General features: G+C 40.6%; 42 protein-coding genes (2 of these 42 cut by a window edge). 19 read left to right on the top strand and 23 right to left on the bottom strand.

Annotated features, from left to right (window positions below):
- From OWEHO_RS09065 to OWEHO_RS09045, 5 genes are all read right to left on the bottom strand, one after another.
- Positions 1-54 carry the beginning of an ABC transporter ATP-binding protein gene (locus OWEHO_RS09065; protein ID WP_014202175.1) on the bottom strand. It extends 573 nt beyond the left edge of the window, so 54 of the gene's 627 nt are visible here — the first part of the coding sequence; its start codon is at positions 52-54; its stop codon lies off the left edge, out of view.
- Positions 55-63: 9 nt separating this feature from the next.
- Complete coding sequence (gene lpxA, locus OWEHO_RS09060) at positions 64-846, bottom strand: acyl-ACP--UDP-N-acetylglucosamine O-acyltransferase (RefSeq protein WP_014202174.1); 783 nt, start codon at positions 844-846, stop codon at positions 64-66.
- 66 nt (positions 847-912) lie between these two features.
- Positions 913-2310 carry a bifunctional UDP-3-O-[3-hydroxymyristoyl] N-acetylglucosamine deacetylase/3-hydroxyacyl-ACP dehydratase gene (locus OWEHO_RS09055; protein WP_014202173.1) on the bottom strand — a complete coding sequence of 466 codons (1398 nt, stop codon included), beginning with the start codon at positions 2308-2310 and terminating at the stop codon, positions 913-915.
- 2 nt (positions 2311-2312) lie between these two features.
- Positions 2313-3338: a UDP-3-O-(3-hydroxymyristoyl)glucosamine N-acyltransferase gene (gene lpxD / locus OWEHO_RS09050; RefSeq protein ID WP_014202172.1), complete on the bottom strand. Its 1026-nt coding sequence runs from the start codon at positions 3336-3338 to the stop codon at positions 2313-2315.
- 44 nt (positions 3339-3382) lie between these two features.
- Positions 3383-4594 (bottom strand): HD domain-containing protein, encoded by a 1212-nt coding sequence (locus tag OWEHO_RS09045; protein WP_014202171.1) that lies wholly within the window; start codon positions 4592-4594, stop codon positions 3383-3385.
- 56 nt (positions 4595-4650) lie between these two features.
- On the opposite strand from OWEHO_RS09045, the gene porX reads away from it, so the two are divergent.
- The 4 genes from porX to OWEHO_RS09025 all read left to right on the top strand — a co-directional run bounded on the left by porX (position 4651) and on the right by OWEHO_RS09025 (position 8296).
- A complete protein-coding gene (gene porX, locus OWEHO_RS09040; RefSeq protein ID WP_014202170.1) occupies positions 4651-6204 on the top strand; it encodes a T9SS response regulator signal transducer PorX in 1554 nt (517 codons plus the stop codon).
- Between the two features lie 17 nt (positions 6205-6221).
- Complete coding sequence (gene tsaE / locus OWEHO_RS09035) at positions 6222-6650, top strand: tRNA (adenosine(37)-N6)-threonylcarbamoyltransferase complex ATPase subunit type 1 TsaE (RefSeq protein ID WP_014202169.1); 429 nt, start codon at positions 6222-6224, stop codon at positions 6648-6650.
- Positions 6643-7851 (top strand): alanine dehydrogenase, encoded by a 1209-nt coding sequence (locus OWEHO_RS09030; protein WP_014202168.1) that lies wholly within the window; start codon positions 6643-6645, stop codon positions 7849-7851. The genes tsaE and OWEHO_RS09030 overlap by 8 nt, the downstream gene beginning before the upstream one ends.
- 67 nt (positions 7852-7918) lie before the next feature.
- Positions 7919-8296: a hypothetical protein gene (locus tag OWEHO_RS09025; protein ID WP_014202167.1), complete on the top strand. Its 378-nt coding sequence runs from the start codon at positions 7919-7921 to the stop codon at positions 8294-8296.
- Positions 8297-8298: 2 nt separating this feature from the next.
- On the opposite strand, the gene OWEHO_RS09020 is transcribed toward OWEHO_RS09025, so the two are convergent.
- Genes OWEHO_RS09020 through OWEHO_RS09010 form a run of 3 tightly spaced genes read right to left on the bottom strand, consistent with a single transcriptional unit; the run spans position 8299 to position 10794 of the window.
- Complete coding sequence (locus tag OWEHO_RS09020; protein ID WP_014202166.1) at positions 8299-9624, bottom strand: hypothetical protein; 1326 nt, start codon at positions 9622-9624, stop codon at positions 8299-8301.
- A complete protein-coding gene (locus OWEHO_RS09015) occupies positions 9621-10211 on the bottom strand; it encodes a hypothetical protein (RefSeq protein ID WP_014202165.1) in 591 nt (196 codons plus the stop codon). Before OWEHO_RS09015 ends, OWEHO_RS09020 begins: the two co-directional genes overlap by 4 nt.
- The gene (locus tag OWEHO_RS09010) at positions 10201-10794 is read right to left on the bottom strand and encodes an RNA polymerase sigma factor (protein WP_014202164.1); all 594 of its coding nucleotides are present in this window, start codon (positions 10792-10794) and stop codon (positions 10201-10203) included. The genes OWEHO_RS09015 and OWEHO_RS09010 overlap by 11 nt, the downstream gene beginning before the upstream one ends.
- Positions 10795-10986: 192 nt before the next feature.
- Here OWEHO_RS09010 and OWEHO_RS09005 point away from each other — a divergent pair, with 192 nt between their 5' ends.
- Positions 10987-12723, top strand: a complete 1737-nt coding sequence (locus tag OWEHO_RS09005; protein WP_169312775.1) for a gliding motility-associated C-terminal domain-containing protein — start codon at positions 10987-10989, stop codon at positions 12721-12723.
- 204 nt (positions 12724-12927) lie between these two features.
- Here OWEHO_RS09005 and OWEHO_RS09000 read toward each other — a convergent pair whose 3' ends face one another.
- Positions 12928-14094, bottom strand: a complete 1167-nt coding sequence (locus OWEHO_RS09000) for a proline dehydrogenase family protein (protein ID WP_014202162.1) — start codon at positions 14092-14094, stop codon at positions 12928-12930.
- A 70-nt stretch (positions 14095-14164) separates the two neighbouring features.
- On the opposite strand from OWEHO_RS09000, the gene aroB reads away from it, so the two are divergent.
- Genes aroB through OWEHO_RS08985 form a run of 3 tightly spaced genes read left to right on the top strand, consistent with a single transcriptional unit; the run spans position 14165 to position 17231 of the window.
- Positions 14165-15241 carry a 3-dehydroquinate synthase gene (gene aroB / locus OWEHO_RS08995; protein WP_014202161.1) on the top strand — a complete coding sequence of 359 codons (1077 nt, stop codon included), beginning with the start codon at positions 14165-14167 and terminating at the stop codon, positions 15239-15241.
- Entirely contained in the window at positions 15242-16474 is a 1233-nt protein-coding gene (locus OWEHO_RS08990; protein WP_014202160.1) for a 3-phosphoshikimate 1-carboxyvinyltransferase, read from the top strand.
- Between the two features lies 1 nt (position 16475).
- On the top strand, positions 16476-17231 hold the full coding sequence (locus OWEHO_RS08985) for a tetratricopeptide repeat protein (protein ID WP_014202159.1): 756 nt from the start codon (positions 16476-16478) through the stop codon (positions 17229-17231).
- 57 nt (positions 17232-17288) lie between these two features.
- Here OWEHO_RS08985 and OWEHO_RS08980 read toward each other — a convergent pair whose 3' ends face one another.
- From OWEHO_RS08980 to OWEHO_RS08970, 3 genes are all read right to left on the bottom strand, one after another.
- The gene (locus tag OWEHO_RS08980; RefSeq protein WP_014202158.1) at positions 17289-17843 is read right to left on the bottom strand and encodes a DUF2911 domain-containing protein; all 555 of its coding nucleotides are present in this window, start codon (positions 17841-17843) and stop codon (positions 17289-17291) included.
- 95 nt (positions 17844-17938) lie between these two features.
- Positions 17939-19972 carry a ComEA family DNA-binding protein gene (locus tag OWEHO_RS08975; RefSeq protein WP_014202157.1) on the bottom strand — a complete coding sequence of 678 codons (2034 nt, stop codon included), beginning with the start codon at positions 19970-19972 and terminating at the stop codon, positions 17939-17941.
- The gene (locus OWEHO_RS08970; protein ID WP_014202156.1) at positions 19972-20778 is read right to left on the bottom strand and encodes a PorV/PorQ family protein; all 807 of its coding nucleotides are present in this window, start codon (positions 20776-20778) and stop codon (positions 19972-19974) included. The genes OWEHO_RS08975 and OWEHO_RS08970 overlap by 1 nt, the downstream gene beginning before the upstream one ends.
- Positions 20779-20852: 74 nt before the next feature.
- Between OWEHO_RS08970 and OWEHO_RS08965 the strand changes: the two genes are divergently transcribed.
- Positions 20853-23687, top strand: coding sequence for a sensor histidine kinase (locus OWEHO_RS08965; RefSeq protein WP_041627524.1), 2835 nt, complete (start codon positions 20853-20855; stop codon positions 23685-23687).
- A gap of 31 nt (positions 23688-23718) precedes the next feature.
- Positions 23719-24477: a LytR/AlgR family response regulator transcription factor gene (locus OWEHO_RS08960; protein WP_014202154.1), complete on the top strand. Its 759-nt coding sequence runs from the start codon at positions 23719-23721 to the stop codon at positions 24475-24477.
- Here the strand turns inward: OWEHO_RS08960 and purE are convergent.
- The 3 genes from purE to OWEHO_RS08945 are packed head-to-tail and all read right to left on the bottom strand — an operon-like array spanning position 24472 to position 26747.
- Positions 24472-24954 (bottom strand): 5-(carboxyamino)imidazole ribonucleotide mutase, encoded by a 483-nt coding sequence (purE, locus tag OWEHO_RS08955; RefSeq protein WP_014202153.1) that lies wholly within the window; start codon positions 24952-24954, stop codon positions 24472-24474. The two genes, OWEHO_RS08960 and purE, sit on opposite strands and share 6 nt — an antisense overlap.
- A 1-nt stretch (position 24955) precedes the next feature.
- Positions 24956-26119, bottom strand: a complete 1164-nt coding sequence (locus OWEHO_RS08950; protein ID WP_014202152.1) for a 5-(carboxyamino)imidazole ribonucleotide synthase — start codon at positions 26117-26119, stop codon at positions 24956-24958.
- Positions 26112-26747: a SprT-like domain-containing protein gene (locus OWEHO_RS08945; protein WP_014202151.1), complete on the bottom strand. Its 636-nt coding sequence runs from the start codon at positions 26745-26747 to the stop codon at positions 26112-26114. Before OWEHO_RS08945 ends, OWEHO_RS08950 begins: the two co-directional genes overlap by 8 nt.
- Before the next feature lie 174 nt (positions 26748-26921).
- Here OWEHO_RS08945 and OWEHO_RS08940 point away from each other — a divergent pair, with 174 nt between their 5' ends.
- Both OWEHO_RS08940 and OWEHO_RS08935 read left to right on the top strand, forming a co-directional pair.
- A complete protein-coding gene (locus OWEHO_RS08940; RefSeq protein WP_014202150.1) occupies positions 26922-27671 on the top strand; it encodes an MlaE family ABC transporter permease in 750 nt (249 codons plus the stop codon).
- A complete protein-coding gene (locus tag OWEHO_RS08935; RefSeq protein WP_014202149.1) occupies positions 27671-28423 on the top strand; it encodes an ABC transporter ATP-binding protein in 753 nt (250 codons plus the stop codon). The genes OWEHO_RS08940 and OWEHO_RS08935 overlap by 1 nt, the downstream gene beginning before the upstream one ends.
- Positions 28424-28532: 109 nt before the next feature.
- Here OWEHO_RS08935 and OWEHO_RS08930 read toward each other — a convergent pair whose 3' ends face one another.
- Both OWEHO_RS08930 and gcvP read right to left on the bottom strand, forming a co-directional pair.
- Complete coding sequence (locus tag OWEHO_RS08930; RefSeq protein WP_014202148.1) at positions 28533-29828, bottom strand: T9SS type A sorting domain-containing protein; 1296 nt, start codon at positions 29826-29828, stop codon at positions 28533-28535.
- 96 nt (positions 29829-29924) lie between these two features.
- Positions 29925-32798, bottom strand: coding sequence for an aminomethyl-transferring glycine dehydrogenase (gcvP, locus tag OWEHO_RS08925; protein WP_014202147.1), 2874 nt, complete (start codon positions 32796-32798; stop codon positions 29925-29927).
- Positions 32799-32917: 119 nt separating this feature from the next.
- Here gcvP and OWEHO_RS08920 point away from each other — a divergent pair, with 119 nt between their 5' ends.
- From OWEHO_RS08920 to OWEHO_RS08905, 4 genes are all read left to right on the top strand, one after another.
- On the top strand, positions 32918-33760 hold the full coding sequence (locus tag OWEHO_RS08920) for a UbiA prenyltransferase family protein (RefSeq protein ID WP_014202146.1): 843 nt from the start codon (positions 32918-32920) through the stop codon (positions 33758-33760).
- A gap of 251 nt (positions 33761-34011) precedes the next feature.
- Positions 34012-35292, top strand: coding sequence for a kynureninase (gene kynU / locus OWEHO_RS08915; RefSeq protein WP_014202145.1), 1281 nt, complete (start codon positions 34012-34014; stop codon positions 35290-35292).
- 1 nt (position 35293) lies between these two features.
- Positions 35294-36643, top strand: a complete 1350-nt coding sequence (locus tag OWEHO_RS08910) for an FAD-dependent oxidoreductase (protein WP_014202144.1) — start codon at positions 35294-35296, stop codon at positions 36641-36643.
- A 190-nt stretch (positions 36644-36833) separates the two neighbouring features.
- Positions 36834-40163, top strand: coding sequence for a hypothetical protein (locus OWEHO_RS08905; RefSeq protein ID WP_014202143.1), 3330 nt, complete (start codon positions 36834-36836; stop codon positions 40161-40163).
- A gap of 246 nt (positions 40164-40409) precedes the next feature.
- Here OWEHO_RS08905 and OWEHO_RS08900 read toward each other — a convergent pair whose 3' ends face one another.
- Positions 40410-41045: an endonuclease III domain-containing protein gene (locus OWEHO_RS08900; RefSeq protein WP_014202142.1), complete on the bottom strand. Its 636-nt coding sequence runs from the start codon at positions 41043-41045 to the stop codon at positions 40410-40412.
- 123 nt (positions 41046-41168) lie between these two features.
- Here OWEHO_RS08900 and bcp point away from each other — a divergent pair, with 123 nt between their 5' ends.
- Positions 41169-41630, top strand: a complete 462-nt coding sequence (gene bcp, locus OWEHO_RS08895; RefSeq protein ID WP_014202141.1) for a thioredoxin-dependent thiol peroxidase — start codon at positions 41169-41171, stop codon at positions 41628-41630.
- Positions 41631-41688: 58 nt separating this feature from the next.
- Here bcp and OWEHO_RS08890 read toward each other — a convergent pair whose 3' ends face one another.
- Complete coding sequence (locus OWEHO_RS08890) at positions 41689-42048, bottom strand: hypothetical protein (protein WP_169312774.1); 360 nt, start codon at positions 42046-42048, stop codon at positions 41689-41691.
- Positions 42049-42446: 398 nt separating this feature from the next.
- On the opposite strand from OWEHO_RS08890, the gene OWEHO_RS08885 reads away from it, so the two are divergent.
- Together OWEHO_RS08885 and OWEHO_RS08880 are read left to right on the top strand one after the other, a co-directional pair.
- Positions 42447-48128: a T9SS-dependent choice-of-anchor J family protein gene (locus OWEHO_RS08885; RefSeq protein ID WP_014202139.1), complete on the top strand. Its 5682-nt coding sequence runs from the start codon at positions 42447-42449 to the stop codon at positions 48126-48128.
- An 82-nt stretch (positions 48129-48210) separates the two neighbouring features.
- Positions 48211-48714, top strand: coding sequence for a hypothetical protein (locus OWEHO_RS08880; protein ID WP_014202138.1), 504 nt, complete (start codon positions 48211-48213; stop codon positions 48712-48714).
- A gap of 87 nt (positions 48715-48801) precedes the next feature.
- Here the strand turns inward: OWEHO_RS08880 and OWEHO_RS08875 are convergent, their stop codons facing one another.
- The 4 genes in view from OWEHO_RS08875 to OWEHO_RS17885 are tightly spaced (at most 18 nt apart) and all read right to left on the bottom strand, a layout consistent with a single transcriptional unit that may run on beyond the window.
- Positions 48802-50931 carry a protein-disulfide reductase DsbD family protein gene (locus OWEHO_RS08875; RefSeq protein ID WP_041628123.1) on the bottom strand — a complete coding sequence of 710 codons (2130 nt, stop codon included), beginning with the start codon at positions 50929-50931 and terminating at the stop codon, positions 48802-48804.
- A gap of 10 nt (positions 50932-50941) precedes the next feature.
- The gene (tilS, locus tag OWEHO_RS08870) at positions 50942-52303 is read right to left on the bottom strand and encodes a tRNA lysidine(34) synthetase TilS (RefSeq protein ID WP_014202136.1); all 1362 of its coding nucleotides are present in this window, start codon (positions 52301-52303) and stop codon (positions 50942-50944) included.
- A gap of 18 nt (positions 52304-52321) precedes the next feature.
- The gene (locus OWEHO_RS08865; RefSeq protein WP_014202135.1) at positions 52322-53593 is read right to left on the bottom strand and encodes an anthranilate synthase component I family protein; all 1272 of its coding nucleotides are present in this window, start codon (positions 53591-53593) and stop codon (positions 52322-52324) included.
- 3 nt (positions 53594-53596) lie between these two features.
- Positions 53597-57671, bottom strand: the 3' portion of a protein-coding gene (locus tag OWEHO_RS17885) for a PAS domain-containing hybrid sensor histidine kinase/response regulator (RefSeq protein WP_014202134.1). 8 nt of this gene lie beyond the right edge of the window; 4075 of the gene's 4083 nt are visible here — the last part of the coding sequence; its start codon lies beyond the right edge, outside the window; the stop codon is at positions 53597-53599.

Here is a 57671-nt window from a genome sequence, read left to right as displayed (position 1 = left end):
AATTACATTTTGCTTACCAAAAGACTTGCTTAAATTTTCTAGGATTACCTCCATTGTAGGTTTCTAGTCTAGTCGGAAACCCTTCATGATACCACTTTGAGAATTACGAATAAAGGTGATAATCTCATCTCTATCTGCAGTAGCTTCAAAGTCAGTTTCGATAATGTCTACAGCCTGTGTGGTGTTGTAATTTTTTTGGAAAAGGATACGATAGATATTTTGAATCTCGTTGATCTGATCGTTGTCATAACCTCTTCTACGTAAGCCAATAGAATTAATTCCGGCATACGAAATAGGCTCTTTGGCAGCTTTTACAAATGGAGGAACATCTTTTCTTACCAAAGAACCACCACCTACAAAAGCATGGGTCCCTATTTTTGCAAACTGCTGAATGGCCGATAAACCACCAACAATAGCCCAGTCACCCATCTCTACATGGCCAGCCATAAGCACGCCATTTACAATAACGCAATTGTCGCCAATCACGCAGTCATGCGCAATGTGTGCACAAGCCATGATTAGGCAGTTTTTTCCAACAACCGTTTTTCCTAAAGCTTTGGTACCTCGGTTTATAGTAACACACTCACGGATGGTTGTGTTGTCACCAATCACCACTAGGCTATCTTCACCTTCAAACTTCAAATCTTGCGGAATGGCAGAAATCACTGCTCCTGGAAAAATGCGACAATTTTTTCCAATTCGGGCACCTTCCATTATGGTAACATTAGAACCAATCCAGGTTCCTTCGCCAATTTCTACATTCTTGTGAATAGTAGTAAACGGCTCAATTACCACAGTATTGGCAATTTTGGCTGATGGGTGAACGTATGCTAGCGGCTGATTCATTTATCGTAATTTACGTTTAGGCAAAATATTTTTTCAAGAAAAGCTAAAAGCTTTAATCTTGCCGAATTAGTTGTTTTTTTCTTTTACAATCTGGGCCATCATGTCGGCCTCGCTTACCAATTTGTTCCCTACAAATGTTTCTCCATGCATTTGCACAATCCCTCTACGGATAGGCTGTGACAATGTAAGTCTAAATACCAAAGTGTCTCCAGGTACCACTTTACTCTTAAATCTTACGTTATCAATTTTCATAAAATAAGTAAGGTAATTTTCGGGATCTGACACAGCACTTAGTGCTAATATCCCGCCTACCTGAGCCATGGCTTCAACTTGCAGTACACCTGGCATTACTGGTGCCCCAGGAAAGTGACCTACAAAATAGTTTTCGTTCATGGTCACACTTTTCACTCCCACTACCATTGTTTCGGTTTGCTCAATAATTTTATCAACCAATAAAAATGGCGGGCGGTGGGGAAGTAATCCCATTACTCCGTTTACGTCAAGAACTGGTTCGCGGTTGGGATCATATTCAGGAACATTTGGCTTTTTAGCCTCTTCTTTAATTTTTGCTTCAAGCAATTTGGCAAATTCAGTGTTGCCTTTATGTCCTGGCTTTGTAGCTATAATTCTACCTTTTATAGGCTTTCCGGCCAAAGCTAAATCACCCACTACATCAAGTAGCTTGTGACGAGCCGCTTCATTTGGATAATGAAGATCTAGGTTATCCAATATGCCGTTTGCCTTAATAGCTACATTGTCTTTTTTGAACGCTTTTTTAAGCTTTTCCATTGCTTCTGTAGAAAGCTCCTTATCTACATACACAATGGCATTGTTAAGGTCTCCACCCTTTATAAGGCCGTGCTCAAGCAAAAACTCTAATTCATGCAAAAAGCTAAAAGTACGAGCGTTTGCAATGTCGTTTTTAAAAGAAGTGATGCTGTCAATGCTAGCATTTTGACTTCCAAGTACACGAGTCTCATAATCTACCATTACGGTAAGGCCATACTCATCTGCAGGGAGGGCCATTATCTCAATGCCTTCATCTTTTAACTCAAAATAAATTGGCTCTTTTACTTCAAAGTAATCCCGTTCAGCCTTCTGAACCTCTAGGCCAACTTTTTCAATGGCCTCAACAAAAAACTTGGAGCTACCATCCATGATAGGAGTTTCCAATCCGTCAATTTCAATAAGGCAGTTGTCTACTCCAAGTCCTACTAAAGCAGCTAAAACATGCTCTACGGTATTTACCACGGCATCTCCTTGGCCAATTGTAGTTCCTCTATCGGTGCTAATCACATTTCTTGCGAAAGCAGGAATAGTGGGCCCATCAGGAAGGTCTGTACGCTTAAATACGAAGCCATGATTTTCTGGAGCGGGGTTGAAAGTAAGTGTGACATTTGCTCCTGTGTGTAATCCCACACCTTGCACGCTTATAGAATTCTTTAGGGTCTGTTGATTCATCATCATCACTTGTTAGCAATAAGTTTTTTCAGTTCATCTATTTCGTCAGCCATCTTTGAGAGCTTTCTGAAATACACGTATGATTTTTTGTATTCTCTTAGGTTGAAGGCGGGTGAGCCCTGAACGATTTCATCATCTTTAATGTTACTGCCAATACCACTCTGTGCTGCAATCTTTACATTGTCACCAATAGTCAGGTGGCCAATGATTCCCACTTGTCCACCAATCATGCAGTTTTTGCCAATTTTGGTAGAGCCAGCAACTCCGGTTTGAGCAGCAATTACAGTGTTTTCACCAATCTCCACGTTGTGAGCAATCTGTATAAGGTTGTCAATTTTTGCTCCTTTGCGGATAATGGTACTTCCTAAGGTAGCACGGTCTATTGTGGTGTTGGCACCCACTTCCACATGATCTTCAATGATTACGTTTCCAATTTGGGCAACTTTGTCATAGGAGTTTTCGCTATTTGGCGCAAAGCCAAAACCATCACCTCCTACTATTACACCACTGTGCAATGTTACACTATTCCCGATTTGGCAATCAGCATATATTTTCACTCCGCTATTAATAATGCAATTTTCGCCAATTATAGCATTGTCGCCTATGTAGGAGCCTGGATATATCTTAGTGTTTTTACCGATAGTCACATTGTCTCCAATGTAGCTGGTTCCTGCTATGTACACGTCTTCACCTATGGTAGCTGACTCACTTACTATGGCTTGCTTCTCAATGCCAGTTTTGTTGTGGCGCATCTGGTTATAAAGATCCAAGAGCTTGGCAAAGCAAGCGTAAGCATCTTCTACACGAAGTAACGTTGTCTTAACAGGTTTCTCAGCTTCAAAGGTTTTATTTACAATTACAATTGAAGCTTCGGTTTCATATATATAGGGGGCATATTGAGGGTTGGCCAAAAAACTAAGACTCCCCGGTTCACCTTCCTCGATTTTTGCCAGGCGATTTACTACTGCATTCGCATCGCCTTCTATCTCGCCATCAAGGAGTTCGGCTATTTGTTGTGCTGAAAATTCCATTCGGCCAAAAGTATTAAATTTTTGGTGCCGCCTTACCTTTGTGTTTAAGGCTTTGGGTAAAATAAAAAGTGCTTCACTACGGGCTTGCTTAATGCGGTGATATTTAATTGGTCAGAGGCTTGAGCGATATCTATCAAATCACCATTTTTATACAGCAAATTGATGCCGTCATGATTAGAATTGTAAGCATTATTTGACATGGGTTCGGTAAACACAAAGTATTTTACCTCTTCTTCTGTAAAACCAAATCTATCTTGAATCTCTTTTCTTTTCAGAGATAAAGCCTTTTCAGAAATAATTTCCTCGCTCACCTTTACGCCAAGGAGCTTTCGGTTGATTAGCATTTCAGAAAGGCTTCTTAAAACTCTATCAGAACTAAAGGTCCATTCCTTGATGGCTGCCATCACATCATAGTCATCGAGCAGGGCATACTGGGGAATAAGATCTTTATATTCCTTATTAAAAGTTCCAGCTACAAATGGTTTCAAAACAGCTGGTAGCGCAAGATCACTGGAGTAAATGTCTTTGGCTCTTTTCAAAATTTGGATGAGCAGAAACTCTGCGCTAAGCACGGTTTTGTGCAGATACACTTGCCAGTACATGAGTCTTCTGGACACCAGAAATTTTTCTACACTATAAATTCCTTTGCTGTCTACCACAATGTGATCATCGGCTACATTGAGCATGCTGATCAATCGTTCGGTGTTTACCTGTCCTTCGGTTACACCGGTGTAAAAACTGTCTCTGCGTAAATAATCCAGGCGATCCATATCCAGCTGGCTGCTGATAAGCTGATGCAAAAATTGCTTATGATACTTATTGGTAAATATCTCAATAGCAAGGCTTAGCTTTCCGTCAAACTGCTCATTTAGAATTTTCATGAATTCAAGCGAAAGCTTTTCGTGTACCACTCCTGGAACTATGCTATATTCGAGGGCGTGAGAAAATGGCCCGTGGCCTATATCGTGAAGCAGGATAGCGATTTGTACCGCTTCTTCCTCTTCTCGGGTAATCTCATGACCTTTGGACTTTAAAATGTTTACCGCTCGCCCCATCAAAAACATTGCGCCAAGCGCATGATGAAAGCGAGTATGGTAAGCACCAGGGTACACCAAGTAGGTAAGTCCGAGCTGAGAAATTCTGCGAAGACGCTGAAAATAAGGGTGCTCTATAAGGTCGAAAATTAATTCGCTTGGAATTGTAATGAACCCGTAAATGGGGTCGTTTAGTATCTTGAGCTTATTGGTTTGCTTCAAACCTTTTGTGGCATAATTGTTAATGATAACAGGCGTACAAATACGACATCAAAAATATGGACAATATTCAAATACTTTGGGTAGATGATGAAATAGATCTACTAAAACCTCACATTATGTTTTTGGAGGACAAAGGATACAGTGTAGACAAAATAAATAATGGTGCCGAGGCGCTGGAAATGGTAGACGAAAAGCGCTATGATTTAATTTTTCTGGATGAAAATATGCCGGGTATGGATGGGCTGGAAACCTTGAAAAGGCTTAAGTCTAAAAACAATTCCATACCAGTGATAATGATTACCAAAAGTGAGGAAGAGGCGATAATGGAGGATGCTATTGGTTCTCAGATTTCAGATTACCTAATTAAGCCTGTAAATCCAAAACAGATTTTACTTTCTATAAAAAAGAACCTGGACACCCGTAGATTGGTGAGTGAAAAAACTACCAGTAACTACCAGCAGGAGTTTCGCCAAATAGCCATGGATATGAGCATGGTGAACGACTTTGAAGGGTGGGAAGATTTATATAAGAGACTTATTTTTTGGGAGCTCGAGCTGGATCAACTTGAAGATGAGGGTTTGAATGAAATCTTACTGACGCAGAAAAAGGAAGCTAATTCGCAATTCTTCAAGTTTATTTCTAAAAACTATGAAGATTGGTTACATAATGGTGAAGATGCTCCTGTGATGTCGCATACCTTATTTAAAAAATGGGTGAATCCAAGCATTAAAGCAAACGATAAAACTTGCCTCATAGTAATTGATAACCTGCGCTATGATCAGTGGAAAGTGATAAAGCCTATCATTGAGCAGTATTATGTTACAGACGAAGAAAAGAGCTTTTACAGCATTTTACCAACGGCTACCCAATATGCCAGAAATGCCATTTTTAGCGGATTGATGCCTTTGGAAATAAAGAAGCGATTTGGTGACAAGTGGGTAGATGATAATGATGAGGAGGGAAAAAACAACTATGAAGAAGATTTTTTACTCGACCAAATGAAGCGTCTTGGGCATGGTGACATGAAAGTGGGGTATAAGAAAATTACAAATCACAATGCAGGGAAGAAGCTGGTGGATAATATTTCCAACATGCTTGTAAACCCTTTTAATGTGGTGGTATACAATTTTGTAGACATGCTTTCTCACGCTAAAACCGATATGAAAGTGATAAAAGAACTTGCCGATAATGACAAGGCTTATCGCTCATTGACTAAAAGTTGGTTCCAAAACTCGCCCCTGTTGGACATGATAAAAATACTGGCTGACAAAAAAGTGAAACTTATTATCACAACAGATCACGGTACTATTAATGTAGATGATCCGACTAAATTGGTGGGCGATAAAAGCGTAAACACAAACCTTAGATATAAGGTTGGTCGCGGCATGAGTTACCAGTTTAAAGATGTGTATGAGGTGAAAAATCCTGAAGATATTTATCTGCCAAAGCCAAATATCAATTCCACATTTGTGTTTGCTAAGGAGTCATTGTTTTTCGCGTATCCGAATAATTTTAATCACTACGTAAAGTATTATTCCAATACCTATCAGCATGGAGGTTTATCGCTTGAGGAAATGATAGTTCCTTTTGTGACGCTCACCCCACGTTAGCGAATTATATTTGCAACATGATGTTGAGTAAAATCAGCCATTCTATTGATGATTTACAAGAAGTGGCTCGCTGGATATTGGATACCATTGACGAAGATGTAATTCTGCTTAAAGGGCAAATGGGGGCTGGTAAAACCACGCTGATCAAGGCTATTTGCAAAGAACTTGAAATAGAAGATGAGGTTAGCAGTCCTACTTATTCTTTGGTGAATGAGTATCAATCGGCAAGCGGTGAAATCGTTTATCATTTTGACTTGTATCGGATAGATGATGAAAGTGAGGCCTTGGATATGGGTATTGATGAATACCTTTACAGCGGAAGCAAGTGCCTTATAGAATGGCCTGAAAAAATTAGTAACTTACTGCCTCAAGATTGCGCTACGGTTGAGATTTCTGTTGATGGAAATGACCGACATTTTGTGATTAAAACAGCCACCAATGAGTAAACCCGGGTTTTTATCTTTTTCATCATCTGAGCTGATGCCTCAGGAGGAAGTGCTCGAAGTGAAAACAGCGAAGTCAGACCTTAAAATTGGTATCCCCAAGGAAACTTCTTTTCAGGAAAAGCGAGTGCCGTTGACACCTGATGGTGTGTTGCTCATTTGTGACAATGGCCATGATGTAATCATTGAATCCGGAGCTGGAGAAGGAGCTAATTATACAGATGCTGACTTTTCAGAAGCTGGCGCTCAAATTGTGTATTCACCCGAAGAGGTTTACGAAAGTGATATTATTCTAAAAGTTGAGCCACCATCTTTGAAGGAACTGGATATGATGAAGCATCGCCAGACTTTGATTTCTGCGCTTCAGCTAAAAGCTCAAAAGAAAAGCTACTTCCAAAAATTGATGGAGAAAAAGGTGACCGCCATTTCTTTTGAAAATATGGAAGATGAGGATGGGATTATTCCTGTAGTTCGTAGTATGAGCGAAATTGCGGGGAATACATCAGTTCTTGTTGCCGCTGAGTATTTGAGTAATGCCAACAACGGAAAGGGTTTTATGCTGGGTGGAGTTTCGGGTGTTCCACCTACTGAAATTGTTATTATTGGTGCGGGAACCGTTGGGACTTATGCAGCACGCACAGCCCTGGGACTTGGTGCCAATGTGAAAGTTTTTGACCGTTCACTTTCCAGACTTCGTAGGTTGCAAAATACACTCAGTAATATGCCAATTTACACATGTGTGATTCAGCCGAAAATTCTTGAAAAAGCTTTAATGCGTTGCGATGTAGCCATTGGAGCCATTCGTTCAGAGTCTGGAAGGACGCCTTGTGTAGTTACTGAGGATATGGTGAGCAAGATGAAAGCCGGAAGTGTAATTGTGGATGTGAGCATTGACCAAGGTGGTTGTTTTGAAACTTCCGAGTTGATGAGTCACACTAATCCTGTTTTTAATAAATATGATGTGGTACATTATTGTGTGCCTAATATTCCTTCGCGTGTAAGTCGTACAGCTTCATTTAGCCTGAGTAATATTCTTGGCCCAGTCTTACTTTCTATTGGTGAATATGGTGGTGTGGATGAGATTTTACATAGAAATTCTGGGGTACGCAAAGGCTTGTATGTGTGCAATGGTACGCTTGTAAATAAGCCAATAGGCGAGTGGTTTGATTTGCCTTACACCGATGCGCATTTGTTGTTTGATTAATATCATTTAATCTTTTCACTGGGTCATTAAGACCAAACGGTTACCTATTTTTGCCAAAATTTTTTTCATGAAGTTTTTAAAGAAAGCGCTGTTCTACCTTTTGGGAGTAGGCCTTGGTACGATGGTTGTTGTTTTCATGTTTGGAGACAGAGACGATATTCAATGTACATACTTCCCGAATGATAGAGTGTTGTATGACATTCGCGGAAAGCAAATGGTAATACCAGCCGATATTCAGCGCCAGCTTGATGAATCAAGCCTTGACTCTGCAGATATTCAGGATATGATGCGTGGGGGAAAGGTAGATTTCGAAAAAACCGATAGAGGCATGGATTCTTGCAAAACCTACTGGATAGATCTTAAACGAGAGGATAGACTTTCTTTTGCCATGGAGTGGCAGAATTGTGATAGTGTTGCCACTGCCCTGGAGTTCAAAAAGCTTTAAGGCTAGTTACTAGTTAAGTTTACACTCGTTTCATATCCTTTAAGGCTGATAGAGGTATTTCCATTGTATGCGCGTGTTTTACCTGATACGGATACCTTATTTCCTTCTTTATTTACCTTGAGATTCTCCATGTTTTCTTTTGGAAATTGAAGAGATCCAAAGCTGAGGTCTGCATTTAAGTTGTAGCCTGCGCCTTTGCTTAGGTTTATATTGGCGCTACAAAATTTTCCATCCACACTTAGTTTTGTAAAGTTTTTTGAAACGCTACCAATATTTAGGCTCGACTCATATCCTGTGAGCACTACCGAGGTTTCCAGCTGACCAATGTTGAGGGTAGAAAATTTAGCATCTATGGTCATAGATTGCAATTGACCAATCGTCATGGTGCATTCATAGGCAGAAGTTACGGTAACCTTTCCGGCTTGGCCAAAAGTGAATTTTGAGAATTTACAATCCGAAAAATTGAGGGTTTCCACTTGACCCGCCTCCAACTTCAGTTCATAACTTTTTAGGTTCAAAATCTTTGCTTCAGCAATTTTTAGCTTTCCAAAGTTTTGCTTGGCAGAAACAATATTGGTGACCCCTAAATCTACATTAGATTCATAAGCGGAAAGGTTTGCATCCTGAACACGGGTGATGTTGAAATTAGAGAACTTACAGTCCAAAGTCATTGCTGTGGCCTCTTGTAGAATTACATCGCCCTCATATATTTTTAAATCTAAAGCTTTTGTTGAGCCCAGACTTCCATCCGTAAAACGAAGGTTGGCAACGGTGGATAAAGAGTTGATTCCTGAGCCTTTCAGTTCGCACTCATAAAGTTCTAAATCTACCATGGCGGTGTGTCTGTCCATGTTTACATTTCCAAAGCGATTTTTGAGATTTACATGATTGGTAGCGGGCATTTTAATGTCATACTTAAATCGGTAGCTTTTTATTTTATACACCTCATTGTTCATCTTTATTCTCCTACGGTTTCCAATCACGGTTTCCTGTTGCCCACAGGGAGGTCCTTCCACTGTTACATTTGTTCGGCTACCTGTAATGTTTGGAACCAAAGCGTCCAGCATTTTGTCAAGCTCTTCTTGTTCAAAAGCTTCTACGATAATTGTAACAGTTACTTCCACTTTGTTTTGATTCCAGGTGGTGATGTTGATATCCGCCTCCCTTCCGGTGAGGTTAAATTGCGCATCAGCGTTCACATCAAAGCTTTTCTTTATCACCTTGGTGTCTGTAATTGTGCTGCGTAGTCCTTTGGCAGAAAGAGGCAGAGCAAAGACTATTACCGCTACTGCCAAAACGAATTTTGTATAAGAAATCAAGGTTTTCATAGCGATAGTGATTTGTTGGAGTTGTTAAGCGGAATCCAGTTCTTTTCCAGTTTCTCCTTTTGTTTTTCGTTGCGGTCTATTTGTTGAAGAAGCCTTTCTAGAAGCATGATTTTCTTCTCATACGTGTCTACCAAAATGGCGGCTATTCGCTCCTTGTCATTTGCCAATGGAATGTCAGTTTTAAAATCTGTTTCCATTTCTTCAATATAATCCAGCTCTTCCAAAAGCAAGGCGTATTCTGAGCGGTCTATTTCTTTTGAATTTACTTTTTCTTCAAGTGTTTTTACCTCTGTTTGGTAGCTGGCCTCAAGTGTTTCAAACGCACCAGAAGATTTGCTTTCAGCAGCCAATTGAGTTTCGTTCCTCATCTTTTGATTTTCACCTTGGCTCACCAAAATATAAGCGAGTTGACCCACAGCTACAAAGGCTAAAATCACGGCAGCAATTCGCCATAGCTGTAGTTTTTGGCTGTATTTGTTTTGTGCCAAAGCTGCATCGATGCCCTTCCAAAGCAAGGCTCGGTTCGGTTCCTCTGTGTCCATTTCTTTGCGGTGGACGTCAAAATATTCATCGAATTTATCTTTCATCTTTCAGTGCCATTAATCGTTCTTTCAATAGTAATCGGGCTCTTCGATACTGTGTTTTTACAGTGCTTAGCGAAACATCCAGCATTTCGGCCACTTGCTTTTGCTCATACCCCTCTATTTGATAAAGGGTGAAAATCATTCTGCAGCCCTTGGGTAATTTTAGTATTTGCGCATTTACCACTGCCGGACTAGGCATTAAGTCGTTGCTCTCTTCAGGTGAATGATCATCTTCAAAAGCGGCCTCATTTACTGGAAAGGGAACTATTTCGAGGCTCTTCTTTTTTAAGCTATCCAAAGCTTGGTTTACCATAATCCGTTTTAGCCAAGCTCCAAAAGTTGAATTCCCTTTAAACTGGTCTAGCTTACCAAATGCTTTCACAAAGCCTTCCTGCACAATGTCTTCGGCTTCCATTTTATTTTCAACCAAGCGTAGCACAGTGTTGTACATCGCTTTTACATACAAATCAAAAAGTCTGTATTGCGCCAGCGAATCGCCCTTAAGGCATTTGTTAATCAGGTCTTGTTGCAGGTTTTCTTCCAACGGTTGCTTGGTTCTGTATGGTAAAGACTGGCAAAATTCCAAGAGGTTGGAATTTGGTGGAAGAAATTAGGAAAAGATTTTGGAGTAGATAGATTTAGCAAACTTTTCCAAAGCCTTAGAATACGGTCTTAAAATTTAGGATTTGCTTTAAGAATATAATGTCAAATTTCAGGCAACTAATTGTTTTTTGTGGTTCTAAAATATATGGAATACTTTGGTAGCTTAAACATTATTTTGAAATATCTACAAGGCATATATAAATTTATTTCAGAGAAGTACCTTATATATGGTATTTCATTAATGCTGCTAGCTAAGGTTGGGGTAGCCCAAAATCTTATCAAGAACCCCTCCTTCGAAGATTTCAATAATTACCATATTGGGACGGACACTTCAATGGTGAATTTTCCTGGGGTACTAGATTGGTGGAGTCCAACTCTTAGGAATTCGCGAGGTGTTAACTCCGATTCTTTAGAAAATATGCAGGGTTATTTGAATTTGTTGAAACCGAGAACAGGACAGGCTTTTGGAATAGTTAGTGCTGGGGGAAATAGCGAGGCACTATCATCTGGCAAGACATTTTTGGAGAGCCAATTGCACGACTCTTTGGTAGCTAGTTGTTATTATCATTTTGAAGTGTATTTATTGCCGTTGTTCTACAGAAAAACTGATACATTTTATACCAAGTACTTATGTACCGTAAATCGGTTTGGTGCACATTTTTCAAAGGTACCTATAAGGGACACCACTAAAGCATTTATCTTTAACGCATATAAAAGAAGAATTTTTAGTTTAAATCATTTTACTAATCAAGGGATTGTTCCTCAGGTGGAGTGGCCAAGTACTCAATTTATTTTAGACACGGTTGAATATAATATGCTTGAGGGTACATTTAGAGCTAATGGTGGTGAGCAATATATTACCATTGGTAATTTTTATGATATGGCGAATACCTCGTTTAAAAACCTGAGATCAGGTACTATAATTAGTACCACGGCTTTGGATTCATCACAAAGAATAGGTTCATCATTATTTGTTGATGACTTATCTCTTATTAAAGTTCCCCCGCCTGATAGCCTTTTGACTAGTAGTAATGACACTGTAATTTGTAGGGGAGATACAGTTTGGCTTAAAGCGTTTTCAACGGATGGTGCAAATAGCGTAAAATGGGACAACGGAAGTACGGATAGCTTAAGACCTATTACCGCACCAGGCACTTATTGGGTAGAGTTAGACTGTGGTTGTGACCTTACCTTGGTAGATACCATAGTAGTTGAAGACTTTGCAAGTCTTCCAAATCTCACATTGTCAGATTCTACAGTTTGTCCTGGAGAGCCGGTAAGTTATTCTTTACCTACAGATTTGGATTATATATTAGATGGTATGGTAAGTCCGCCTAATTTCACAGTATCCGATACCGGAGTTCATACCTTGGAGGTGAGCAATGGATGTTTTGACACTGCTTATTCTTTTACTATTTCTAATGTAAACGCTAAACCTCTACCTAATTTAGTAATCAATGATACTACCTTATGCGAAGGTGATCGAGCAGAATACGCCTTCCCCAATGATTTTAATTATCACCTAAATGGTGAATTTGTAAGTAGCCCATTTACAATATCGGAGCTTGGTAATTATCTGCTGGAAGTAGATAATACATGCGATTTTGAAGATTACTCTTTTGAAGTAAATGATGAAGGTTGTGAAATGTTACTTTTTGTACCTAATGCTTTTACACCCGATGGTGACGGAATTAATGATTGTTTTAAGGTTTCAGTAATTCAGTATGTCAGCTATACTATTTCTATATTCAATAGATGGGGGCAAATGATATATCAAAATAATAACCCCGAAGAATGCTGGGATGGTAGTTATGATGGAGTTACTGTGCCGGGAGTTTACACCTATAAAATATCGGTGGGAGTAGGAGGCGGAGTGAAAGATGAGCGTGGTTTTGTTACCGTGGTGAAATAAAATATAATATCTCACTCATTCCAAGCAAAGCAGGGCGAAGATTCCCGCATTGACGGGACAGGCTGGAATTCGTTTATAGAGTAGATTTAAGGGTGGATTCCGGCTCCTTGCCCGGAATGAAAGCATGAGAAGAAAATAGGCATAAAGTAAAAAGCCACCGCTATTAAACGATGGCTTTCAATTTCATCTAGATATCCTTAGGGACTAATCGATCCCTCTTCGCTTCATTTCTTTTTCAATAAGATTGAGCTCGCGAGTAGTTTGTCCAGATGCTGAAGTATTTTCTTCAGCACGTCTTATTAAATAAGGAAGCGTTTTTTCAATTGGGCCAAATGGCAAGTATTTTACCACATTGTATCCCTCTTTGGCTAGCACAAAAGAAAGGTTGTCGCTCATTCCGTAAAGCTGGCTAAACCATACTTGCTTGCTTCCTTTCTCAAGCCCATGGGCAAACATTAAATTGGTAAGCATTCTTGTACTTTCTTCATTGTGACTACCAGCTACCAGATATAGGTATTTATGGTTTTCCAAAATGTAATTGATGGCCAAGTCATAATCCCTGTCGGTAGATTCTTTGTCCGGCTGAATAGGAGATTTGTAGCCCATCTCGTAAGCACGCTCGCGCTCTTTTTCCATATAGGCACCGCGTACAAGTTTTAAACCGCAATAAAAGTTTTCCTTTTCGGCAATTTCATGCAAATGCTTGATGTACTCCAATCTATCCCAGCGATACATCTGAGCCGTGTTGTACACAATACATTCTTCCTTGTTGAGCTTGCGCATCATTTCCAAAGCTATATCGTCAATCGCCTGCTGAATCCAGCTTTCTTCGGCATCAATGAGTATGGAAATATGTTGCTCTCCTGCTTCTTTACAAATAGTTTCTATGCGGTCTTTGGCTCTGGCAAATTCTTTCTTTTCTGCTTCTGTCAACTCTTTTCCTTCGCTTACTTTTTGCAAAAGACCAAATCGTGCTACACCTGTCATTTTAAAAACAGCAAATGGAACACCCGCTCTCGCACCGCCATATTTTATGGTTTGCAAAGTTTTTTCCATGGTATCGTCAAAAGCATCTTCTGTTTTTGCTCCTTCTACAGAATAATCGAGAATAGAATACACCTGATATTTGTGCAATTCCTCAATGGTATCGCGACAATCTTTGATGGTTTCACCTCCTACAAACTGGTCGTATACCGTAGCTTTCACCATTCCTTTTATAGGAAGTCCAATTTTCATGGCTAAGGCCGAAGACCATTTTCCAAACGAAACCAGCTTTTGGTTTGCTACCAATTTAAATAGCCAGTAGGCCTTTTTTAATTGGCTATCTGTTTTGGTGGCAAAAGCCGTTTTGGTGTCGTCAAAGTTTACCATTCACGCAAAAATTTATTGGGTTACAAAAAGCTAGGTTGGCTCACGGTTTTATTACTTTGCCAAAGATATTTTGAAAAAAGCAATCCGTTATCTAGTGAACGATAAAAACCTGATTTGGTTTGGTGAAAATGCATTTTCCCATCTCAAAACCTTTATTGCCAAAGGCGATTACTCCAGTATTTTTTTTGTGGTAGATGAAAATACCCACGATTTGTGCCTTCCTTATTTATTACAATCATTAGGCGATTTACCACGCTGTGAAGTGCTGGAAGTAGAAGCTGGTGAAGATACTAAGTCGCCCGAAGTGCTTGTGCAGCTTTGGATGGTGATGTCTGAGTTGCAGGCTGACCGCCATTCTTTAGTAATAAATCTTGGAGGAGGTGTAATTACGGACCTTGGTGGCTTCCTTGCAGGGACCTACATGCGAGGCCTTCCATTTGTGAATATTCCCACTTCACTTTTGGCAATGGTGGATGCCTCCAATGGCGGTAAAAATGGTATCAATTTGGCTCATTATAAAAATCGAATTGGTTTGTTTCAAAATCCTGAAGCGGTATGTGTAATCCCTGATTTTTTGGAAACATTACCTGAGGAGGAAGTGAGAAGCGGTTTTGCAGAGATGCTGAAACACGGACTTATTGCCGATGCTGAATATTGGAAAGAGCTTATTGAGTTTGACATTGCCGAGGAAGTACCCACTGAGGAGATGATTCGCAAATCCATTGCTATAAAGCAGGAGGTGATTGATAAAGATTTTAGGGAAGCTGGACCGCGCAAAGTGCTCAACTTTGGACATACCATTGGCCATGCTATCGAAAGCCTAAGTTTAGAAACGGATAGTCCTCTTCTACATGGAGAAGCTATTGCTTTGGGGATGATTACTGAAACCCATCTTTCTCAAAAATATGCAGCTCTAAGCGACCCTGAGGCTGAGGAAATAAGAAGTGTTTTCGAAGAAATTTATCAAGATGTATCCTTTTTAGCGAAAGCGGAAGATTTAATGGAGGTAATACAAGGCGACAAAAAAAATAGAGGAGATGAGTTGAGGTTTACGCTGATTACTCAAATTGGAAACGGTGTGGTGGATGTTCCGGTTTCTAAGGAAGACATCATCGAAGCCTTGAAACTGACTAAAATTTTAGCCTAAATGAGTGCTATCAAACTTTCGCATGCCACATCAAAAGTGATTGGCAAAATAGAAGTCCCAGGGAGTAAGAGTGAGTCCAATCGTTTGCTTTTGTTGAAGCACTTATATTTCCCAAATCTCAACATTGGTAAAATATCGGATAGCAGAGATACTTCATTTATGAAGGCAGCTCTTGAGTCAGAAAATAGTGAAATAAATATAGGTGATGCTGGCACGGCTATGCGATTCAATACCGCTTTTAATGCCACCAAGGCAGGAAGGAACATTACTCTTTCGGGCAGCGAGCGGATGCACGAGCGACCTATTGGTATTTTGGTGGATGCGCTCAATAAGCTTGGCGCAAAAATCACTTACCTCGATAAAGAAGGCTATCCTCCTTTAAAAATAGAAGGTCAACAATTAGCAGGCGGCACTTTAGAAATTGACGGTTCGGTAAGTAGTCAGTTTATTAGTGCCCTTATGATGATTGGTCCCGGTATGAAAGAGGGGATTCACCTCAAGTTAAAGGGCTTTTCAGTTTCAGCTCCATACATCTACCTTACGGCAAACCTTATGCGTAAGTTAGGTTTTGACGCGAAATTGGATGAGGAAGATATTATCATTCCACATCAAAAAGCAAAGGAGATTCAAAGCTCGGTTGTAGAGCCCGATTGGAGTGCCGCTTCGTATTGGTATGCCATTGCACTTTTGACGGATGAAGCCGAAATTTATTTGCCAGGTTTTTTGCAACACAGCCTGCAGGGAGATGCTTCTGTAAGAGGGTTGTTTGAGCCACTTGGTATACAGTCCCTCTTTATTGGTAGCGGCTTTCGCTTAAAAAAGGGAGAGGTGAAACAGCAGAGATTTGACATCAACCTAGTTCATAATCCTGACCTCGCTCAGACATTAGCCGTGGTGTTTGCGGCCAAAAATTTACCAGCCAAAATTACGGGGCTCCAAACGTTGCGAATAAAAGAGACAGACCGCCTCAAAGCTTTAAAAACTGAATTGGAAAAAACCGGAGCCGAAATAGAAATTGGTGATGACTTCCTGGAAGTAAAAAAAGGAATTCAAAACCTTGAGGGTGTTATTTTCGATACTTATGAAGATCACCGAATGGCGATGGCTTTTGCGCCATTGGCTTTAATGGCGCCAATTACAATCAACAATCCTGAGGTAGTAGCTAAGAGCTATCAGTCTTTTTGGGAGGATTTGGAAGCTGTTGGGTTTCTGGTAAGTTGGGATTTCAGTTAGCATGAAAGGAAAGTTAATATTAGGTATAGTATTACTGATGGTTCTTTTTTTAGGAGGGAGTTATTGCCTAAGAGAGTATAAGAGAGCAAAATGGTTTGCTGCGAACGATGCAATGCTATGGACTGGAGATTATTCGGAAGCTATAAGAAACTACTCAGACCTAATATGGTGGAACGATAATGACCCATCTTTGTATTACTTTAGAGCGGAAGCATATGCTTCACTTGGAATGTATTATAATGCCATAAGTGATTATAATAGCGCTTTAAAGTTAGGAATTAAGGATACCCTTCAAACTATCCTCAGGGTTGGTGTTGCAAAAATGAGTAAAGGTGATATTGAAAGTGCCTACCAAGAGTTTTTAAAGTTGTCTTCGAAATCAGAGGGCACTGCAGATAATGAATATTGGTCAGCAAATTATCACTTGGGTCAAATCGAATACTTAAAAGGCAACTATCGTGAGTCGATTAACTATTATAATATTGCAAGAGGTGTTCAAACGACTAGCAGTGAAACTTATCATCGGGCAAATGCTTATTATGCTCTAGGTGAGAGAGATTCAGCAATTGATTGCTATAATAGGTCAATTCAATCTGTAAAAGCTAAATATATACTGGAATATCCAAATTTAATACCAGCTCAGTGTGATACCTGTGGTTTTCCTTTTGGTACGCAAGAGTATTTACTACTTATCAAGCGCGATTTGAGCAAACCTAAACTGGCTGATTTGATTGAGTCGGTTAACTTACCGGATTGAAATTCCATTAGAGATTCTATTGATAATCAATAAATCTTTCAAACATTGAAGAAGAACTTACTCCTCAATAGGCACCTCAATCCTCGTATTATCCCATTCCAAAACAAATAAAATAGGTGAGCCCTTTTTAAATGAAATGGTAAACTGCTCGATAGTTTTGGAGGTTGGTTTTACGGGTTCGAGCACGTTTAGTACATCGTACTCAGCTTTGCGACTAGCCTTACCCTCCATCAGGGTTATCCCCCAGCCGTAATCTTTATCATTCCATATCACTTCCCATTCATTTTTATTGGGGATGGTCCAAAGTGTGTAGCTGCCAGCGGGTAACTTTTTACCATCTACGGTGATGTTTTTATTGGTGGTAAAACTTGCAGGTTCATTGGCGCCTGTTCGCCATACTTCACCGTAAGGAACTAATACGCCAAAAATTTCACGTTCATTTTTATAGGGACGATTGTAAAAAACAGAAAGTTCTAAGTCATCTTGCTTGAATTCTACCACCTGCTCAGGACTGTGTTTTTTGGTGTTGCTCCTCAATATGTTAAAAGCTATAACCAGCACTCCTGCTATCAAGGCAAGGCTTATGACTGACCATTTTAAAAATTTTCCCATGTCCTGTTTTTTGGTTTTCGAAGGTAAAAGAATATCAATTAATAAGCATAGACGCAGTTTATTGTTTAGGGTTTACCAGAACAGGCAAAATCATTTCAAAACTTAAGCCTTATCTGCATCCGGATTTCCGTAAGCTTGTTTCCCTCAATGGTATTTAGGCCACTGCTTATTTCATCGCGGTCATAAAAGTGAGAATTGGCAAACTTGGCCTGCACATCAATAGATTGATTTATAGCATAGCTAGCCATTAGATAAAATCTGGACGAGCGTCCATAGTAGGGAGGAATGCTAAAAACATAGGTAAGGTCATTTTCGTAAGCATAAATACGGGTATTAAAACTTTCGGTGTCAATGAGGGCGTACCTCGCTGTAAGTTGCAGCGGTATTTTAAGGAAATTATATTTTACATCTTGAAAAAGCATATATCCGGTTTCTGAAGCATCTTCATCATAAAAGGAATATTCCAGGCGTGAAGCCATTTTTAGTTGAGCCGAAATGGAATAGGCGGTGTGAACGCGAAAGGTAGAGCGGCTGCGGTTGGTCAATTGACTTATACCTGTTTCATTATTTGCTGTAGTTTGTTGTACCTCATGCCTCAAACGCAAATAGGCTGTGAAAAATCTTGAAAAGTATGTTTCCAGTTGAGCCATATAGTCACGACCATGTGAAGGGGCGTTTACGCCAAATCGCAACCATTTAAATTGATAAACATCTACATAAGATTTGAGTAAAAGTTTCTGGCTAATTTGCCATTGCAAGCCTAGATAAGTGCCTTGTTCGCCATAGTTTCCGCTTTCGCCAAAAGGCGCATTATATATTGCTTGATATTCTTTGCTGAGGTTTCTGTAAAGTAATGTGAGGTATAATCCATCCGTAGGGTTGCTCTGAAAACCAACTGTTCCGGCAAGATTGAGCTGGTCATCTGCGGCAAGCTCCCCAAACAGATTTATTCTTTTAAAAATGTAATTGAAGTCCATGGAATAGTTGGTTAGTTCGGTTCCGCTAAAACGGAACTTTTGATAGAGTTGGGTTCCGGCCTGCAGTTCTTTTTCAAGGATTGAATTAAGCGCAGTAAATCCTAGTGAAAAGCTGTTACCCCGATATTGTAGGTTTCCACCAAACTGAGTAAGGGTGTTTGCATTTTTATCTTCCAGTTCATTTTCCGTGCGGTGTAGGCCAGTGGTTTGAAAGGAGGTTACAACTTCTGGCAGAAGAGAGTCTGGAATAAGGCGATTGGCATCCACTTTATTTTTGCTGTAAAAGGCGCTAACATCAAGTTTGTCCCAAAGGCGATAAGTTGCTGCTGCTCCTCGCATGAAGCGGTTTTCTTCACTTCCCGAAAAGGGGATGAAGCCGCGCGCATATCTTTTTATTTCTATTGCTTCCGCAGATTTTCCAAAAGCCAGGCTGCTCCACATAGCTAATCCTTGGCCAAACTGAGCATGGTAATCGCCAATTATCAGTTTACGGAGATTTCCATAGTTTTTCAAAGCGATGTGACCAGCCATAAAATCCACACCTGAGTTTTGGTAAGGCTTCCCAAAAGGTTCACCAGCATCTTGTTGCGCTACAAATCCGATGGAGAGGTAGTCACGATATCGCCAACGGTAGCGGACTAAACTGTTGTATGGGGAGCCTAAGTATCCATTTTCGGTAGAATCAGAAAATCCTTTTCGCTCCTGCAAAATTAATCCGGTGCGAAGGGCTAAGTCATGATGGCTATAGTTTACAATGTTTTTCAGCTTAAGGTCAGGGATTCTCTTTTCAGTATTGAAACTTAAAAAAGGGAGAATTTTCTCAATGGTTAATGGATCATATCCTTTTACAGCCTGAAGTTCGTAAGGGGAATAAATCATTCCTGTACGATCTCGATATTGAAGAAGATTGGCAATTTGAAATATATTGAGATAAGGGATTTTCTCTAATTCCTCAGCATCAGCAAAGTTTACCTCAATGGGATTGGCTTCCAGTATTTGAATGTTTTCAGCTACTTGAAGTAAGTCGGTTTGATTTTCTATGTTTCCGTCTGCTACTGATTCTATCTGTGTTTCCAGTTCTTGTGTCGGAGGCGTTTGTGCATTTGCCGAAAGGCTAAAAATGAGAAGCAATATGACGGATAGCCTTTTCATCAGAATTCATATTGCAGGCTGATGTTGGCGTTGTTGCCAAGTGTTTGGGCGTATTCATAACTGAGGTCAGCGGTGAAACCGCCTAAATCAAGACCCAAACCAAAAGTGTTGGTAAAGGGCTGAATGCCGACCCCTGTTCGAAATGCCAGCTCCGGAATAAAATAATATTCAAAGCCCAGAGCGTAGCGTTCAGGCAGGTTTATATCTTTTTTCACCTCTCCTGTAAGGGCTACTTCCTCATTAAATTGATATAGTGCACCCAGGCGCACAATGGGGTTTATCTGCTGACTGGTTTCTTTATTTTTATAGGAATTGGTAGGGTTGAATACATGAAAACCGATGGAGAGTTTTGGGATGGGTTTGGCTAAAATACCGGCTTCAAAGGTTAAGAAGCCCGGGTCATGATTTCCTTCTTCTACGTAAAAGGAGTGATAATTTAGCTGCAGGCCGAAGGAGAAATACTCTCCAAATTTTCGGGAATAGTTGAGGCCAATTTTGGATTCATTATACAATTCAAAACCAAAATAGGAGAGACTGAGTCCAACGGTGCCTAATTTGGATGGGAAAGCAAGGGCGGCATTAGCAAGCGATAAATCATTGAGGAAAAAGCGATTTTCATAGCTTATTCCAAAAGAGGGTTTTTCAAGAAATGCCAAACCCGCATGGTTGTGATGCCCACTCCACACGTCACTTAGCGCCACACTACTGTGTGCCATGGCAGCCGAACGGCCACCGGCAAAGTATCCGTAATTTTGGGAGATGCCAATAAAAGGAAGCAGCAAAAGCGTTAAAACGTGTCGTATCATAATCTAAGTGTTAATTTACCGTTTTATTACGCAATATTTGAAACCGTAATTTTAGAACTCTAAATCACCATCATTTGAGGCGGATTTTTGCCATACTCTTCATCGCTATAGCTGCACCAGTTTTTGGTCAGCAATATTCTTTTCAAAAAATAGGGCTTGAGCAGGGAATGCCATCTAGCCGAATCAATGCTATGATTCAGGATAGTCGTGGTTTCTTTTGGCTAGCTACTGAGGGTGCTGGTTTGGTACGCTATGATGGTTTCGAGTTCAAAACATTTACGCCTGAAAACACTAAAGTTCGTCCATTACTTACAGCGCTTTGTGAGGATAGTAAAGGCAATATTTGGGCAGCTTCTGACAATACTTTGCTAAAGTATGATGGACTGACTTTTAGCTATTTCTACCTTCCAAATAATGATAGAATTCAAAAAATTGGCTGCGGCCACAATGCCCATATGGTGGTAGCTAGTAAAACGGCTGTTTACAGTTTGGGTACATCAGATACTTTAAGTCAGCTTCAATCAAATTTTGAAGGGGAGATAAACGATCTATTGTATTTAGATGAGCTTTGGTTAGCCACGGATAGCGGAATTTATAAAGGAAATAAAAAGCTAAGCAGCGAGCCCGTTTATGATTTGGATATTCATAACAACCGTGTTTTTGCTGCAGGTGAGAATGGTGTAGCTGAGTTTACTGGAGAGGAGCTAAGGCAAATTAATTCTAAAGAAAGTAAGGGGGTGAGCGCCCGAGGATCTAAGGTTGTGAGTTTGACAAATAGTCAAATTATAATCTACTCAAAAGAAGGTTTTTTGGAGTTGGACAGAAGTAATGGCCTGGAGGAAGTAAGGTATAAAGGCTGTTATTTAAGTAACTCTGGAGTGGTGTGGCTTTATTCCAATCAAGGTTTGACAAAGCTGGAAAATACCTCTCTCCGTCTTTATAATGAAAAGGAGAAGGTAGGTCCTGAAATCTTTTCTGTGTGGTCTGATGGACAACAGGTGCTGGCAGGAAGTGGTCGTGGTATCACTTCGGTTAATGGTGAAGATGTAGATAATTTTCAAAGCATAAACTACAACTACGGAGTGGTGTTGGCAATTGATCGGTTTGAAGGACTCACGTGGTTGGGTACCGAACGCGGTCTTGTTCGTTTTGATGGAAAACAGTTTGAGGAGGCTACTTTTTCAGAAATAGAAGGAGGGTATATTTTTGCCTTAAAGGCTACAAAAGACGCACTGTGGATAGGCACAGGGATGGGGATTTTCAAATACAGCAAAGGGCGTTTGGAAAATATAAGTGCGTCCAAAAACTTGCCATTTTCTGCTGTATATGCAATTTCTGAAGGGGAGGATGGTAGTCTTTGGTTTGCAACTTATACCGAAGGCTTTATGCGTTTTTCAGATAAGGGCTGGGAAAATGTTCGTGAGCTTGGAGGGATGAAGTTGGACAGCTTGCGCTTCAACACTTTTACAGCTGTTACTGCCAATGAGATTTGGGCAGGAACTCTATCAGAAGGACTTTACCACTTGACAGAAGAAAGCACAGAAAACATTAGTCCTGCAGCCCTAAACTTTGCCGAAATAAAAGCATTGGAAATTGGTGATAATACCCTTTGGATGACTACCAATAAGGGGCTTTTTAAAACCTTAAAAACAGATGGACTTTATAAAGTAAAGGAGGTAACGCAAGTTTCTCGATTAATTCGTGAAGGTTTTAGCCCACAGGCCTTGACACTGCATAATGATCAATTGGTGGCCGGTAGTCCCGAGGGGCTTTTTGTGATAGACCTCAATTTGCTTCAGCAATATGTGGAGCCACCACAATTGGCCATTACAGATGTGGAACTTTCATTTGGTGAGGTACAGGGTTTGGAAGATTATGCAGAGGGAATATTCCCATTTTACGGTACACCAAAAGAATTGCGATTACCGCCAGATTTAAATTTCCTGAGTTTTACCATGGCAGGACTCACCGGCTATCAACCAGAAAATTTAATTTACCGCTATCGCGTAAAAGGCTTGGGTGATAATTGGACACAAGCCGGAGCTAGGAGAGAGGCGATTTTCTCAAACATAAAACCTGGTAATTACACTTTTGAAGCACAAGTTACCCGTGAAGGGGAAAAATGGCAGAACAATAGTGTGACCTACCATTTCGTGATTCTCAATCCTGTATATAAACGCTGGTGGTTTATCCTTCTTGTTTTGGCCCTGGTTGGTACTCTTACCTATTTGTACGTTTCGGATAGGATAAAGAGGGCGAATCAACAGCTTAGGTTAGAAAATTCATTGTTGGATATGGAACGCAAAGCTTTGCGTTTGCAAATGAACCCTCATTTTATTTTTAATGCACTGGACAGCATCAGTAGTTTTATCTTTAAAAATGACCCAAAACAAGCTGTTCGATATTTGAACAATTTCGCAAAATTGATGAGGCTTACACTTGAATCATCAATGGAGCATGTTCATCCTGTAGAAACAGAAGTATCAGTTTTAAAGAATTATCTTGAACTTGAAAAGTTGCGCTTTCAGGGTAAATTTGAATACGAAATTGAGGTGGATGATGAGATTGATTATGACGTGGGAATTCCTCCAATGCTGATTCAGCCGCACGTAGAAAATGCTATTCTTCATGGCATAAAACCCAAAGAAGAAAAGAGCTTTTTGAGCATACGTTTTATACTCGATGAAGAGTTATTAATATGTGAGGTGGAAGACAATGGAATAGGCAGAAAAGCAGCGAAAGCAATGCCTAAACGTCAAGATCATCGCAGTATGGCTACTCAGATAAATCGTGATAGAATTCGTTTGCTCAGGCTGTCAAAGAATGAAGAGGTTGATATTCAAATTATTGATTTGGAAAATCCAACGGGAACTAAAGTGATTATTAAATTGCCTGCTGAAAGCATTTAGAGATTAATTTTACTTAAAATATTTAGGAGACATGATTAAAGTTGTAATCGTAGATGACGAGGAAAATTCAAGAGAATCTCTTCGTGGAAAATTAGACCTTTTTTGCCCCGAGGTGGAGGTAGTAGCCGAAGCCGGAACTGTGGCAGATGGAACCGAAGCACTGATTGCTCATAAACCCGATGCTTTATTTTTAGATATTAAATTAGCTGGCGAAAGCGGCTTCGATATTTTGGAAAGTATCCGTGATAATGCCGAAATCGATCCTGAAATTATCTTTATCACCGCGCATGATGAATTTGCCATAAAGGCCATTAAATTCAGTGCGCTGGATTATTTGCTTAAACCAATTGACCCCGAAGAGTTGGTCAAATCTATCCGAAAGGTAGAGGATGGTAAAGGTGTGCCAAAGCATGCTGGAAACATAAATGTGTTGGTAGAAAACATTCGCCAGGCCTCTGACTCACCGAAGAAAATTGTGGTGCCTACTTCTGATGGAATGCATGTAATTCGCTTGTCAGAAATCGTAAGGTTAGAGTCCAGTAGCAACTACACTACTTTTTATCTAAATAATGAAAAGTCACTACTGGCCTCAAAAACCTTGAAAGAGTTTGACACGATGCTTTCTAATTACAACTTCTACCGCATTCACAAGTCTCACTTGGTAAATATGAACTATCTGAAACGTTATGTGCAAACGGATGGCGGCTATTTGGTGTTGGAAGATGGTTCCAAAATTCCAGTGGCCAACCGTAAAAAAGAACATCTATTACAGACTTTAAAAAGCCTATAAATCCTGGGCTGATTCTACAACTTTAGCGTGTAGCCCTTTTTTATACTCCATAATATTTTCTAGTATTTCCGGACGGGCGGTTCCAATTATTTGGGCCGCCAATATTCCGGCATTTTTTGAGCCATCCAAGGCAACCGTTGCCACAGGAACTCCGCCTGGCATTTGCAAAATAGAAAGTACAGAATCCCACCCATCAATAGAATTTCTTGATTTTACAGGTACTCCAATTACAGGAAGGGGCGTAAGGCTAGCTGTCATCCCCGGAAGGTGAGCAGCGCCACCAGCACCGGCAATTATTACTTTGATTCCTCTCTTGTGGGCATTTTGGGCATAATCATACATGATGTCTGGCGTGCGGTGAGCCGACACAATGTTGATCTCAAATTCTACTCCTAATTCTTTTAGGATGTCAGCAGCTTCTTGCATTACCGGCAAGTCACTCTTACTACCCATTATTATTCCTACTTCGGCACTCATTTTATTGACTTATTACTTTAATAGTATTGTTTACGTTTCCGGCTACTTCGCGGGCTTCTTCTATAGTTTTTGCAGTAATGGTGATGTGTCCCATTTTTCTGAAAGGTCGAGTTTCCGCTTTCCCGTAAAGGTGAATACTCACACCGGAAGACTTCATGATTTTTTCGATTCCCTCATATAAGACGGGCCCAGAATGATCCGCTTCGCCAGTAAGGTTTATCATTACCGCAGGACGTACAATTTCGGTATCACCTAAGGGTAGATCTAAAATAGCACGAAGATGCTGATCAAATTGAGAGGTGACATTTCCTTCAATAGTTAGATGTCCGCTGTTGTGAACACGAGGTGCTACCTCATTTACCATCACATGACCATCTTTGGTAACAAACATTTCTACAGCCAATAGACCCACATGATCAAATTTATGCGCTACTTCTTCGGCCAGTTGGTTGGCTTTATTTTGAATGCGAATGTCAATATTGGAGGGACTAAAAACGTACTCCGCCAAATTGGCAGTTGGATGAAATTCCATCTCCACTACAGGAAAAGATTTGGTTTCACCACTTGGAGAGCGTGCCACCACTACAGCAATTTCCACTGCATAGTCTACCATTTCTTCTATAAGGCCGGGCATATCTGGTAGGTCTTCAATGTCTGAACTATTGCGCACGATAGAAACACCCTTACCATCATAACCACCAGTAGCAGCTTTCCATACAAATGGAGGGTTGAGTTCAGATTCCAGCAAAAGCTGCATCATCTGTTCTCTATTTTCAAAAGTGAAATACGAGGCAGTCGGAACTTTATGCTCGCGGTAAAAATCCTTTTGTAGGCTCTTATTTTTAATGATATCCAATGTGCGAGGACGTGGGTAAATGATTTTGCCCTGAGCCTCTAGCTCGTGAAGAGCTTCGGTGCTAACATTTTCAATTTCGATTGTGATTACATCACAATCTTTGGCAAAATCAAGCACAGCTTGCTTGTCAGTAATGTCACCTTGCACAAATTCGTTGCTACCAAATCTACATGGAGCCACCGGAGATGGATCCATTACTTTGGTTTGAATGTCATACCTACGGGTGTCGGTAAGTAGCATTTTACCAAGCTGTCCGCCTCCTAAAATACCCAGCTTAAAGCTGGATGAGAAATAATTCTTATCAGGCACTTTTTATATTTTTTAAGTTTTCTACTAATTCTACTTCTGCCAAAGGATGTACCATATACTCGCGCTTATTTACCAAGTTTAGGCACTTATAGCGCTTTCGTGACTTTGGTCCTTTGCGGAAAATTTTATCCTGGCCAATCCTAAAATGAGCTCCCATAGGAACTTGCTCCACGGTAGTAATGTGCTCAGGTGTGTTGTCATAAACTTTTAACTGACGAAAAAGGTTCAAGTCTGTACAGCTGCTCGCGGCTCCTTTGTTTAGGCTGTTTATAAATTGATGCTTCACATCATTCGGAAAAATATCGGCATCCAAAAATGGTTTGGCCAAATCTCTGAAGCACTGCTGCCATTCCGATCCATGTGGCTTTATTACTTTACCATAATCTTTGAAGGCCTTTAAATGTGCCATTTCGTGAATTAGGGTAATCAAAAAAGCAAAGGGGTTTAGGTTAGCGTTTACACTAATCTTATGTCGGCCATCCTTGCCGGGAAAGCGATAATCACCAAACTTTGTTTTTCGTGGTCGCGAAATCTTGAGCTGTACCGGCTCTGATTTTAACAAAGTCATGCAAAGCTCCAGACTTCCTTCCGGTAGATATTTTTCTAAAGTAGTAGTAGCCTTGGTCAAAATATAGAAATTGAACTTTTGCCAGGGCAGTTACACTTTTCGAGAGTGCCGCAAGAACCTACGGCAGCAATTAAAATCATTGAAAAAAGGAAAATTTTTAAAGACTTGTAAAACATCTGAGCTTCTTGTGACTTATGCTTTATTGCGAGACAAAATTACTCTTATTTTAGCGAAATGTTTATAACCGAGGGAATACGATCTATTGGGCTCTACTTCATCTTATTAGGAAAGACTTTTAAGAAGCCTGAAAATTTTAAGCAGTACTGGAAAGCATTGATGCGCGATTTTGACTTGCTCGGATTGAGCAGTGTTTGGATTGTGTCTGTAATATCATTGTTTGTAGGCGCTATTGTTACTATTCAAACAGCACTCAATCTGGATGATCCTTTTATTCCGGATTATTACGTGGCGCTTGCAGCTCGTGAATCTATAATTTTGGAATTTTCGCCTACCATGGTGAGCCTTATTTTGGCTGGTAAAGTAGGTTCTAACATTGCATCTACCCTTGGGAGTATGCGCGTTTCTGAGCAAATTGACGCTTTGGAGGTAATGGGGATAAACCCCGCTTGTTATCTGATTCTACCCAAACTTATCGCAACCATGATTTTTAACCCCATCCTGATTACACTAAGTATGTTTCTCGGCTTGGCTGGTGGATTTTTAGCAGCAGAGTTTGTAAGTGATATAGCACCCGCAGACTTTATTCAAGGCTTGCAATTGGAATTTCAGCCGTTTTATGTGTGGTATGCCTTGATAAAGACAGTTGTTTTTGCTTTTATCATTACCAGTCTTTCCGCCTTTTATGGTTATTATGTAAAAGGAGGATCAATCGAAGTTGGAATTAATGCTACAAAGGCTGTTGTAAGCAGTAGTGTGGCGATTATAGTTGCTAATTATATTTTAACCCAAATCCTTTTAGGCTAATGATAGAGGTAAACGATTTACATAAAGGCTTTGGTGGAGAAGAGATTTTGAAAGGCATTTCAGCTAACTTTTACCAAGGAAAAACCAATCTTATTATCGGACAATCGGGTTCTGGTAAAACGGTATTTCTAAAAAGTTTGGTTGGCCTGCATCAAATAGACCAAGGAGAGATTATATATAATAATAGGAGGCTTGGTGAAATGGATGATGAGGCCAAGAAGAATCTTCGTACGGAGATGGGAATGGTGTTTCAGGGAAATGCCCTGTTTGACTCTCTAACGATTCAAGAGAACATAAATTTTGCTTTGGGTATGTTTGGAGATATGTCTGAAAGTGAAATGGAGGATAGAGCTAACTTTTGCTTGAAACGGGTAAATCTGGAAGGTGTAAATAATAAGTTTCCTGCTGAGCTGAGTGGGGGTATGCAAAAGCGTGTGGCATTAGCAAGAGCAATTGTAATGAACCCCAAGTATCTTTTTTGTGATGAGCCAAATAGTGGCTTAGACCCAAAAACTGCCATCGTGATTGATAACCTTATCAAGGAGATTACAGAGGAGTACAATATGACTACAGTAATCAATACGCACGATATGAACTCGGTGATGGAGATAGGTGATCAAATAATCTACATAAAGTATGGTCTTAAGGCTTGGGAGGGAAGTAGCGAAGATATTTTAACTACCAATAATGAGGATATTAATGACTTCGTATATTCTTCAGAACTGTTTAGGAAAATCAAGAACAAGCTTTAGGAAGAGGGGAATCCTCAAGAAGGTAAAAGCTGATTAGTTTTAAAAAGAAAACCCGCGATAATCATTGATTATCGCGGGTTTTTTATGTTAATCTTTAAAGCTTCCGGTCTTACTTGATAGTAAGTTTGGTAGTTTTAGAGATACCCTCACCGCTTAAGTTGATAAGGTAAACACCTTTAGTAAGGTTAGAAAAGTTTCTGTTTAGTGCTTCTCCACCGTTGATGCTTACTTGCTCAGAGTATACAGCCTGACCTACCAAGTTAAGAACATCGATAGTGTAAGTACCTCCTTGAGCGATCTCAAGAGTTACATTGCCTGTAGTTGGGTTAGGGAATACATTAAAAGAAGCTTCTTCCTTTACTTCATCCAAACCAACAGTAGAGTTTGCTGACATCATTACAGCAACAAAGTTTCCGTTGAAGCTTTCTGGGAAGTAGCATGGGAAACCATTTGATAAGTTATAAAGCTCTGCTGATCTAAAAGAACTTGTACCGTTCATTCCACCAAAGTTTCCTGCATCACAAAAGTACATGTTTAGGTTACTCAAAGCGATAGCAGGATCTTGAGCAAGTCTTCCAGCAAAGTTAGGTGCAGAAACTGTAGAAGGAGTAACAGTGTTGAAAACAGTGTCACCTACAGAAAGTCCAGAAGCGTAAGCAGACTTAAAGAAGTAAGATACACCTACAATGTTTCCAGCCGGAATAAGTTGGTTAACCTCCAATCCATAGTAAGCTGAAGTATTGGTAGTATCGTTTGCTGTAAGTTCAAGTCCAATACGAACCTTGTTTGAACCTTCAAGACTAAATGAAGGAGGAGTACCAAGAGTGAAGGTAGGCGCTACATAATCACAAGACTCGTCAGGAGATCCGTTTGTGTAAGTAACAGTTCCTTCATTGAAAGTAGTAGTGCTGGTGCTAGGCGCCCATACAAGTTCTACGATCAAAGAGTCACCCATTGGGTTAGGAATAGAAGATGGAGTTCTATAAGCTCCTAAGATGTATACACTATCAATAGTGTAATCGTCAACTTCCGCAACTTGATTAGCTCCCCAAGCTGGAGAGGTTGGATCAAAAGTCAAACCAATAGCATGATTGCTGATATGCTGATCGGCATTGCTAAAAACTTCTACTGCAGTAGAATCTTGCCACATTGGATTTTGGAAAATGCTAAACTGTGCAGACCCACCAAACAAGGTGTACATTTCATCTACAAAACCCATAAATTGGTTAGTGATAACACCACCAGCGGTTTTTTTCTTGTTAGATTGAAGTTTCTTCTTAGCGATCAAATTTTCAATATGCGCAACTTCTTTTGCGTCAAGTTTCAAATCAGAAGGCATGTCGTTACTCTGAGAGTAACCAGCGATACCCCCCATTAAAGAAAGGGCTAGTAATACTTTTTTCATAATAAACTTAAGTGTTAAACAAAAATTAAGATTTCACAAAGTTAGCAAGTATTATTGATTTATAAAATCAAGTACTTACTGATTATTAATAATTTCCTACGAATTAATGGCGTAGGACTCCATTGGCTCGCATGTGCAGACAAGATTTCTGTCTCCATAAGCATCATCTACCCTGCGAACATCAGGCCAAAATTTATTTAAAGCAATATATTCTAATGGAAACGCTGCTTTTTGACGTGAATATGGAAGGTTCCATTCATCAGCTGTAAGCATTCCCATGGTGTGTGGAGCATTTATTAGTGGATTATTTTCCTTGTCAGCCTCACCATTGGCTATTTCTTCTATCTCCTTGCGAATGCTCAATAGGGCACTGCAAAAACGATCAAGTTCCAGCTTGCTTTCACTTTCTGTAGGCTCAATCATAACGGTACCTGCAACTGGGAAAGAAACTGTAGGAGCGTGATATCCGTAGTCCATCAAGCGTTTAGCTATGTCTACAACCTCAATACCTGCGGACTTTTTAAATGGACGGCAATCCACAATCATTTCGTGTGCTACGCGCCCTTTCTCATTAGTATATAGTACATCAAAGTTTCCTTCAAGTTGGCTCTTAATGTAGTTAGCATTAAGAATAGCAAACTCAGTAGATTTTCTCAAACCAATTGGTCCAAGCATTTTGATGTATCCGTAGCTAATAATAAGGACTAACGAACTTCCATAAGGAGCAGCAGAAATAGCACTGATTGCATTTTTACCTCCGGTCTTTACCAATGGGTGTCCAGGAAGGAAAGATGCCAAATGCTCAGCCACACCGATAGGTCCCATTCCAGGGCCACCGCCACCATGAGGGATAGCAAAGGTTTTGTGCAAGTTTAGGTGACAAACGTCAGCGCCAATGTTACCCGGGCTGGTTAATCCAACCTGAGCGTTCATATTGGCACCATCCATATATACTTGTCCACCATTCTCATGAATGATAGAGGTGATTTCTTTTACAGACTCTTCAAATACACCGTGAGTACTTGGGTAAGTAATCATCAATGATGAAAGATCATCTTTGTACTGTTCAGCTTTCGCTATAAGATCGGCTACGTCAATGTTCCCCAATTCGTCACATTTTACCACAACTACTTTCATACCGGCCATAATGGCGCTGGCAGGGTTGGTGCCATGTGCAGAACTTGGAATAAGCGTAACATTTCTGTGGCCTTCACCACGTGAAGTGTGATAAGCCTGAATTACCATCAATCCAGCATATTCGCCTTGAGCGCCAGAGTTTGGCTGAAGCGATACAGAATGGAACCCTGTGATTTCTGCAAGATCACGTTCTAATTCGCTAATCATTTCTAAGTATCCTCCTGTTTGCTCTTTTGGTGCAAATGGGTGAATATTAGCGAAAAGAGGCCAGCTCAATGGAATCATTTCCGTTGCAGCATTAAGCTTCATGGTGCAGCTTCCTAGTGGGATCATTGAATGATTCAAAGAAAGGTCTTTGCGCTCCAAAAGCTTGATGTAACGCATCATGTCAGTTTCGCTATGGAAGCTGTTGAAGATGGTTTGCTCCAAATATTCTGATTGTCTCTGAAGTGATTCAGGGATTACGTTTACCTCAAGTAACTTTCCTGCCTCAGCAGCTTCTACTTCTTTAGCTTCCGCAAAAATTGAAATGATCTCGTTGATCGCTTCAAGGTTTGTATTTTCATTAATACTGATACCTACAGTATGGCTATCAATAAAACGGAAGTTATATTCTTTCTCAAGCGCAATTTCGCGGATAGTTTCAGTGCTAATGTCGCCAGTTTCGATTTTCAAAGTATCGAAGAAGGACTCATTGGTACGTTCGTACCCCATTTTGCGCAAAGCTTCATCAAGGGTAACAGCCGAAAAGTGAATTCTCTTGGCAATATTTTTCAAACCTTTTGGACCGTGATACACAGCGTACATTCCCGCCATTACGGCAAGTAGTACTTGTGCGGTACAAATGTTTGAAGTTGCTTTTTCTCTTTTAATGTGCTGCTCACGAGTTTGAAGCGCCATACGCAAGGCATTGTTTCCATCCTTGTCTTTGGTTACTCCAATAATTCTACCCGGAATAGCTCTTTTGTATTCTTCTTTGGTAGCGAAGTAGGCAGCGTGTGGTCCACCAAAACCTAATGGAATACCAAAACGCTGAGTGGTTCCAACTACTGCGTCAGCTCCCCACTCTCCGGGAGGTGTAAGCAAAGCAAGACTCATAATGTCAGCAGCTACAGCTACTTGCATGTCATGGTCTTTGGCATCTTTCATAAAGTCGGTGTAGTCAAACACTTCTCCATCAGAAGCTGGATATTGAAGCAAGGCTCCAAAGTATTCGTCACTTAGCGTGAAATCTCTGTGATCTCCGATTACCAATTCTACACCAATAGGTTCCGCTCTGGTTTTGAGGAGGTCGATGTTTTGGTGTAAACAATGAATTGAAACGAAAAATTTATTGGCATCTGCCTTCTGCTTGGCGCGTGAGCGACCAGCAAAAAACATAGCCATAGCCTCAGCAGCAGCGGTAGATTCGTCAAGCAAACTAGCGTTGGCGATTGGCAAACCAGTAAGGTCAGTAATCATGGTTTGGAAGTTCAATAAAGCTTCCAATCTTCCTTGAGCGATTTCTGCCTGGTATGGTGTGTAAGCCGTGTACCAACCTGGGTTTTCTAAAATATTACGCTGAATAACACCAGGCATAATAGTAGGGTGGTAGCCCAAACCAATATAGGTTTTGAAAACCTTATTCTTTCGAGCTATGTCTCTTATTCGAGACAAATATTCAGACTCACCAAAGGTATCCGAAAGGTTTAATTCACCTTTTAGGCGAATATCTTTTGGCACGGTTTGGTTGATCAACTCTTCTATAGAATCAACTCCTACAGCCGTAAGCATTGCTTTTACATCTTCCTCTCTGGGGCCAATGTGTCGGTAGGCAAATGAGTCTGTTGTCATAGCTATGATAATATTTTAGATTTTTGAGACGGCAAAAGTAAGGATTAAGGACATTGTACGCATATAGTATAAAGGATATTCTATTCGTATAAATTAAATCAATATTACGCTTGGGTAAAATGGCTAAATATGTAGTGTACAGTAATTTGTGGGTGGGAATTGCTGTTGGTGCCTTTAGTTTGTTTACCATGTCATCGTTCTCTTCTATAAATATTGGCTTCATTTTGATGGTGATTTTTTCTACTGCCTTCACTTATAACTATATGCGCTTTGTGCAAATCCGTGGTTATGACCTTCGTAGTGAGCTTTCGTTTAAAGCCTGGGTAGCTGGTCACAGGAGCGAAGTTTTGCTTTTTATGCTTGTGTTTGGAGCGCTCACCGGTTTAGCTTTTATAGAAATATTTTCTGTTGAGCTCATTTTGTTAATGATTCTTCCTGGCATTATTTCGGCAACCTACCCGCTGAGTTTTAAAAATCCCTTCAGTAGTTTCACATCTCTTCGCACGGCTCCGGGGCTAAAGATGTTTTTGATTTCCGCTACCTGGAGTTATGTTACGGTAATTGTTCCCACCGTGCTTTATGATACGCTTTCGCTGGAAAGTGTTTTGGAGTTTTTGATGAGAACTTTGCTGATTCTGGCTTTGGTAATCCCTTTTGACATTCGGGATGTGCCGTATGACGATGCTCTCATGAAAACTATTCCGCAGGTGATTGGGCGCGATCAGGCAAGGCAATTGTCCATGCTTTTTATTCTACTATATCAAGTGTGGCTTTTAGTAAGGCTTTTTGTTTTTGGTGATCCGGTTTTTTACACAATTGCACTTTTAGTTGGCTTAGAAATCGGCTACTGGCTGGTGCGCTATTCGCATCGTGAACACAGTGAATTGTATTTTTCCTTTTGGATAGAAGGGGTGCCTATTTTTTGTGGGGTGCTTTTGATGGTGGGGAGTTTGGTGTTTTGAGAATTTAGCCTGTCAGGGTTTAGAACCCTGTCAGGGCTTTTATTATTAGTGCATGTATCTTTTCCAAAGTTTCAAACTTTGGAAAAGCTGTGATGTTTAAAATCCGTCAGGTATCTAACCTTTTTCTCTCTTTTTACATGATTCACTCCATTGATAACTCAAAAGTTTTTTACTTCGCAGCTAGGCTTTCTCATAAGGGAAAATGACGAGAGAAGAAGCCATCAGTTTTTTATTTATAGAACACCTTATACATGGAATATCAGTTTAATGCAGAGTTTGCGCTCAAATGTGATGCGGAGGATGAATTGAAAAATTTCAGAGCTCAATTTTTATTTCCACAGCACAAGGGCGAAAACGCCATATATTTTACCGGAAACTCTCTTGGCTTACAAGCCAAAAATGCACGCGAGTATATCAGTGAAGAGCTGGATGACTGGGCGACATTTGGAGTAGAAGGACACACCGAAAGCCGCAGACCATGGCTGAAGTATCACGAATTTTTCACAAAACCTTTGGCGAGCATCGTTGGTGCGAAACCTAGCGAAGTAGTTGCTATGAATGGCCTTACCACAAACTTGCACTTATTGATGGTGAGCTTTTTTCGCCCGGAAGGGAAAAGGAAAAAAATAGTTTGCGAAGGCAAGGCTTTTCCATCAGATCAATATGCACTTCGCAGCCAGTTGCGTTTTCATGGCCTTACGGAAGATGATCTTATCGAAATTCAACCGGATCCTGTAGCTGAATTAATCACAGATGATCGCGTGATTGAAACCTTGGAAAAGCATGCTGATGAAATTGCTTTGGTGATGCTGGGTGGTATGAATTATTACACCGGTCAGTTTTTTGACATGGAGCGCATCACCCGTAAGGGAAAGGAAATTGGCGCGGTAGTAGGCTGGGATTTGGCCCACGCTGCGGGAAATATGCCCATCAAACTTCACGACTGGGATGTTGACTTTGCCGCTTGGTGCGGATACAAATATTTGAATAGTGGTCCTGGTGGGGTGAGCGGAATATTTGTTCACGAAAAACATCACGGCCAAACCGAAATACCACGCTTTGAAGGCTGGTGGGGACATGATAAGGAGACGCGTTTTAAAATGCCGGAAACCTTTAAGCCTATCCCAACGGCTGAAGCTTGGCAGCTGAGCAATGCTCCTGTTTTTGCCATGGTTCCACTTTTGGCGAGCCTAGAGCTTTTTGAGCAGGCGGGTATGCAACGCTTGCGCGAAAAGTCTAAAAAGCTGACGGCTTATCTGCAGTTTGTGGTAGAGCAGGTTCGTGAAAGCACAGGCGTAGAATTGAAAATTATTACCCCAAAAGATCCGGAAAGAAGAGGTGCTCAGCTATCGGTGATAGTGCCGGGTGTTGGTCGTAAGGTGTTTGACTATTTGATGGAAAATGGTGTGATTTCGGATTGGCGTGAGCCGGATGTAATCCGCATGGCTCCGGTGCCGATGTACAACAACTTTGAGGACATTTTCCGCTTCGGGAAAATCTTTGAGCAAGGACTAAAGAAATTTGCCAAATAGCATGGAAAACAAAAAAGTAACGATAGCCGGAGCAGGATTGGTGGGCTCACTTTTGGCCTGTTATATGGCCAAAAAAGGTCACGATGTAAAGGTGTACGAAAGACGCCCAGATATGCGCAAAACCACCATTGATGGTGGTAGGTCTATAAATTTGGCGCTAAGCAACCGAGGCTGGAAAGCTTTGGAAGGTGTAGGTGTGGCGGATGAAGTTCGCAAGATGGCGATACCGATGTATGGCCGCGTGATGCATTCCCGCGAAGGGGAACTTACCAACCAACCGTACGGGCTTAATGGCGAGGCTATTTATTCTGTTTCTCGTGGTGGGCTTAATGCTTTGCTGATGGATGAAGCTGAAAAACACAGCAATGTTTCCATCGATTTTGACCAGCAATGCACGCGAGTGAATTTAGAAACTGCTGAGGCAAGTTTTAAATCATACAGTACCAAAGAAATTACCAAAGTAGAGGGCGACTTGCTTTTTGGAACGGATGGCGCTTTTAGTGCTGTTCGCTCTTCTATGGTGAAAACCGATAGATTCAACTATTCGCAACAGTATATCGAGCATGGTTACAAGGAATTGAGTATTCCTGCAAATGCCGATGGTACGCATAAAATGGAGAAGGAAGCGCTGCATATCTGGCCGCGCGGCAGCTATATGCTCATTGCTCTTCCCAACCCTGATGGCAGTTTTACTTGTACTTTGTTTTTTGCCAACGAAGGCGAAACCTCCTTTGAAACAGTTAATACTTTGGAGAAAGCTCGCGCCTTTTTCAAGGAACATTTTGCTGATGCTTTGGAGCTAATGACGAATTTTGATGAAGAATGGGAAAACAATCCTGTGTCTTCATTGGTGATTATTCGCTGCTTCCCATGGTCAAAAAATGGAAAGGTGGCTTTACTGGGCGATGCTTCTCACGCCATCGTTCCTTTTTACGGACAAGGTATGAACAGTGGTTTTGAAGACTGTACTGTTTTAGAAGAAATTATGAGTCAGCATGGCGATGATTGGAATACTATTCTGAAGGAATTTGAAACTCAACGTAAGCCTGATGCAGACGCTATTGCTGATTTGGCGATGCGCAACTTTGTGGAGATGCGCGACCTTACCGGTAATGCGGATTTTCTTCTTCGCAAAAAGATAGAAGCCAAGTTTAGTCGAAACAATCCGGGAAAGTGGATACCACTTTATTCAATGGTTACTTTTAGTGATATTCGCTATTCTGATGCTTTGAAAGAAGGTCAGCGCCAGGATAGAATTATGGAAGAGGTGATGGCAATGCCGGATATTCATCAAAATTGGGAAGATCCAAAAGTAGAGACGAAGATTTTGGAATTGCTGGGGAAGTATTGAGAGAGAGCTGTAAACCGCAAGCTTCAAGTCTCAAGCCGTAAGCTATTAGCTTGCAACTTGAAGCTCGGAGCTTTTCTAAGGTTTGCATTTCCCTATTTATGGTATATTCGTGAGAAGCTTTATTTGTCTTTACACTAAACCCTAAGCTTCACAGTTTATTAATAGATTACTATTTCCTTTAAGAATTTCAATGCCAGTGGCAAAAACTTACTCTCACGTACGCATAGCTCTTTTTGGCTTGCTTTTCATCTTGTTGGCAAACGAGGTGCAGGGTCAGTTTTTCTATGGAACCCGCCAGACTTTTGGTAAAAATAGGGTTCAGTATACCGAGTTTGATTGGGTGTTTTATCGCTTTGAGCGCTTTGACGTTTATTTTTATAGAGGAAACAAAGATCTGGCCGCGCAAGTAGCTCGAATGGCAGATAAGCAGCTTCCACGCATAGAAGCCTTGCTGGATGCTCCCTTGGATGACCGTGTGCAGATTTTGGTTTTCAATAACCTATCCGACCTCAAGCAGAGTAATGTAAATTCAAGTAGCGAGGAAGACTATAATACTACAGGTGTTACCCGAATCAGTGGGAGACGCCTTTTTCTACATTTTGATGGTGACTATGTAAAGCTCGAAGGCGAGCTACGTTCAGGGCTTTCTGAAGTTGTACTAAGCAATCTTATTTATGGAAGTTTCACACAGTCAATTAAAAATTCCACTTTGCTAAACCTGCCAGAATGGTACACTGAGGGGCTTATCTCTTACATTGGAAATCCGGATAATCCCAACGTGGATAAGTATGTGCGCGATGGTTATTTGTCTGGCCAGTATAAAAGTATAAACTCCGTTTATGGAGAGCAGGCGCGATATGCCGGGCATTCCATTTGGAATTATTTGGCGGATACTTATGGTCAAAAAGTGCTGAAAAATGTGGTGTACATGGCTGTGGTAAATCGCAACATAGAAAGTGGCTTCCTGTACATTTTGGGTAAAGACCTGGATGAGGTTTTAAGGGGCTGGCAGAATTATCTTAAAGAGCAATATGAACCCAAAACCGGGGTGGAGAATTTTGCGGAAGAAGAACTTCTTAAAGTGAAAAAGCACCACATCGTTACACATATGTCTACAAGTAATGATGGGCGATATTTGGCCTACACAAGCCAGCGGTTTTCCCGCTACAAAGTGTTTTTATATGATTTTGAAAAGGACAAAAAGAAGCGACTGCTTACAGAAGGTTATCGCATTGCTCAAAATTCGGACTACTCTTATCCCTTGCTGGCGTGGCACCCCAATGGTGAAATATTAGCCATGATTACCGAAGAGCAGGGTTTTGTGTATCTCCATTATTATGAATTGGAAAAGAAGAAATGGCAGAAGCAAAAATTCTTCAAGTTTGATAAAATTCTTTCGTTTGAATACTCTGCTGACGGAAAGCGATTTGTGCTTTCAGCAGTAAAAGATGGCCAGTCCGATATATTTATTTACACCATCCTCAATACCAAAGTAGAGCAGCTTACCAATGATACTTATGCCGATCTGTATCCAACCTGGATTGAAAAAGACTCACGAATTGCATTTAGTTCTAACCGTCCAACGGATTCAGTAAAACTGAAAGAGAAGGCTACGGAGTTTCCTAAGCGCAAGATGGATATCTACGCTATGCCTGCCCGTGAGCCTAAAGATACTTCTGTGATTTGGCAACTTACCAATTCTCCCTTCACTAATGAGATATATCCAAAATCTTACGCTGATGGATATGTGTCAATACTTAGTCAAGGAGCACGGGGAGTGGCTTCGCGGCATCTACTTAAAATTGATAGCAGCATTGCTTCGGTGGATACCACCACGCATTATGCTTATGAATTTAGCGAGTACAAACTCTCAGATTATAACCGTAGCATTTTGGCCCATGAGGTAATGCAGGAGCGGGATGAGGTGCTGGAAATGGCTTTGGTGGATAAGCGCTACAGGATTTATAGTACACCATATCGTTCACCAGAAGATTTGAATTTTGTGACTTCCAAGTCTACACCAGTAATTCCAGTGGCGAACCCAAAAGAAACGGAACGTCCGGACAGAGCGGCTATTCAAGAAAGTGAAAGTATGCCTCTGTATTACCCGGGTGTTGACCCTACAAAGTTTGAAGTGGACATTAATGACTACAAATTTGATAATGTAGATGAGAAAAAGGACAGGCCGGCTCCAAGGTCTCGATTGAAGCCAAAAGAGGTGGACATATTACCCGCTCCGATTGCTATGGAGCAGGAGCCTAAAGAGGAGGAGCCGCTCGATATTCCGCCACAGAGAAATTACTTTTTGTCATTCTTTCAAAAGGACTTTACTGTAGGGTTTGACAATATTTATGACAACCCACAATACCAGCCTTTCACAGGGTTTGTTTCGGGTGATTATCTCAATTCAGGGTTTAACATGACCTTGGGTGGTGGGGTGCAGGATTTGATGCATGATTATACTATTTCAGCAATGCTGAGCACTAGTTTCCAGCCATTGAATGGAACCTCAATTATTCCAAACTCGGAGATAATGGTGGCGCTTAGTGATTATAAAAACCGATTTGATAAGGATTATGTTTTTGCCCGCAGGAGCAAGGTGCAGCTGTTTACAGAAACAGATTACGAACGTACTATTTCCAATGAGGCTACTTATAAGTTGTCATATCCTTTTAATCCAGTGTCTTCATTACGCGGAAGCTTGGGGTACAGAATGGATGAGATAATCAGTTTGAGCCGTGATGATAGCTCATTGGACAAGCCGACCAAATATCAAGATTATGCCATTGCAAGGCTGGCCTATGTTTATGATAACACACGTAAGATTGGACCAAACTTATATTCAGGATTGAGGTACAAGATTTTTACAGAGTACTATCGAAATCTTTATAAAAGCCCAACAGGATTGCATACTGCGGGTATTGATTTAAGAAATTATACTATCATCCATAAAAACTTGATTTGGGCCAATCGCTTTGCAGCGGGAACTTCCTTTGGGCCGGAAAAGTTGATTTACATAATGGGAGGTGTGGATAATATGTTTGTGCCCAAATTTGAACCTACAACTCCAATTGCTCAGGACAATAATTACATATTTCAAACCTTGGTAACTAACATGCGAGGTTTTTACCAGAACTCAAGAAACGGAAACAGTTTTGCGGTGTTCAATAGTGAATTGAGATGGCCAATTTTTAGCTACCTATTTCAAAAACCAATTAAGAGTGATTTTATTAAAAACCTTCAGGTGATTGGCTTTGGGGATGTGGGTACGGCCTGGAATGGGCCATCCCCTTACAGTAAGGAGAACGCTATTAATACCAGTACTATTCCTTACGGCCCCACGGGAGGGAGTGGTCAAATAATAATTGACAGTCAAAAAGACCCTATCATTTATAGCTACGGAGTTGGTCTTCGCACGAGGCTATTTGGCTACTACCTGCGCTTTGATTGGGCATGGCCTGTTGAGGATGGTATTATTCTGGACAGTGAGTTTGCCTTCAGTTTGGGGTATGATTTTTAAAACCACTCTTCATGATTCTTGATGGCTTAATGGTTAAAAAAATGAAAACCATTAAGGAGTTAAGGTGCATTAAGTTTGGAGTATGATTTTTAGAAAGATTAAACTCTAAATCCTAAGCATCAAATTCAAAATGTGAAAGCAGGAAGTCCCAAAACCAACTTTGATTCAAGTGGCTGTTCGGTGGAGTGTTTTGAGCTTTAAAATTTGCCAACTCCTTACTCCAAATTCCAGACTCCCTACTCCAAACTATTTCAACAAACTCTTTCTTGCGATTTTTTGAGAAATCACATCTTTATTAATATCCCAGCCGCGAGCGGGAGAATATTCACGGGCGTAATAAATGATTTGCAAATGAAGTTTGTTCCAAAGCTCTTTTGGAAAAAGTCGTTTGGCGTCCTTTTCCGTTTGTACCACCGACTTCCCATTACTTAGCCCCCAGCGGTTCATTAAGCGATGAATATGGGTGTCTACAGGGAATGCAGGAATATCAAAAGCCTGACTCATTACTACCGAGGCAGTTTTGTGCCCCACGGCAGGGAGGCTTTCCAAAGCTTCAAAATCAGCTGGTACTTCTCCATTGTATTTGTCAATCAAAATATGGGAGAGTTGCTTAATGCCATTTGATTTCATTGGCGTAAGCCCACAAGGACGAATGATGGCGGCAATTTCTTCTTGAGTAAGTTTGGCCATTTCGTAAGGTGTGCTTGCCACCTGAAATAGGAGTGGGGTGATTTTGTTTACCCGGGCATCTGTGCATTGTGCCGATAGCAAAACGGCAATTAGCAAAGTATATGGGTCGGAATGATCTAAAGGAATCGGAACCTCCGGATAAAGTTCTTCGAGCTTATCAATTACAAATTGCACTTTTTCCTTCTTAGTCATACCTAATTATATATTGAGTGGCGAAAGTAAATCGGAAATTTCCATTAAGCGAATTTCGGTATCCTTCAATTTTATTTAAACCTTTGGCCTTCGCTAAAGTTAAAGCAGACAAAATCAAAACAGATGACACATTTGAAAGAGGGCGATAAGGCTCCGGATTTTACATCAACTGATCAACATGGAAATACTATCAGTCTGAAAGATTACAAAGGGAAGAAGGTGATTCTGTATTTCTACCCAAAGGATAATACACCAGGTTGCACCACCGAAGCATGCAATTTTAGAGATCATTATGAAGAACTTCAGGAAAAGGGTTTTGAGGTAATAGGTGTGAGCGCGGACACAGAAAAGAAGCATTCTAATTTTGTGGAGAAATTTTCGTTGCCATTTACACTTTTGGCCGATACTGAGAAGGAAGTAATCAACGCCTATGGTGTGTGGGGTCTAAAGAAATTTATGGGCCGTGAATATGATGGTATACACCGCGAAACTTTTGTGATAAACAAAAAAGGGATGATTGACAAAATCATTACCAAAGTAAAAAACAAAGAAGCTACCAAGCAGATTTTAGACTTGTACGCTTAAAACATTTCGACTTCGCTTAATGAGATCAGGTTAAATCGAATTGAGGGGAGTCGAAAATCTAATCATCTCTGGCACCCAGCCGCCTTTGCAAATCAGGGTTTAAAAAGAGATAGGAAAATACTTCCAGCTGATTTTTGCTAAACATATTTACTCCATTCACCTGAAGTGGAATAAAGGACTTCTCTTCGATGTCGCAGATGCCAAATTCTTTGGCGTTCTCCTCCCACAGTATCACTCCTTTCAAGTAGTCATCATCGGGATCTAGTTTGTATAAAACAATATCCCATTCATATATGAATTGGTTGTTCTTGTCTTGAAAACCAGTCCACTCATCAATTTCTTTAAAACCAATCTCATAGCCCGTCCACCAGCTTCCATCCCTGGAAAACACTGTCATAGATTCTCCTATTTTTCGCATATAGCCCACAATCTTGGTCGAAATGCGAAGGCGATATCTGGGGTCTGAGGCTCTCATAGTAACGGATGATATTCGCAAATGTAGTGCTGATTTTGAGAGATTACCAATGTGAGGGTTAATTCTAATAGTTCTGTCAGGAGCAGATTTAATCAATGCAAAGCAATAACACTATAAGGTAAGAATACGCTATAAAAAGAATCATTTGCTATGGCGGCATAATAAATTTAGAGATTTTGGCTGTAGGGTATTTCTAACAAGGATAAGAATAGGGCATTGAAGTAGAGGGATTTGGGATTTAGGAGGTGTTTATGTATTCGGTAATGAGGGTGTTATCGGAAATTTTAACTAATTTCAGCGTCCTATTTTTCTAATAATTATCACACGTAAAAAAAAATCTTATGAAAAAACTACTACTATTAATTGGTATGGTGGCTTGCTGGATATCTCCGGCAATGGCACAACAAAACATTGCGTTGCAAGCCACGGCTGCTCAGTCTGGTGGAGGGGCAGCTGCATATGGTCCTGCAAATTACAATGATGGAATCATTCCAGTGGGTGCTGCTACAACCCCATGGGGTTGGGTTTCAGGAGGTGGCTGGATTGAGTATACTTGGCCGTCAGCAGTGAACTTTCAGGATATTGTTTTTTATCATAGTAATCGAAAAGTTACCGGAGGTATTATTGAATACTGGGATGCGAGTACAAGTAGCTATGTTACAGTAGTAGGAAACCTGGCTTCACTTTTGGCACCAGGAGACGTAGATAGTGTTAGCCTACCTGTGCGTGTTAATTCTACGAAACTGAGGTTTAATAACCTGACAGGAAGTAATCCTAATTTTAGAGAAATTGAAGTATATGAAGCGCCTACGGGCTTGCATGATGCAGGAGTTAAGTCCACTTCTGCAGTTGCAGCGGTATGCCCCGGTTCTTACCCAGTTAATGTTACCATTCAAAACTACGGGATTAACCAAGTTGATTCTGTACAAGTAAATTGGTCAGTGGATGGAGTGCTTCAAACTCCGGTTTGGCATACCAGTTTATTAGATACTTTGGGTGGAACTGGTTTTAGTGAGGCGGTGGTGGCTGTGGGTAACTACACGTACGCAGCCAATACCACGTATAATCTAAAATCATGGACATCCTTACCAAATAATAGTGCGGATACTACTAATTTTAATGATACATTAAATGCACAAATCGCATTAGGAGCTCCAACCGGATTTATGGCGAGTAATGTTCAAACTACAAGTGCTGATCTTTCTTGGAACACTTTAGGAGCGAGTAATTTTAGAGTAACTTATGGTGCTGCAGGTTTTAACCCCCTTACGGGAGGAAATACAAATCCGGTAACAGGAAGCTCTACTACCTTGTCTGGTCTTAGTGCCAATACATTATATGAAGCCTATTTGGTAGCAGACTGTGGAGGTTCAGCATACAGCGACACCACGGGTCCAATCAGTTTCAGAACTCCCTGTACAGTTGCTACAGCCCCTTTCAATGAAAATTTTGATAGCACTTCAAGCTGGTTTGCCAGCGGAAGTAATACAAATAATACTATAGACCCATGCTGGTCATCCTTACCAGATGTAAGTCAAGGAGCAGAGCCCTTTAAGTGGATACCAAGAGGGACAGGTCCTACCAGTGGTAATGGTCCATTACAAGACCTTACTGGTGGAAACTTTATGTATGTAGAAGCATCAGGTAGTACAGCAAATGATGAAGCTTTTCTTACCACACCACCAATTGATGTGAGTGGATTGACAACACCGGGTCTTTACTTTTTCCAACACAGATATAGTGGTGCTACGATTGCCGATATGGAAGTTTTGGTATCTAACGACTTTGGAACAACCTGGACAAGTGAGTATTCTGTAACGGGAGATATCCAAACTTCAAGCAGTGACCCTTGGTCATTGGAGTTTGTGAATTTGGCCAATTACACCGGAGATACTGTAATGATCCAGTTTAAGCAAACGGGTAACGGATGTTGTGGAGATGCAGCGATAGATAGTGTAGTAGTAGATGAGGCCCCAACATGCCCATGGCCAACAGGTTTTGCTATGACGGGTCGTTCAGATTCATCAGTAGTAATGAGTTGGAATGACCCAACGGGAAGCACTTGGGATTTACAATGGGGACCTCCCGGATTTACTCAGGCTTCACCAGGAGCAGGTACACAGTCAACCACTACTAATCCTGATACCATTCACGGCTTACAATCCAATACGGACTATGAAGTATACGTTCGTACAGACTGCGGCCCTAATGGAACCAGTATATGGATAGGGCCAATTTTGGTTAGAACGGCTTGTTCTCCCTTTACAGCACCTTATTCAGATAACTTTGATAATTCACCAAACAATGCGGTACCGTATTGTTGGAGCAATCACTTAGCTTCTTCAAGTGCGGTGGCTCAAACATATCAAGCGGGCTCCCCCAACAGTGCACCTAATCACATTAGGTTTTACAGTGGAAGCCCAGCCGGTCCTGCGGACACCACCTTACTTATCAGTCCAAAGTTTAGTGACTTAACAGCAGGTGATAAGCGCGTACAGTTTATGGCGAATAGCACCACTACTTTAGCTAATGATTTGGTGGTAGGTACGATGGGAAATCCTTTAGATGTATTGTCATTTAATGCGATAGATACCATACCTGTAGCTAATGGCTACCAGCTATATGTAGTAGACTTAAGCACTGCAGCAGGCTATAATGGGACTGATGAGTATGTAGCTTTCCGCCATGGAAACAGCAGCACCTTCCGTACCATATACATTGATGATTTTGTGTATGAAACGATTCCATTGTGTAACCCACCATTGGTAAATACCTTAGGAGTTTCAGGTGTATCGCCCACTACTGCGGCCATATACTGGGGAGCAGGTAGTGATGGTTTCGAAACACACTGGGAAGTAGGTCCTGTAGGATTTACCCCAGGAACTACCAGTTATGTATCAGCAGATTCAGTAAATGGAAATGTAGATACCACAGTAGCCGGAGGCCTAAGCCCACAAACCACGTATGAATTTTACATTAAGGATAGCTGTGCGACTAATGGCTTTAGCCCATGGGTAGGTCCATTTAGCTTTACTACAGCCTGTAATATTTTAACAGCCCCATTGTTTGAAGACTTTGACGGAACAAGCTGGACAGCGAGTGGAAACAATGTAGGTAATGTATTAGATCCATGCTGGACCTCTTCGCCAGATGTAAGTGACGGAGCAGAGCCCTTTAAATGGATACCACGTTCTACAGGTCCTACCAGTGGTAATGGCCCGTTGAATGATAAAACAGGAGGTAACTACTTATATGCAGAAGCTTCAGGAAGCTCAGCAAATGATGTAGCTTATTTGTACAGCCCTATAGTGGATGTAAGCGGACTTACAGTACCTGCATTATACTTTTCACAGCACCGCTATAGTGGAGCTACCATAGCAGATATGGATATTGAGGTGACCAATGACTTTGGTATTACCTGGACCAATGTGTACAATGTAACTGGCGATATCCAGACTGCAGCAGCTGGCCCATGGGAGGATGAAATTATTCCTTTGGGAGCTTTTGTAGGCGATACTATTCAGGTACGCTTTATCCAAACCGGAAACGGATGTTGTGGAGATGCAGCCATTGATGATGTGAAAATTGACGAAGCACCTTCGTGCCCGGATGTAATTAGTTTGAATGCTTCAGGTATATCAGATTCATCCGCTACCCTATCATGGGCGGGTAACCCATCTACCGGTTCATATGAAATCTGGTTTGGTCCACAAGGATTTTTCCAGGGAACAGCAACTATTGGAGGAGGAAGAAGCTTCCAGACTAACCAAAGTTATCTGGTAGATACCTTGACGGATAATCAATGCTATGAGTTTTTGGTACGCGGTATTTGTGCCCCTGGAGATACGGGAAACTGGGTAGGCCCTTATGTGTTCTGTACCGACTGTAGTCCATTTACGGCATCTTATTACACAGGCTTTGATAACATGACCACTACAGAGACTCCGGAATGCTGGACTCCATACTTTGTAGGAGGAACAGGAAACTTTGCAGTGTTTGAGGTGTATAGTCCGGGCACGCCCCAAACTAGTCCTAACCATGTGCGTTTTTACAACTACAATCAGGATACTACGATGGGTATAAGCCCTCAGTTTATAGATCTAACTGCAGGCGATAAGCGTATCCGATTTGATGCAATGGTGACCACTACCTTGTCACCAAACTCAATTATAGTAGGTACCGTTAGTGATCCATCAGCGGGTAACACCTTTAGTCCAATAGATACGATCGCTATTACCAATACCTATACAGAATATATTTCTGATATAACTGTAGCTAATGGCTATAATGGTACAGATAATTATATCGCTTTGATGCATGGAAATAATGCCACGTTCAGAACGTACTACATTGATGAGTTTAACTATGAGGTGATCCCAACATGCTTGAGGCCAAATAGCCTTACTGCAAGTGGTATAACAGTAAATAGTGCAACTCTTGGCTGGAGCCCCCATGCAGCAAGTACAGGTAATACCTTCGAAGTATCGTATGGTGTTAACTTATCCTCTCCAGGAGCAGGGACCAAGCAAACCGTTACCGGTACAAGCGTAGCCTTGACCACGTTGATGAGCAGTTCTAAGTATTGCTTCTACGTACGAGAAATGTGTAGCGCTACCGATAGCAGCTTCTGGGAAGGACCTTATTGTTTCAACACTCCATGTGTTACCGTAATGGCACCGATATCCGAAGACTTTGAGAATCATACCCTCGGTTTCTATGAAGGCGAAGACAACTGCTGGACCCTTCAGAATACTGTGGTGAAAACTTCAGCCACAAGTGGTTTTGGATGGGATTTGAGAAATGTGGTTCAAGCGACCTCAGGAACCTCTACAGGAGCCAGTGGAGATAATACACTTTATCCGGCCATAGGAGGTCAGTTTTTCAATGCGGACGTTTCTTATGGAACAAGCGGAGACTCATCGATGCTGATTTCTCCGGTAGTAGATATTTCACAGCTGAACGCTCCGGAGCTTGAGTACCACCTGCATAGAATGGGAACCCAGATGGGAGATTTTTATGTAGATGTGTATGACGGTACCAACTGGATAAACGGAGTACATGCCTATACCAGTTCATCAGGTATTCAGACCTCACAATCAGCAGCGTACTTAGATACGGTGATAGATCTAGCACCTTATATTGGAACCACAAACTTCCGTGCAAGATTTAGAGTAGTGAGCAATGGCTGCTGTGCAGGAGATAATAGTTTGGATGACATCAGTATTTATGATGCGATGCCATCAGCCTGTACCCCTGTAACGAATGTAGCAGCCAATGTGATTGCTTGCGATAGCATAGAAATCACCTGGAATGGTTCAAATGACTCAACTGTAGTAGGCTATGGCCCAACAGGAGCCATGCCTACCATGGGTACATTGATACTAAATGATAGCACCCACTACATTACAGGCACCATGCCCAATACATCTTATGATGTGTATGTGGCCAATGTTTGTGATGGTGATACGAGCGCTGTTACCGGTCCGATTACCTTTAATACAGGAACGACAGGAGCACCAGTGGCAGCATTTACCGGAGTACCAGCGGGAGCAGGAAGTCTGATGTATGACTTTGATGCGAGCGCATCTACCGGAAACGGTAATGTGTACACCTGGAACTTTGGAGATGGAAGCTTAGATACCGGAATGATAGTATCCAATATCTACACTACCGGAGGTTCCTACACCGTAACCTTGGTGGTGACGAATGCTTGTGGAAGCGATACCTTAGAGATTACTTATGCCGATGTAAGCTTAGGTGAGAATATACTTTCTCAAAACCTTAAGCTGTATCCAAATCCGGCAACAGATGTACTGAATGTGGAGCTTAACCTGGAAGGGAATAGCGAAGTGTCTGTACGTATACTGGATATGTCAGGCAAGCAAGTGCTAGCTGTAAGCAAAGAGAAGAAGGATAAGTTGATGACTGAGTCAATTGATATTTCTAGCTTGGCTAAAGGCGTGTATATGATAGAAGTGTCTACGGAACAAGTAAAAACCGTAAGACGTTTGGTGAAGGAGTAATCCTTTAGATAAATAAATACTATTTAAAATAGTAGAGCCCGCTCCGGAGTAATTTGGAGCGGGCTTTTTTTGTTTTTGAGAAATGAACACATTCGTAAATATTAGTGAAAGCTTGGTGAGGCCAGAAGCATTGTCCTATTTTATGGTGCGGGAGTTTGCTTTTGATCAAAGTAAGCAGAGAGCAGTAGAAGACTTTATGCAAACCCGCTATTTCTGTTGGCAGGAGGAGTTTAGAAACGAAGTTGAGATTACAAACGACAATGGGAGACACTATGTAGACTGGAACTTTCATGGTTTCTATGATATAAAAAAAATGAAACAGGAACACTTTGTTAAAGTTGGGGCATTAGAATTTGTGCAGCGGTTTATGACCTTTATTGAACTTCAAATTGGTGCTGACCCAAAGCTCCCTGAAATTGAAATACTACTGAAAGACCTAGTGGATATTAAATCTCAATTTTATATCATCAGTGGGCTTTCAAAAGATATTCATCATGAATGGACAGTCTATGAGTTTTTTATCAGTGGCTTTAAAATTAATCCTGATAAAAAGCTTTTAACGGCAATAGAGTTTGGTCTCGATTAACACTGAAACCGTCTGGTTTTTGGACAATAAAAAAAACCGCTCCGATTTCTTATCGGAGCGGTTCTGATATTATGAAAAAGCTGTTGTCTACTTATTCTTCTCGAACTTAGCTATTCCTTCCTCTAGCCAATTCACATAAAGGTCAATGTCTGGATCATAGGCAGTAGAACCATTTAGTGGTTTCATGGAATCGTGGTTGAGTAAAATGTATTGCGGTTGACTATTGCTTTTAAAGTGTTTTACTTGAAATTCACTCCATTTATTACCAATAGTTTTTACTTTCTTACCAGTTACATCTGATACAAATTGCTCTTCTTTAGGTAATTCTTTACGTTCATCCACATACAGCGAAACGAGCACTACATCTTCTCTAAGTATCTCTAATACCCTAGGGTCACTCCATACATTCTCTTCCATCTTACGACAGTTTACACAGCCCCATCCGGTAAAGTCGAGCATTATAGGCTTGTTTACCTTTTTAGCGTAAGCTAAGCCATCCTCAAAATCGTGGAAGCAATTTAAAGAAAGCGGGCAATGCTCGGGATCGGCACCTTCTGGGATTGCTTCATTACTCATGGCAGAAACGACTTTAGCAGATCCACCAAAACCACCAGGAGATTCGCTATAGAACATGGGTGGAGGGAAGCCACTAATTAATTTCAATGGAGCACCCCACATACCTGGGATAAGGTAAACCACAAAGAACAATGATAGGATAGCCATCAATAGTCGAGGAACTGATACTTTATCCATAGGGCTGTCATGTGGCATTCTAAATTTACCTAAAAGGTAAAGTGTAAGTAAGGTGAAGATGGCAATCCAGATGGCAATAAACCACTCACGCTGTAGAATGCCAGCTTGCCACACAAGGTCAGCAGCACTAAGGAACTTGAAGGCGAAAGCCAATTCGATAAATCCTAAAACAACTTTTACGGAGTTTAACCAACCACCACTTTTTGGTAAGGAGTTTAGCCAACCTGGAAAGATGGCAAATAATGTAAACGGAAGTGCCAATGCCAAGGAGAAACCAAACATCCCGATAAGAGGGCCTTGGTAACCCCCACTAGCAGCTTCTACTAATAGTGAGCCAATGATAGGCCCCGTGCAAGAGAAAGACACTAGAGCCAGAGTAAAGGCCATAAAGAAAATTCCAACTATACCTCCTTTGTCAGAAGCCTGGTCACTTTTGTTTACCCACTTGGATGGAAGCGTGATTTCAAAGGCTCCAAAAAAGCTAATGGCGAAAACCACTAATAATGCGAAAAATGCCAGATTCATCCATGGATTGGTAGACAAGGCATTAAGGGCATCTGAACCAAATACTTTTACAATAATGAACCCTATGGCAGTATAGATGAGAATGATAGCCAAACCGTAGGTCATAGCATTAGCAATACCTTTTGCACGGTTTTTACTTTGCTTGGTAAAGAAACTCACCGTAAGCGGAATCATTGGGAAAACGCATGGGGTAAGAAGTGCTGCAAATCCTCCTAAAAAACTAAGGATGAATATTCCCAGCAATGAGCGGCTGCTGCCTGATTCTGGAGATTCATCATCAACTATTTCTTCTGTGGCATCCGCAGTTGCCGAAGTGTCTTCACCAGTGTAAGCATAGTCTATTTCTTCTTTTTCTTCATCTACTCCAGGCGCAATGTCTGATGCGTCAGTCTCCTCTTCTTCCTCGGTCGCCACCTCATCATTGTTGATGGTTGGTTTAGCTTTTTTAGCTTCTTCAGATTTGGTCGCTGCAGCTTTTTGGGGCTTGCCTTTTATTTTAAATGAAATGTCAATGTACTCGGGAGGTAAGCACATAGATTCATTACATACCATAAACATTAGTTCACCTTTGATGGTAAAATCTTTTTCAGAAAGAATTTTGATAGGCTGCGTGAAGGTTACATTGTGCGCATGCCATTTGAGAATTTCGTCAAAATTCGGATCATATTCTTCTATCGGAGTAGGCTCTCTCAACGGTCCGTTAAGTGCAAATGAGGAGGATTCTTCAACTGTTACTTCTGTTCCAATTACCGGGGAAGTTTCTGGAATTTCGATACTATATACGTGCCAGTGATCTTCTATAGTAGCTGTTACTTGTAGTTCAGCCTTGTTATCTTCTAGGTATTTTACTGAGTATTTCCATTTTACTGGATCGTACACTTGTGCATCAACAAACTGAAATGCAAAGAAAAGCGTGGCGAGGATTAACAGTTTTTTCATTCCCAAATTTTTATTTAAGTCGCGCAAAGTAAACAGATTTTGTGGTTTCTGAAATTTTATATCTATCATCTATTCTATGGTTTATAACCCAAATTATGTCATCCCCCGATAGCATAATCCAAATATCTTCTTTTTCATAAAGGTTGAGCTTTTGGTCGATAAAGAAATCGCTGAGCTTTTTCTTGCCTTTCATCCCAATCGGGTAAAAGCTATCCCCGTTTTTCCACCTGCGTAATTTTAGTGGAAATTTAAGTTTATCCTTGTCAAAAGCAGCATGTTTTCTATTTCGTGAAATCTCAAAATCACTTGCAGAAATTTTACCCGTAGTAAGCAAAAATGGTGCTTCCAGAATTTCATCACCTTCATTTATAAAATAGGTGTGGTTTTTTTCTTGTTTTGCTTGCCGCAAAATTAGGAAGTCACGATCTACCAAAAGTTCGTGTTGCCCACTAACAAACACCCGGCCACTTTTGCCATTGAGACTTTCTATTATTGAAGGAAGGTCAAAATTGCCGTACGGCTTCAGCCAATAATGCAGCAACGAGGAGTAGCCTTTCATTTTTAAAAGTTCAGCAATAGGCATTTTTAAAAGATGGCCATCCTTGGTTATAAGAGATTGCACTTTTTCATTTAGCAAGAAATTAAAAAGGGCATCATCATTTATTAGTTGTTTTGAAGTGTTTTTGAATCCAGTGTCAAAACCAGGGAAATTGTCTTTAAACACAGGGGCGACTTTATGACGAATGTAATTTCGTTGATAATCGGTTTTGGTGTTGGAAGCATCTTCACGCCAGGTGAGCTGTAGCGAGTTTGCAATCTCTATAATCTCATTTTTTGTAAGATGCAGGAGGGGGCGTAATATATTGTCACGCTTAGGTTTCATGCCACTCAATCCTGAAAGCCCTGTGCCTCGCCCAAGGTTCAAGAGGATAGTTTCTAATGAATCATCAGCGTGATGGGCGGTGCATAGAAATTTTAAATGGTGATTTTTTAGCAGGGATGCAAAGTAAGAGTAGCGTAAATCGCGGGCTGCCATTTGTATGGAAATCCTTTTCTCCTTAGCGAAAGCGGTAGTGTCAAAATTTTTGGTGTAGAAAGTAAGGCCTTTATCCTTTGCGTAATTTTCTACAAACGCTTGATCGCCATCAGCATCATCACCGCGAAGCATAAAGTTGCAATGTACCAAAGCGGGTTTTTGCCCGGCTTGTACAAAGAGTTCCGCCAGCACCATGCTATCCACACCACCGCTACAGGCAATGAGAAATCTGGAAGAATCAGCAATATTGTGAGCCTTCAAAAACTGAGGAATGATGCTTGGTAAATTATACATAGGAAGGTCAAAGGTAAAAAGCCCTGAACAAGAAAATGTCATTTGGCTGGCAATAGTGATCTAGCGCAAAGCGGCAAACAAATTTTCAGCCTTTAAAAGGCATTCTTCGTATTCTTTTTTGGCATCGCAATGTATGGTGATGGCGCTGCCTACACGCGCTGAGAGATAACTGGTATTTGCATTGTAAAACAAACTGCGGATAACCACATTAAAGTCAAAGTTTCCTTTAGGGTCAATATACCCCACAGAGCCGGCATATAGATTTCGGGCAAAATTTTCATGCTCATCAATCAGCTCCATGGCCTTTATTTTGGGAGCTCCTGTCATGCTACCCATTGGGAAGCTGGTTTGCAAAACATCGGTCAAATCATATTGATCATCCAAAGTGCTGGAAACGGTACTTATCATTTGGTGCACGGTATTGAAGGTGTAGATACCAAAAAGCTCATCCACTTTCACTGTGCCACGCTTGGCTGTTTGGCTCAGGTCGTTTCTAACTAAATCCGTAATCATCACATTTTCGCTGCGCTCTTTTTCATTATTGTAAAGGTCAATTTTCAGCATTGCGTCCATTTCTGGATTTTTGTCACGCCTTATAGTTCCTTTTATAGGTTGTGAAATAATATGGTTTCCAGTCTTCTGAATATACCTTTCGGGGGAAGCGCAAATAAGATACGTATCTGCATTCTTGTAAAATGCTGAGAATGGGGCAGAAGCACTTTTATTGAGGTTTTCAAATGCAGAAATGGGCAGGAAGTCTTTAGTTTGGGTAGAAAACTCTATACAATAGTTTACCTCGTAAATATTGCCAAACTGCAAATGCTCTTTTAGTGAGGCGACTTTTCTCAGGTATTCGGCTTCCTTAGTTTTTGGCTGTAGCCGAATAGAGTTACTTTTTTCTAGATTTGATATTGCAGGAAGTGCTGCATAAAATTCATCAGCTGACTTATGCTCCAAGCTCTCTACCAAAATTTCACCAGCTTTTGAGTAAACCACTATTTTGGGTATGTAAAAAAGCATTGGTGAAAATCCTATTGTATCAGTAGTTTGAGTGCTCAGGTTTTCTAAACTATTTTTTAGATCATAGCTCAGGTGTCCAAATAGCCAATCTTCATGTTTGTGAAAAGCTGCCCTTTGTTCAGCAAAATAATTTTGTGAGGGAGAAATAGTCTGATGCGCTCCAATAGCCACGAGCCAATCATATTGGCTGTATTTATCATGATGATGATTACTATCCAAAAAACTAGAATGGCTACTTATTCCACACCAATGTAAAAGTGCCGATTTTAATTCTTCAACATTTTGGGTAGGCAATGGGAATTTGTGTCGCATTTTTTAGGACTGCGATATTTTTTTAGCACTAATCTTTATCAGAATGTTTTTTATAGAATCTATATTAATGGGTTTACTAATATAATCGTCCATGCCTTCTTCAAGAAAGCGCTCACGGTCACCCTCCATGGCATTTGCAGTCATTGCTACAATAGATGGACGGTTGTGTCCATAAATGCGTAATATTTCATGTGTGGCTTCTATACCATCCATTTCGGGCATTTGTACGTCCATAAAGATCAAGTCGTATGATTGTCTTTCTATGGCTTCCAAAACTTCAAACCCATTTGCAACTACATCCATATGGTAGCCCATTTTTTCTAAGGTAAGCACGGCAAGTTTTTGATTTACCATGTTATCTTCGGCTAGCAAAATGGTTAAAGGGTGCTTACTCGCCAGCATACTCAGTTCTTCAATATCGGTTTCTACAGCATTTGAGTTTAGGTTTTCATCCTTTGTTGTAAGTAGTTTTACCAAAGATTTTTTTAAGATACTGTGCCTTGTAGGTTTCATGAAGTAATGTGAAAACAAAGAATTGATCTTATGTTCGCTAACCTCAGGGTAAGCGGAGCTTAATAGAATTATAGGCAATTCATTTTTACTATAGCGAAGACGAATTTTTTCGGCCAGTTCTATTCCATCCAAGCCAGGCATCTCAAAATCAAAAATCATGAAATCCCAATTTTGGGTTTTTATGATTTGTTTGTAGGCTTTTTGCGGATTATTAAAGCAAGTTACATCAATACCCCAAAGGTTAAACTGTTTTTCCAGAATTTTGAGATTAGTCTTATTGTCATCCACAATAAGACATTTACGTCCATATAAAATCGAGTCATTCTCAAAGTTTGTATCTGTTTCAATACGATGTTGCCTTATTACTTCCTGCATAATGGTAAACTGAAAGTCAGATCCTCCACCCGGAGTGCTTTCCACCCAAATTTCTCCATCCATTAAACTCGTTAGCCTTTTGCAAATAGCTAGTCCTAAGCCTGTGCCTCCGTATTTTCGAGTGGTGGAAGAATCGGCTTGAGTGAAAGCGGTAAACAGTTTCTTTTGCTGATCTGCTGTAATACCTATCCCCGTGTCGCGCACCGAAAAGTGAATCTGCACTCTGCTATCTTCTTTCTTTTTTGCACTTACATTTACTACAATTTCACCTTTCTCGGTAAACTTTATAGCGTTGCTAAGAAGGTTAATCAATATTTGTCTAAGGCGAGTAATATCACCAGAAACTACTGCAGGTACGGAGGGGTCAATAAAATATAGAAGCTCAATACCTTTTTCTGAAACACGCGATGAAAGCAGTTCCACCGCCTCTTCTACACATTGTGTTATTTCAAAAGGAAACTCTTCAAGTGACATGTTTCCGGCTTCTATTTTGCTAAAATCTAGAATGTCGTTAATTACAGAAAGGAGAGCATCACCACTCAGCCTTATGGTGTTTACATAATCAAGTTGCTCAGCATTGAGTTTAGTTTGTAGTAATAGGCTGGTCATTCCAATTACCCCGTTCATTGGAGTTCTTATTTCGTGACTCATGGTGGCCAAAAAGTCGCTCTTAGCAACTGCCGCATCTTCAGCGGCTTCTTTCGCTTTAATAATCTCTTCTCGTGTTTTTATCGCTTCCATTTCAGCTCCTACCCACTGTGCCATCAGGCTTATCAAATCTTTATCGCTTTCTGTAAACTGGTGTTTATTCGGTTCAGGACCCGAAAAATTTAATGTGCCATATAATTCTTTATTTATAAATACAGGCGCACACAAGTATCCGCGAAGTGGCAGACGATCATGAGCAGGGTGGCCTAGCAGGTCTGAATTTTCAACATCATCTATTGCAAGTGGTTTTTGTGTATCAGCAACTACCGAACTAAAGGTGTCGTCCAAATCCAGTTCCAAAGCAGGGAGAGGCAAATCTTCATCTTGAGAATAATAGTGCTTAATACTATACTGTCGGTCACTAAGATTTACCTCAGAAAGTATTCCATAAGGTAAACCAAACCGATCACATCCAAGGGAGAGAATTCGATCAACCTTCCCTTTAAAATCAAAAAATGGATTGGAGGAAACTTTGTATAAATCACGAATAACCTCCTCATTTTTTATCAAAGCTCTTTCTGCACGTCTTTTCTCTGTTACATCCAACAAGGTCCATACAATGGCTTCACCGTAATTATAGCCACCAAATTCTATTACTTTTCTTTCGCCATCTTTAGTATATACAGCAAATAGGAAGGATTCTCCAATGCTGGATTTTATAGCATGATCATAAAGTGCTTTGATTTGATGAACTTCATCTTTTTGATAAATAGTATTAAACCAATCGTCTACTGTTTTTATATCATCAGAGGTGTAGCCTAAAACGTCCGTTACCTTTTGATTAATCTTTACCCGATCCCCTTGCACCAGAAGTGCTCCTACAGGGAGGTTTTCAATTACTCTTTTGAGTTGTTTCTCACTAGCTTCAAGCTTAGATTTGGTTTGCTCAAGAGAGGCAATATGGTTTGTTAATTGACTCTCATTTTCGGCAAGCTCTTCATTCAAGCCTTGCGCTTGATCATATAGCTTTTTAAATTCAATTTCATGCTCCTTTTTGTCTGTGATGTCTGTGATGGTACCAATCATTCTAGTAAGGGAGCTAGAGTCTTCATCTACGTGTTTTCCAATAAAGCGTAACCAAATTGAACCACCATCTTTTTTTAGACCTTTATACTCAAAATCAGTACTGTGGGTGGGGCCTTTTAATTTTGCTTGCCAAATAAATTTGTCAAAATAAGATCTATATGAGGGATGGATATGCGCACGCCAAAAGGCTGCATGATCTTCCGCGTAATATTCTTTATCATATCCATGAAGTTCTAAGAAGGTGTGATTCACAACCAAAGTATCCGAATCAAGATTCCAATCCCACATACCTTGGTTGGAGTTTTTCAAGGCCAAAGTGAGTCGCTCTTCTGAAATTTTAATTTCTCGTTTTTTTCTTGCTTCGTCAGTATTGTCAATTAAAAATCCCGCTGCACCAGAAACTCTACCATTAATATCATAGATAGGATTGATAGTTACCTCTAAAATATGATCATCTACCTCACGTGTGTAGGAAAAGTGTAATGATTTGCCAGAGAAAACTTGTTGATATTTTTCAGGCCAATCTGCGAATGCTTCGATTCTTTTTAAAGAGTCAATTAGATTGGATTTACCCTCTTTTAATTCCTCACCAAATACGCGATTGTATTCGCGCTGAAATTGCTTATTTGCCTTTTGAATAACGCCATTTGCATCTACGGACCAAATCTCCTGATTAGAAAAGTCCATAATAGCATTAATGTTGGCTTGGCTTCTTTCAAGGTGCTTTCTGGACAAATCCAGTTGATCTATCGTTTGTCTTAACTCTTCTTCCTGTATAGAAAGCTCGTGATTATACTCTCTTTCTCTTTGTAAGTCTTCCGATTTTTGCTTAGCCTTACTTTGTAATGAACGTAAGAGCGGTAGTGCAAACAAAACACCAAATACGATATAAATCAGAATAGAACCTATAAGGAAAGAGTATTTATAGGTTTTAATTTTTTTAACCCTTGCTTCCGCCAGAGTTTTAAACAGGGAAGTTTTTACGTTTAATACATCAATTAACTCTTTTGATAGTTCCTCAATATTAGCAGCTGCATTTTGAGCATCAACTAAATTCAGATTGTCTGCATAGTATAGGTTGATGATCTCAACTTGCGCGTCTAGCTTACTTAAAAGGCTTTCTACCTGTATTCGTTTTTCTTCTATTTGTGAAGTTATATTCGGAAAGTAAGAAGTGGTAGGTTGATTATCGACAAGTTCTTGATGCAATTTTCTCAAGCTTGCCATTTGTTGCTCAAGAGAATGGTCAAGGGGGTGGTGCGTGCTGGTATCAGAAGTGGATTTGTATGCCAAGCTCACAAGTGTAGCTCCGGCAACGCGCTGTTCTCCGGCAAGGTTTATTCTTGAGGCATCATTTTGAAGTAATTCTTCAAATTGGTCGGTAGCTACATACTCGGTTATGGATATACCAAAGGTGATAACCAAGTACAAACCAAAAATGAAACTGATGCTTCTA

This window comes from Owenweeksia hongkongensis DSM 17368, from assembly GCF_000236705.1.
GTDB classification, from domain to species: Bacteria; Bacteroidota; Bacteroidia; order Flavobacteriales; family Schleiferiaceae; genus Owenweeksia; species Owenweeksia hongkongensis.
The sequence above is the reverse complement of the archived record's forward strand: the minus strand, read 5'-3'. Positions and strand labels throughout refer to the sequence as shown.

What these genes read in the sequence shown, in the direction of transcription:
- lpxA (WP_014202174.1), bottom strand. Translation starts at nt 846, where the DNA reads ATGAATCAGCCGCTAGCATACGTTCACCCATCAGCCAAAATTGCCAAT.
- OWEHO_RS09055 (WP_014202173.1), bottom strand. Translation starts at nt 2,310, where the DNA reads ATGATGAATCAACAGACCCTAAAGAATTCTATAAGCGTGCAAGGTGTG.
- lpxD (WP_014202172.1), bottom strand. Translation starts at nt 3,338, where the DNA reads ATGGAATTTTCAGCACAACAAATAGCCGAACTCCTTGATGGCGAGATA.
- porX (WP_014202170.1), top strand. Translation starts at nt 4,651, where the DNA reads ATGGACAATATTCAAATACTTTGGGTAGATGATGAAATAGATCTACTA.
- tsaE (WP_014202169.1), top strand. Translation starts at nt 6,222, where the DNA reads ATGATGTTGAGTAAAATCAGCCATTCTATTGATGATTTACAAGAAGTG.
- OWEHO_RS09030 (WP_014202168.1), top strand. Translation starts at nt 6,643, where the DNA reads ATGAGTAAACCCGGGTTTTTATCTTTTTCATCATCTGAGCTGATGCCT.
- OWEHO_RS09025 (WP_014202167.1), top strand. Translation starts at nt 7,919, where the DNA reads ATGAAGTTTTTAAAGAAAGCGCTGTTCTACCTTTTGGGAGTAGGCCTT.
- OWEHO_RS09020 (WP_014202166.1), bottom strand. Translation starts at nt 9,624, where the DNA reads ATGAAAACCTTGATTTCTTATACAAAATTCGTTTTGGCAGTAGCGGTA.
- OWEHO_RS09015 (WP_014202165.1), bottom strand. Translation starts at nt 10,211, where the DNA reads ATGAAAGATAAATTCGATGAATATTTTGACGTCCACCGCAAAGAAATG.
- OWEHO_RS09000 (WP_014202162.1), bottom strand. Translation starts at nt 14,094, where the DNA reads ATGGTAAACTTTGACGACACCAAAACGGCTTTTGCCACCAAAACAGAT.
- OWEHO_RS08990 (WP_014202160.1), top strand. Translation starts at nt 15,242, where the DNA reads ATGAGTGCTATCAAACTTTCGCATGCCACATCAAAAGTGATTGGCAAA.
- OWEHO_RS08985 (WP_014202159.1), top strand. Translation starts at nt 16,476, where the DNA reads ATGAAAGGAAAGTTAATATTAGGTATAGTATTACTGATGGTTCTTTTT.
- OWEHO_RS08980 (WP_014202158.1), bottom strand. Translation starts at nt 17,843, where the DNA reads ATGGGAAAATTTTTAAAATGGTCAGTCATAAGCCTTGCCTTGATAGCA.
- OWEHO_RS08975 (WP_014202157.1), bottom strand. Translation starts at nt 19,972, where the DNA reads ATGAAAAGGCTATCCGTCATATTGCTTCTCATTTTTAGCCTTTCGGCA.
- OWEHO_RS08970 (WP_014202156.1), bottom strand. Translation starts at nt 20,778, where the DNA reads ATGATACGACACGTTTTAACGCTTTTGCTGCTTCCTTTTATTGGCATC.
- OWEHO_RS08960 (WP_014202154.1), top strand. Translation starts at nt 23,719, where the DNA reads ATGATTAAAGTTGTAATCGTAGATGACGAGGAAAATTCAAGAGAATCT.
- purE (WP_014202153.1), bottom strand. Translation starts at nt 24,954, where the DNA reads ATGAGTGCCGAAGTAGGAATAATAATGGGTAGTAAGAGTGACTTGCCG.
- OWEHO_RS08940 (WP_014202150.1), top strand. Translation starts at nt 26,922, where the DNA reads ATGTTTATAACCGAGGGAATACGATCTATTGGGCTCTACTTCATCTTA.
- OWEHO_RS08935 (WP_014202149.1), top strand. Translation starts at nt 27,671, where the DNA reads ATGATAGAGGTAAACGATTTACATAAAGGCTTTGGTGGAGAAGAGATT.
- OWEHO_RS08930 (WP_014202148.1), bottom strand. Translation starts at nt 29,828, where the DNA reads ATGAAAAAAGTATTACTAGCCCTTTCTTTAATGGGGGGTATCGCTGGT.
- gcvP (WP_014202147.1), bottom strand. Translation starts at nt 32,798, where the DNA reads ATGACAACAGACTCATTTGCCTACCGACACATTGGCCCCAGAGAGGAA.
- OWEHO_RS08920 (WP_014202146.1), top strand. Translation starts at nt 32,918, where the DNA reads ATGGCTAAATATGTAGTGTACAGTAATTTGTGGGTGGGAATTGCTGTT.
- kynU (WP_014202145.1), top strand. Translation starts at nt 34,012, where the DNA reads ATGGAATATCAGTTTAATGCAGAGTTTGCGCTCAAATGTGATGCGGAG.
- OWEHO_RS08910 (WP_014202144.1), top strand. Translation starts at nt 35,294, where the DNA reads ATGGAAAACAAAAAAGTAACGATAGCCGGAGCAGGATTGGTGGGCTCA.
- OWEHO_RS08905 (WP_014202143.1), top strand. Translation starts at nt 36,834, where the DNA reads ATGCCAGTGGCAAAAACTTACTCTCACGTACGCATAGCTCTTTTTGGC.
- OWEHO_RS08900 (WP_014202142.1), bottom strand. Translation starts at nt 41,045, where the DNA reads ATGACTAAGAAGGAAAAAGTGCAATTTGTAATTGATAAGCTCGAAGAA.
- bcp (WP_014202141.1), top strand. Translation starts at nt 41,169, where the DNA reads ATGACACATTTGAAAGAGGGCGATAAGGCTCCGGATTTTACATCAACT.
- OWEHO_RS08890 (WP_169312774.1), bottom strand. Translation starts at nt 42,048, where the DNA reads ATGCGAAAAATAGGAGAATCTATGACAGTGTTTTCCAGGGATGGAAGC.
- OWEHO_RS08885 (WP_014202139.1), top strand. Translation starts at nt 42,447, where the DNA reads ATGAAAAAACTACTACTATTAATTGGTATGGTGGCTTGCTGGATATCT.
- OWEHO_RS08880 (WP_014202138.1), top strand. Translation starts at nt 48,211, where the DNA reads ATGAACACATTCGTAAATATTAGTGAAAGCTTGGTGAGGCCAGAAGCA.
- OWEHO_RS08875 (WP_041628123.1), bottom strand. Translation starts at nt 50,931, where the DNA reads ATGAAAAAACTGTTAATCCTCGCCACGCTTTTCTTTGCATTTCAGTTT.
- tilS (WP_014202136.1), bottom strand. Translation starts at nt 52,303, where the DNA reads ATGACATTTTCTTGTTCAGGGCTTTTTACCTTTGACCTTCCTATGTAT.
- OWEHO_RS08865 (WP_014202135.1), bottom strand. Translation starts at nt 53,593, where the DNA reads ATGCGACACAAATTCCCATTGCCTACCCAAAATGTTGAAGAATTAAAA.